Below are 41,672 nucleotides of genomic sequence, written 5' to 3'. Positions count from 1 at the left end.
ATCCGGATTTCCCTCTTTGGACACCTTATCAATCTTCGGACCTCCCGGATAACCAAGACCGATCGCGCGCGCTACTTTATCAAAAGCTTCTCCTGCTGCATCGTCTCTTGTTCTTCCGAGGATCTCAAATTCTCCGTAGTCTTTGACGATCACCAGATGGGTGTGTCCGCCGGATACGATCAGACACATAAACGGTGGTTCCAGATCCGGATGTTCGATATAATTGGCGGATACATGTCCCTCGATATGATGCACGCCTACCAGTGGCAGTTTTTTCGCGTAACTGATCGCTTTTGCTTCCGCAACGCCTACCAGCAGTGCGCCGACAAGTCCCGGACCGTAGGTGACTCCGATGGCATCCAGATCATCCAGTGTGACATTTGCCTCAGCCAGTGCTTCCTCTACTACCTGATTGATCTTTTCAATATGTTTTCTGGATGCGATTTCCGGCACTACCCCTCCATACAGGGTATGCAGCGCGATCTGAGAAGAAATTACATTGGATAAAATGGTTCTTCCATTTTTCACTACGGAAGCTGCTGTCTCGTCGCAGGAGCTTTCAATTGCCAGAATCAAAACATCTTTCTCACTCATTTTCTTCCTCCTCAAATAATAAATCCACGGATTTTCCGTCTTTTCCCACATAACTGTTCGGGAAAATCTCTCTTACGCCATCCATATATTCTTCCGGATGTACCAGGGACGGACTGAAATGGGTCAGCCACATTTCTTTTACCTGTGCTTTTTTTGCCAGTTTTGCCGCCTCTTTCATCGTCATATGCTTGTATTCTCTCGCTTTCGCGTCTTTTTCCGGTTCTCCGTACATTCCTTCACAGATCAGCAGATCCGATTCTTTCGCATGTTCTTCCATAGACACCGTCGGACGGCTGTCCGTACAATAGGTGACTTTCAGTCCTTTTCTTGCCGGTCCGAGTACCATATCCGGTGTGTACACTTTTCCATCTGCCTCGATCGTCTCCCCTTTTTGCAGAGGGTTCCAGAATTTGAGCGGAATCTCGTTGGCTTTTGCCTGTTCCACGGAGAATTTTCCGCCGCGATGGATCTCAACCGTATAACCGTAACAGGTCACATTGTGATTTACCCGGAACGCTGTGATCTCATATCCGTTGATGGAAAATGTCTCTTCCTGCCCCTGGATCTCTTTGCAGATGATCGGAAATGGCAGTTCCGGCGCAATTGTCCGAAGGGCATGAACCACCCGTTCGAGTCCTTTCGGACCGATCAGCGTCAGCGGTTCGGTGCGCTCTGCATTTCCCATGGTCAGTAACATTCCCGGAAGTCCGCTGATGTGGTCTGCGTGGTAATGGGTAAAACAGATCACATCGATCGGTTTAAAGCTCCAGCCTTTGGCCTTGACCGCTACCTGCGTTCCCTCTCCACAATCGATCATCAGACTGCTTCCATTATATCTTGCAAGGAAAGAAGTGAGATATCTGCGCGGCAGCGGCATCATCCCACCGGTTCCCAATAAACATACATCTAACATAGAATTTTTAATTCCTCTATCTTTCTTTTCCGGTTGTCTCATGCATCATCAGTACCGCATGTTCCACCGGATCCTCATAATAATTTTTCCGTAAACCGTTTTTCACAAATCCGGCTTTTTCGTACACATGGATCGCTCTCTCATTGCTCTCGCGTACTTCCAGAAACAGACGGGATACTCCCATCTCTTCGGTTTTCCGAATCAGTTCCTGTACCAGAAGTTTGCCGATACCGTGGTTTTGTCTGTCTTTTTTTACGGATACATTGGTAATATCGCCTTCATCCTGCACCATCACGACACCACAGTAGCCAAGGATCTCTTCGTCCTCCTCTGCTACCAGAAACAGGGTATCCTGGCGGATCAGAAAGGTAAAAAATCCTGTCTCTGTCCACGGGCGGGAGAAATTCTCATTTTCAATCTCCATCACCTGTTCCAGATCGTCCAGCTGCATTTCCCGAATCTCTGTCATCTTTTTCCTGCTTCTCTTTCCGCACGCTCCCGCTCTGCCTGAGATACCCGAAGGTATTCCGGCTGATGCTCGACTGCTGTTACTGTTTTGCCTTCCCGGTAATATTTTTCTGCCAGTGCTCCCACGGCTCCTGCCCGCTGTTTGTTCAGGTGTGCCGGTGCAAAGCTGTATGGTACCTGCATATTTTCTTTTAACATTTCCTGATAGACCGTTACGCCATCCCCCAAAAAGGTCACGGCTTCCCCCAGTGTATTCAGTTCCTGGATCAGTTCTTCCACGGCAATTGCTTTCTGGGCGCTTACAGTCACCAGTTCATGATCTTCAAACCGATAGATGCCGGTGTACACCTGTTTTCTTCTCGCATCCATCATCGGGCAGATCACTCCCGTGGTATCATACAGATTGTATGCGAGCGCGTCTACGGTCGGCACCGGGATCAGCGGTTTCTTTAATGCCAGTCCCAGTCCTTTCGCCGTAGCGGAACCGATGCGCAGACCGGTAAAAGATCCCGGACCTGCTGCCACCGCGATGGCGTCTATCGTTTCCAGATCCAGTTCGATCATCTTTGCGATCTCATCGAGCATCGGAAGCAGAGTCTGGGAATGTGTCTTTTTATAATTTACCGTATATTCTGCCAGCAGCTGATCTTCTTCCACAACAGCGACAGATGCTACCAGTCCCGAACTGTCAAGTGCTAATATTTTCATTCGTTTTCCCATCCTTCCAGTCCTGTAATGGTGATCCGACGATAATCGAATCCCCTTTCCAGGTCTTTCTCAATTGTTACATGAATACTGTTTTCCGGAATCAGTTCCTCGATCAGTTCCGCCCACTCGATCATGCACACACCATTTCCAAAGAAATAGTCATCATAACCGATCTCTTCCATCTCTTCGATATCTCCGATACGGTATACGTCGAAATGATAGAACGGAAGCCGTCCCTCTTCGTATACCTGTACGATGGTAAATGTCGGACTGCTGACCGCTTCTGTGATTCCAAGTCCTCTGGCAATTCCCTGGGTAAACACTGTTTTTCCAACGCCAAGGTCGCCGTTCAGGGTATAGATCTGTCCCGCTTTTGCCTGTTCGCCAAGTTTCTGACCCAGTGCAAAGGTTTCCTCGGGACTGTTTGTTTCTATTATCATTGTTTTTCCTCTTTCTTTATTTCAGACGAATTTTCAGCTTCCTCGCATCCACATGTTTCTTCAGAAGTTCCAGCAGTTTCTGGTAATTTTTACCGACTGCTGCCTTCGGCCATACATAGGCATCTGCTTTGTTGATATAGACATACAGGCATAACTGGCTGTCAATCACCTTTTCCACCTGATTCCATTTCAGATGTCCGGTCTGCGCGTTCTGGATCGTCGTGATTCCGGTGCTGTCTACTTTGTAAGTAAATGGTTTTCTATACACCGGTGTTCTTTTAAATCCCTGATCCGCTTTGATCCAGAGTTTTCCCGGCATCAGGAGCAGGAAAAATACAGCAAAAAAGATATAACACACGCTGAACATTCTTCCCACCCGGTTCCAGGTAAGCACACACAGCGGAATCATCGCAAGTCCTGCCAGAAGGCTGAGTTTTCCACGCAGGGCCCGGTAGGTGTGCTGCAGAAAGAAATCAAACAGATACTGTCTGGTCATCTGCACATTAAATTGTACTTTCACTTCTGTTCTCCTTTATTTCTGATCTTTGCATATTATAGAATTATATCATAGGAATCTTATTCCTACAAGAAAGGAGAACTATTCCAGCATGGCAATTGTATGCTGTGTCACGCTGAACGTTGCTTTTCCGTCACTGGAAAATACAATGCCCTGTGATTTCAGATCGGTGTAGATCAGCGTTGTCATCGCCTGTTTTCCGTCATTTGCAAATACTTCAATCGTATATTTATCCATCACGATCCGGAATGTTATCGTATCCTGATCGTTTGCCACCTTCATGCTGCGGCTGCAGATCACATCTCTTACCAGACCGGAATAGGTACGATCCACGGTAAATAATTCCTGGTATCTGTTATAGTACAGTTCGGTATAATTTTCATCGTCGCAGGCAAGCAGAATGGAGAATCCTTCCAGATCCTCTTTTTTTACTTCCACTGTCATATCAAAACTTCTGCCTGTGATTCCGTCCAGTTCGGCAGACTGATTTTCCAGAGTGACTTTTTCATATCTACGCTCACCGGTATAATAATTTTCAATCTCACGTACTGGAAGCTGTACCAGACTGTCATCTTCCACATGCAGTTCTCTCGGGAGTGTCATAAGTCCGGTCCAGTCCATATCTTCCGGGGTCATAAAATTATCCCAGCTCTGGAGCCATGCGACCATAACTCTTCTTCCGTCTGTTGTTTCTACGGTCTGCGGCGCATAAAAATCCATACCGTAATCTACCTGTCTCGCATCGCCTCTGGTGTAAGTCATCGTCTCTTTGTCATAGTCCCCGGTAAAATAGATGGAATTGTTTCCGTTGTGAAATTCCAGTCCTTCCGCTCTCATAAACTGCGGAGATACGATCAGAACCTGACGGCCGTCAAGTGCAAAGAAATCCGGGCACTCCCACATTTTTCCATAACGGTTTTTACACTGGTCGATCATTTTCTCGTAGTTCCAGTGGATCGCATCCTCGGAAGTAAAGAGTGCCAGCTGACCGCTTCCGTCTTCTGCCTTGCTTCCGATCAGTGCGAAAAACTTACCATCTTCTTTCCAGATCTTCGGATCGCGGAAATCGACCGGAGAACTTCCTTCCGGCAGACAGTCTGCGGTGATCACCGGGTTTTCCGCCACTTTTTCATACGTTTCGCCGTCACCGATCGCAATACTCTGTGTCTGGCGTACCATATGGGTTCCGTCTTCGAGGTCTTTTTCCAGCACGCTGGTATACATCAGGATATGTTTTTCTTCATGTTCTACGGCTGTTCCGGAAAAGCATCCCTGCCCGTCGTATTCCATATCCGGTGCCATCGCGCACGGAAGTTCTTCCCATTTGATAAAATCTTTTGTCTTGCAGTGTCCCCAGTGCATCGGGCCCCATTTGTTCTCATATGGATAATACTGATAAAACAGATGGTATTCATCCCCAAATCTGGAAAATCCGTTCGGATCGTTACACCATCCGGTTGTCGGCGTTACATGAAACGCCGGACGCTTGTTCTCATCCCGTTCCTGTTTTTTCTTTGCTTCATATGCGATTGCTTTTGCTAATTTTTCTGATGGTTTCTTCATAAAAGTGACCTCCTTTTGTAATTATTGTGTTTTATTTTAAGCATTATTTTCTGACACATTTCAGATGACAGATGGTTTCTGTGTGTACCGTCTGTGCAAACTGGTCAACGCACACGCAGCGCTCCACGCGGTATCCCTGCTTTAAAAAGATTTCCAGATCTCTTGCAAGACTGGTTGGTTTGCAGGAAATATAGACCAGATTTTCCACCTGATAGTTAATAATCTTTGGTAAAGCTTTCGGATGAATACCGTCCCGCGGTGGATCGAGCACGATAAAGTCCGGTTTTTCCCCGATCTCATCCAGCACTTTTAGTACATCTCCGGCGATAAATTCGCAGTTTTCGATTCCGTTTCTCTCAGCATTTTCCCTTGCCGCCACAACGGCTTCTTCTACGATCTCCACGCCGATCACTTTTTTTGCCACTGCTGCCAGGATCTGTGAGATTGTTCCGGTTCCGCTGTAGAGATCAAAGACCGTCATATCTCTGGTATCCCCGATATAGCTTCTCGCGGTTTCATACAACACTTCCGCACCGAGAGAATTCGGCTGGAAAAAGGAGAATGGCGTGATCTTAAATTTCAGTCCCAGCAGATTCTCATAAAAATAATCCTGTCCATACAGCACTCTCGTCTCATCACTCTGTACCAGATCCGCCAGTGAATCGTTCAGGATATGCAGGATTCCCACGATGGTTCCTTCAAGCGGGAGTGCCAGCAGGCGTTCCACCAGTTCCGAAAGATCCGGATCCAGCTGTGTGGTTGTCACCAAGTTGATCAGAATCTCCCCTGTTGTATTCCCGCGGCGTAACAGCAGATGTCTCAGATAGCCTTCATGGCGCATCTTATGGTAGTAGGTAAATCCCTGTTCTTTACAGTAATCCAGCACACAGGTCAGAATCTTCGTCAGATCTTCATGTACCAGCTTACAGTCGGATGCAGTCAGCACATCATAGGTGCTTCCCTTTTTATGGAGTCCCAGTGTCAGCGGACCGTCTTTTTCGGCATCTCCGAACGAAAATTCCATCTTATTACGGTAACGGAATTCTGTAGGGCTTCCCTTGATTCCCTCAAAAACATAGTCTGGGTTTCCGTTTTCATCCACCTGACCACCGTTTTTGATGGCTGTGTCCAGGAGTCTTCGGATCTGTTCCTGTTTCATCTCCAGCTGATGGCTGTAGTCCATGGTCTGGTACATACATCCGCCACACTGTGGAAAGATGGAACAGACCGGTTTTCTCGTCTCAAGCGGTGACGGCTCCAGCACTTCCAAGAGCCTTGCTTCCACCCTACCGCCTCTTTTTTTATTGATCATAAAGCGGACACGCTGTCCCGGCATCCCGTTTTTTACGATCACCGGTTGACCGTCCACCATGACTCTTCCTTTATTTGGAAAATCTACCTGTTCTATAATACCCTCGTATACTTCACCTTTTTTCATCTACTGTCCTTTCTTGGTGTCTCTTTTTTAATAAAACCTAAGAAAAGCTCCGGGGTCTCCTCCGAAGCTTTCCTGCCGTTTTGTGTATTCACATGTTAATTTTCTTCGTTATCTTCTTCTTCAAAGTAATCGTCAAAATCATCATCGAAATCATCTTCAAAGTCTTCCAGATAATCCGGTGTGAAAAAACGGTACACTGCATATGCAATACCTGCAACTGCTGCAACGGCACCTATAATTGCCAGGACCCACATCACTGTGTTTTTGCATTTTTCTTCTTCTTTTTCCTGCTTCTGCAGCAAAGCCATTAACTCATCAAGTTTATTCATATTGAACACCGTCCTTTCTCTAAAAGCATAGCTTCCAAAAACTGTTATTATTATACCACTATCCCTGTGATTTTACCACAAAAATTTACTCCGTTATTTTTTTTAATTTTGCAAAGGAGGCAAACATTTTTTTTGTTCCCACTTTATCAAAATCTACCGTAACTTCATAATCCTTGCCGCCGTCAACGATCGCCTGTACCGTTCCGGTTCCGAACTTGATGTGGCGCACGGTATCTCCCACGCCGTAAGAAAGTCCCTGTGACTTTTTCACTTCAAACTGTTTCGGGGAAAAGCTGGTCTTCTGGTAGGTCTGGCGCATTCTTGCGTAACTGCTGGATGGTTCCGGCATCTTTGTGATCGTCCGCGCCTTCGGCTCTCTTCCAAGTTCCACCAGTTCCCGCGGAATCTCGCGGATAAAACGGGAAACTTTGTTATACTGAGTTTCTCCACGGATCATACGCTGCTGCGCCGCACTCAATGTCAGTTCTTTCATTGCTCTTGTGATTCCCACGTAACAGAGTCGGCGCTCCTCTTCCATATCCTGTGGGTCATCTCCCACGATCGTCATATAACTCGGGAAAATACCGTCTTCCATACCTGCCAGATACACATTCGGGAATTCTAGACCTTTCGCACTGTGTAAGGTCATCAGAAGCACACGGTTATCGCTGTCCTCCACGGAGTCAATGTCTGCGATCAGCGCCACTTCCTCGAGAAATCCGGACAGGCTCGGATCTTCCGCATCATCCTCATAGGATGCTGCCTTGGAAATCAACTCGTCGATATTCTCGATACGTGCTTTTGCTTCATCTGTATCTTCCGCTTTTAATTCATCGACATAACCGGTCTCTTCGATCAGTTTTTCCAGCAGTTCTTTCACCGACAGATACTCGATCTGGCTGCGGAACTTCTGGATAAATTCCACGAACGGACGAACTTTCGCGCTTCCGCGTCCAAGCGTCGGGATCTCGTCCGCCTGCCGCAGCGCCTGATAGAAACTGATACCGTAAGCATCTGCATAATCCTGCACTTTTCCGAGGGTAGCCGCACCGATCCCACGCTTCGGCACGTTGATGATTCGTTTGACAGCCACATCGTCCTTCGCATTGTCAATCGTCTTCATGTACGCGAGCAGGTCTTTGATCTCTTTTCTCGCATAGAAGTTTACACCGCCCACGATCTTATACGGAATATTCGCGATCAGAAATTTTTCCTCGAACAGACGGGACTGGGCGTTGGTTCGATACAGGATTGCACAGTCTTTATAGTCATAGATTCCTTCCCGGACTTTCTGGCTGATTGCACCGGCAATATATTCTGCTTCCTCGTATCCGTTCTGGAACTGGCGAAAATGAATCGGGGATCCCTCTTCATTTGCCGTCCATAAGGTCTTGTCTTTTCTTCCCTCGTTATTTTTGATGACTTCATTTGCCGCATTCAGAATATTCTGGGTAGAACGGTAGTTCTGTTCCAGTTTGATGACCTTTGCCTGTGGAAATACTTTTTCGTAGCCAAGAATATTTCCGATATTGGCACCACGGAACTTGTAAATGGACTGGTCATCGTCACCGACCACGCAGAGGTTTTGATATTTTTCTGCCAGCAGACTCACAAATTTGAACTGTGCGGTGTTGGTATCCTGGTACTCGTCCACCATGATATAGCGGAACCGCTCCTGATAATAATCGAGCACATCCGGGCAGGACTGAAACAGTTCCACGGTCTTTACGATCAGATCATCAAAGTCCAGAGCGTTGTTCTGACGAAGCTGTTTCTGATACGCTTCGTACACCCGGGCGATCGTCTGCGCGCCGTAGCCGGAAGCGGTGGATGCCTGCAGTTTGTATTCTGCCGGTGATACCAGCTCATCCTTTGCAGAAGAAATGGCTGCCATCAGTGTGCGTTCTTTGAACTGTTTGGTATCGATATTCAACCGCTTGCAGATCTCTTTGATCACCGTTTTCTGATCGTCGGTATCGTAGATCGTAAAGTTGTTGTCGTATCCCAGCCGGTCGATGTATCTTCGCAGCATCCGCACGCAGCTCGAATGGAAGGTGCTCACCCAGATACTTTCCGAACCGAATCCGACGATCTGGTCTACACGTTCCCGCATCTCCTGTGCTGCCTTGTTCGTAAAGGTAATCGCCATGATATTCCATGGATTTACCCCTTTTTCTTCTATTAAATATGCGATCCTGTGTGTCAGGACACGGGTTTTTCCTGATCCGGCACCGGCAAGAATCAGTACCGGTCCTTCGGTATGGAATACCGCTTCCTGCTGCATCGCATTCAAACTATCATATTTACTCATATTTTCCTCTCCATCTTTTCCATGCATCTCCGGAATTTTCCGGAAACGCCTGTCTTCGTACAGGTGTTCTTATCATATCATGCACCTGTTGGCAAGTCAATTGTTAGTGTTCACTCTGTCTGTTGTATACCCTCCAGCTCCAGACACCTTCCCGCGAAGCATTTTCCTGTAAAGAAAAAAAAGATTTACAAATAGTATTAAAAACTATATAATAGGGTGAAAGAGGTGATATGATGACGATTGATACAAACGATCTTTTAAACAGCATTCTTGGAAGCCTCTCCCGTATTGACTATATCAAGCCGGAAGAAGTCCCGAACATTCCTTTATATATGGATCAGGTAACCACCTTTATGGACGCGCAGCTGGCTTCCTCCAAACGTTATCCGGAGGATAAGATTCTTACGAAGACGATGATCAACAATTATGCAAAAAATGATCTGCTTCCTCCGCCGCTGAAGAAGAAATACTCCAAAGAGCATCTGCTGGTACTGGTGTTTATCTATTATTTTAAAAGTATTCTTTCGATTACAGATATACAGGCACTCTTAAAGCCGATTACCGACACGTATTTTCCGGCTTCGGAGGATCTTTCCCTGGAAGATATTTATAATGAAGTCTTCCGTTTACAGAAATCTCAGGTGGATGTTCTGAAAGAAGATATCGCCAACCGCTACCGGTTATCCCGCGAGACATTTCAGGATGCTCCGGAGAAAGATCAGGAGTTTTTAAAAACATTTTCCTTTATCTGTCTTCTGAGTTTTGATGTCTATGTGAAAAAGCAGCTGATCGAATCTCTGATTGATGATCTGAACCCGGATACCAAAGAGAAAAAGAAAAAATAAAAAATGCAGGATTTGATTTTTCTTCAGATCCTGCATTTTTTATATACTTTATTTTATTGTCTGTTTCTATTCTTTCACACCGAGACGAACCAGTGCTCTTTGCAGTTTCGCCTTGACGATTCGATATTCTTTATCGCTGAGACCGCCTTCTGCCAGTTTGGCTTCCGCCCGTTTTCTGGCATCCTCCGCTCTCTGTGCATCGATGTCTTCTTTCCACTCCCAGGTGGTCGCCAGTACACGGCAGGTTCCGTTCATCACAGAGAGCATTCCGCCGATACATGCCGCCGTCTTTCTGCTACCGTCTTCCAGTACAATATGGGCTTCCCCCATACCAAGTGCGGTACAGTAATTGCAGTGTCTTGGCAGGATCGCCAGATCCCCGCTGATCGTCCGACAGACCAAGCGGGAGACTTCCCCTTCATACAACAGACCGTCCGGTGTACCGATTCGCAAAGGAAATGTACTCATCTGTTACCCCTCCTTTACTGTTTCAGTGCTTTTGCTTTTTCAAACACCTCATCGATCGTTCCCGCAAACAGGAAACAGCTCTCCGGAATCTCATCGCATTCCCCGTCAAGGATCATACGGAACCCGCGCAGTGTCTCTTTTAACGGCACATACGTTCCTGGCATACCGGTGAACTGTTCCGCAACCGAGAAGCTCTGTGACAGATAACGCTGCACTTTTCGTGCGCGGTTTACTGCCTTCTTATCTTCTTCTGACAATTCCTCCATACCCATGATGGCGATGATATCCTGCAGTTCTTTGTAGCGTTGCAGTACCTGCTGTACTGCACGTGCAATTTCGTAATGTTCCTTTCCGACAACCTCCGGTGTCAGGATACGGCTGGTGGAATCCAGCGGATCTACCGCCGGATAAATTCCCTGGCTGGCAATCTCTCTGGAAAGAACCGTAGTCGCATCCAAATGCGTAAATGTGGTTGCCGGAGCCGGGTCTGTCAAGTCATCCGCCGGCACATAGACCGCCTGTACGGATGTGATCGATCCTTTTCTTGTCGATGTGATACGCTCCTGCAGCGCACCCATCTCAGTGGCAAGTGTCGGCTGGTAACCTACTGCGGACGGCATACGTCCCAGCAGTGCGGATACTTCCGAACCCGCCTGGGTGAATCGGAAAATATTATCGATAAACAGCAGCACATCCTGATTTTTCACATCACGGAAATACTCTGCCATCGTAAGACCGGATAATCCCACACGCATACGTGCTCCCGGCGGCTCATTCATCTGTCCGTATACCAGTGCTGTCTTATCGATAACACCGCTCTCTTTCATCTCGTTATAAAGGTCATTTCCCTCTCTTGTCCGCTCTCCTACTCCGGTAAATACCGAAAGTCCTCCGTGAGCAGTCGCTACATTATGGATCAGCTCCATGATCAGAACCGTCTTTCCTACGCCGGCACCGCCAAACAGACCGATCTTTCCGCCTTTCGCATACGGACAGATCAGGTCTACGACTTTGATTCCTGTCTCAAGAATCTCCGTTGCCGGAACCTGTTCTTCGTAAGCCGGTGCCTCTCTGTGGATCGGCCACTGTTCCTCTGTCGTTACCGATCCCTGGTCATCTACCGTCTCTCCAAGCAGATTAAATACTCTTCCAAGACAGGCTTCTCCAACCGGAACCGTGATCGGCTTTCCTGTGTCCACCGCATCGGTCCCACGTACCAAACCATCCGTAGATTTCATGGCGATACAGCGAACCGTATGATCCCCGGTCTGCTGTGCCACTTCCACGATCAGTTTTTCTCCATGATTGTCTATTTCTATGGCATTCAAGAGCGCAGGCAGTTCCCCTTCCGGAAAGCGAATATCCAGAACAGGCCCGGTTACCTGTATCACCTTTCCAATATGTTTTTCGCTCATTTACCAATCTCCTTACTTTTATTTTTCTGTCAGCTTCCTGTACCGTTCATCCGGCTACAGGCACTCTGCACCGCCAACGATCTCCGTGATCTCCTGCGTGATGCTTGCCTGACGCTCCCGGTTATAATACAGGTTCAGTTCATCGATCATGTCCTGTGCGTTGCCGGTCGCTTTCTCCATGGCATTTCTTCGCGCCGCCAGTTCACTTGCCACGCTCTCACAGACTCCGCCGTAGATCAGACCGCCAAGATATTCCGGAACGATCGCATTAAACACTTCCACGCCATCCGGTTCATACAGAATCAGGTTACGGATCTTCTCTTTTTCCCCGGCTTCCTCTTTTGCAATATCTACCAGTGGAAGCACCGGAACAGATTCCGGATTCTGCGTCAGGATGGAGAAAAATCTGGTATAGCAAAGTTCCACATGACCGAATGTCCCCTGTCGGAATTCTTTACACAGGATCGACGCAATCTCAAAACAATCTGCCACAGAAATATCCGCAATCTCTGCGAACGCATCAGTGATGCACTCCAGATTTCTGGATTTTACATATTCTACTGCCTTTTTCCCAATGGGAAGGACACTGATGGTTTTCCCCTTCGCGTCCTCTTCAAAGCAGCGCAGCAGGTTGGCATTATATCCTCCTGCCAGTCCCCGGTCGCCCGCGATCAGGACATAACAGCATGTTTCCTGAACCGCCTCTTTCGCATAGATGGAATAGAATTCTGTATTTCCTTTTGCTATTTCCTGTAATGTACGGTACAGTTCCTGAAAATAAGGTCGGCAGGTATCTGCCCGCTCCTTGGCTTTTCGCAGCTTGGAGGAAGCCACAAGTTCCATAGCCTTGGTAATCTGCATGGTGCTTTCCACACTCTTGATCCGCAGCTTTACCGCTTTCATATTTGCAGCCATAGGTTCCTCCTTCTTTCTTTATTTATTTTTGAATCCTCGTATCCAAAAAGCTTTCTGTATAAACTTCCAGAGCACTCTTCAGCTTCTCTTCTGTCTCTTTTTCCAGTTTTCCGGTCTGCTGGATCGCCTGCATCACTTCCGCTCCGCGGGCATCGGTATCCAGCCAGGTATATAACCCTTCTTCATACAGTCCCACATCTTCTGTCGCCACTTTTGACAGGATGCCTTTGGTTACCGCATAAAGAATCGCCACCTGCTTTTCTACCGGAACCGGCGCGTTCTGCTTCTGTTTCAGAACTTCCACGATTCGCGCTCCCTGTTCCAGACGCATCTTGGTATCTGCATCCAGATCCGAACCAAACTGTGCAAAACTTGCCAGTTCTCTGTACTGGGAATAGATCAGTTTCAGTGTACCGGCAACCTTTTTCATCGCCTTGATCTGTGCATTTCCTCCGACTCGGGAAACAGAAATACCCGGATTGACCGCCGGCATGACACCGGAATGGAACAGTTCGGATTCCAAGAAAATCTGACCGTCAGTAATAGAGATTACATTGGTCGGAATATACGCTGAGATATCTCCCGCCTGTGTCTCGATGATCGGAAGTGCGGTCAGTGATCCACCTCCGTGCGCATCGTCCAGTTTTGCCGCACGTTCCAGAAGTCTTGAGTGAAGATAGAAGACATCACCCGGATATGCTTCACGTCCCGGCGGACGACGGATCAGCAGAGACAGTGCACGGTATGCTACTGCATGCTTGCTCAGATCATCGTAGATAATCAGTACATCTTTTCCCTGATGCATAAAATATTCACCCATCGCACAGCCGGTGTACGGCACGATATATTGCAGCGGACTCGCTTCCGATGCTGTCGCCGCCACCACGATGGTATAATCCATAGCCCCGTTTTTCTCCAGATTTTCCACCAGAGAGGCTACGGTAGAACGTTTCTGTCCGATCGCCACATAGATACAGATGACATCTTTTCCTTTCTGATTCAGGATCGTATCGGTAGCTATGGTTGTTTTTCCGGTCTGACGGTCACCGATGATCAACTCTCTCTGTCCTCTTCCGATCGGAACCATCGAGTCGATCGCCTTGATGCCGGTCTGTAACGGCTGACAGACACCCTGCCGTTCACAGATGCCCGGAGCCGGACTTTCGATCGGCCGGTACTCCGATGCACTGATCGGTCCCGCCGCATCGATGGGCTGTCCCAGTGCATTGACAACTCTGCCAATCAGAGCCTCACCTACCGGAACAGACACTACTTTTCCGGTTCGTTTTACCATCTGTTCCTCACTGATGGCTTCTCCCGAACCAAATAAAACAACAGATACACTGTTTTCTTCCAGGTTCTGTGCCATACCAAAGCTTCCGTCCTCAAACTCGAGCAGTTCTCCTGCCATACAGTTTGCAAGACCGCTGACTCTGGCAATTCCGTCACCTACCATCAGAACGGTACCTGTTTCATCCTGCCGGATCGCATTTTCATAATACTTGATCTGGCTACGGATGACTTTGGATATTTCTTCTGGTTTCAGTTGCATGTTTTCCTCCTACACTGCTGCGTGATGAATCCGGTCAGAAATCTCCGAGATCCGGTTCTTCACCGTTCCATCCAGCAGTTTTCCATCCAGTTCTACCCGGATACCTGCCAGCAGGGATGGATCGGTTTTCTGAATCAGAATGATCTCTTTTCCGCTGATCGCTTCCAGCTTTTCTTTCAGCCGTGCCTGCTGTTCCTCCGACAACGGACAGACGCTGGTCACAACTGCCTCCGTAATATGATGATCTTCATAATATCTTTGCTTGAAAACTTCCAGACAACCGGAATATTCTCCGAGAAGATTCTTCTCACACATCAGTTTCATAAAATTCACCAAATATCGTTGTGCCTGACCGCCAAATGCCGCCTCGATCATCCCGGTTCTTTCTGTCTGGGGAATCGAAGGTTCTGACAGCAGTCGTTCATACTCCGGGTTCTCCCGCAAAAGCGTCCGGATCTGCTCCATCTGTCCGAGAATCTCACTGGTCAGATTTTCCTCAGCTGCAAGGTCGTACAGGCTGCCCCCATAGATTCTGGCGGTTTCTGTCATGATACTTCACCTACATTCGATATAAATTCATCTATCAGCTTCTCATGGTCTTTTTCATTAATTTCACGCTCAATGACTTTTCCGGCGATCTCTACGGCCATATCACCGATCTCGCCTTTCACCTCATTGACTGCCTTTTTCTTCTCCTGGGCAATCTCTTTTTCTGCCTTTTTCTTCATTGCAGATGACTGTTCCTGCGCTTCTTTCAGGATCTTTTCACTCTGGATCGCAGCAGTCTTTCTTGCTCCATCCAGAATCTCATTTGCCTTCTGTCTTGCATCCTGCATATTCTGTTCATATTCCGCACGGATCGCTTCCGCCTTCGCTTTTGCTTCCTCTGCCTGCGTGATTTCCGCATCGGCAGCCGCACGCCGTTTTTTCAGTATCTCATGTACCGGTTTGAACAGGAATCGCTTGATCAGATACATCTGAATAAAAAGATTGCAGATCTGTGCAATAAATGTCCAGGGGATAATTCCTACCAGTTCCTGAACCTGCATAATGTTATTCCTCCTAGTTTTCTTTTCGTTCTTATCCCAGGAATTTCATAAACATGCCAGGTGCCACAAAGATCAGAAGCAGACCGGTTACAAAACCATAGATACCCGTGGTCTCTGCGATTGCGCATCCAAGCAGCATGGTACTTGTAACATCGCCTTTACATTCCGGCTGCCGTCCGATTGCTTCCAGTGCTTTTGCCACTGCATTTCCTTCACCGATACCAGGACCGATACCTGCGATCAGAGAACATCCTGCGCCGATTGCACATCCTGCCAGTGCGATACCTTTTGCCAAAATCTGAAAATCCATATTGTTTCCTCCTATACAATCCATTGAAAATTTCGCTACACATACGTTTCTTCCGGTTTTCCCTGCACGCTCTGTTTATTCCTCTGCTGCGTTTGCAATGTACATCACCGTCAGCATACAGAAAATAAATGCCTGCATCACCCCGGAAAACCAGTCAAAATAGACAGATAACACTGCGGGGATTCCCACGTCCAGAATCGGGATCTGTGACAGTACATTTCCCACGGTTCCCGGAATCAGTCCCAGCAGTTTTGCACTCGCTAAAGCCAGCGCCCCGTAAATCAGTGCATTGATTACAACTCCTGATAAAATATTTCCGAAATGACGGCACGCCATACTGATCGGCGTTGCCAGTTCAGACAGAACATTGAATGGTGTCATAACCGGAATCGGTGTGGTAAATCCTTTCAGATACCCTCCCACACCGTTTGTTTTTATCTTCTGCGCCGTGATCATCGTAAATACCACGGCAGCCCAGGCAGCTTCCGTAGAAAGATCTGCGGTCGGGCTGCGAAGTCCGATCAGACTGATCAGATTGGATACTACGCTGGTTGCAAACAATGCTGAGACGAACGGAATCAGATATCGGAACTTTTCACCCATATTTCCCAGTACAAACTTATCCGCGGTTTCCACGATCCACTCGGCTACCGCCTGTTTTTTTGAAATATCCCGTACCTTCAGTCCTCTCGTCAGCCAGAAACAGACTCCCGTGATCAGCGCCATGACGATCCAGCTGACGATCAGTGTCTCGCTGATCTGTAATTTTCCAAGAAGCGGCACATCGATCGGGGTTGTAAAAAAGACCTTTGCACCGGAGATATCAACCTCCATTCCTGTCTCTCACCTCCTTATTTTTTCCTTTCGCTGCTCCCACCAGTTTGATCGCTGTTCCGGGGATCAGAAGCGGGAGGATGCCAGCTACAAACTGAAAACAGGGGAGAACAATCGCAAGAATCACCCACAGCATTTGCATCATATTCCTCTGAGAATAGCTCGCCTGAATCCATCGCTTTGCCGCTGCCTCCTCTGTCTCGGCTGCTGCCTTCTGCACTGCCATCCCCATCAGAAAAAAGTTTAAAACCGCAACCGCACCGCCGAAAAGTCCGCCAAGAATCACGGTATAATCAAACGGAACCTTCTTGGGTAACACCAGATGCAGTATCAGAAACACACACCACATCGCTGCTACTCCCACTGCGGTATACACCATAACGTGTTCTGTCTCTTTTCTTACTGCTGGCTGGATCCTTTCTTTTATCTTGCCCATATTGTCCTGTTTCCTTTCCTAAAGATGTCTGTTGAAAGATACTTTTGATTTTCTTTTTTCTTTTTCTGTCCGTTCCTGCCGGTTGACCACCGAACGGTAAACCTTCCATGCTGTCATGCCGGATCCTCCGAGACCAAAGAAAAAACCGACCAGATAGATCCATCCGCCAACTGACCAGCGATTACTGATCCACCAGCACAACCCCAGACAAAGCAAAAGAGGTGTCACAAGAGACAGACTGAACTGTGTCAGCATCGTAAGTTTTCCAATAATGTCTGTCCACTTTTTCATTTTTCCTTCCTTTCTGTGCATTTTTTACAATAGTTATCTTTCTTTCTTCAAAACTTCTTGTTCATATAGTACCATAACTTTTGCATTTCAGCAAACAATTTTGTGAATTGTTATTTTCTTCTCACTTTTTTCATTTTTTATTAATGAAAATTTTTCTCGTTTTACGGAATAATAGCAATTTCACATGAAAATCCGCATTTTTCCGTAAAATTTGCGGATTTTGCCTGTTATTCGTTTAACAGAAAAAAGGCAAAAAAAGATCCTGTGGCTTTTCTTTTCCCGCCACAGGATCTTTTCTTTTGTACTTTATCTTCGTTTCTTTTATGATCCTTATTCTTCTTTCTCTCCGATCCGGTTAAAGACCATCTCGTATCCGTCATTTCCGTATGTCAGAGAACGGTTCACACGGCTGATCGTTGCTGTGGAAGCTCCGGTCTTCTCGGAAATCTCCAGATACGTTTTTTTCTGGCGCAGCATCCGTGCCACTTCAAATCTCTGAGAAAGTGATAACAGCTCGTTGATCGTACATACATCTTCAAAGAATGTATAACACTCTTCTTTATTTTCCAGACATAAAACAGCTTCAAACAAGTGATCTACTGCCTCTGTATGTATTTTTTTACTCATGATTTTCTCCTTTACTACCCCATATTTTCATTGCATTTATAAAGCTCCCGCCTTTTCTTCTGCCCTGGAACTTAATATGATACAATTTTAACACAATACAGCAAAAAAGCAAGGGGTTTTTCCTGTCGGGTGTTTTGGCTTGCAAACCGCCCCCGGCAATGATATGATTAAGGAAATTGGGAAAAGGACGGGACAACAATGAGAAAATGGCTGGAAAAACCTTACCACTCTCTCGATTACATGCTTCAGAAGCGTTTCGGAGAGAAAGTATATAAGATCACATTAAACGGCGGCATGTCCTGTCCGAACAGAGACGGTACACTGGGAAGCCGCGGCTGTATCTTCTGCAGTGCCGGAGGTTCCGGGGACTTCGCTGCGGATCCTTCGCAGTCGGTTTCCGCGCAGATCGAGTCTCAGATGGCACTGATCCAGAAAAAACGCCCGGTGCAGAAGTTCATTGCTTATTTTCAGGCATACACGAACACCTATGCACCCATCTCTTATCTGCGGCCGCTCTTTCTGGAAGCGATCCGGCATCCCGGCGTGGTAGCCCTCAGTATCGGTACCCGTCCGGACTGTCTGGGCGATGATGTGCTTGCACTGCTCTCGGAGCTGAACACCATCAAGCCGGTATGGGTGGAGCTGGGACTTCAGACGATCCACGCCGATACCGCAGCCTATATCCGCAGAGGTTATCCCCTCTCTACTTTTGAAACCGCCGTACAGAAACTGCATGCGCGCCATCTCGAGATCATCGTCCACACGATCCTCGGGCTTCCGGGCGAATCTCCGGAACGGATGCTTGCAACGATCGACTATCTGAACCACCAGCCGGTTCAGGGAATCAAATTGCAGCTGCTTCACGTACTCAAAGGCACGGATCTTGCCGATGATTATCTTGCCGGAAAGTTTCAGACGCTCTCCCGGGAAGAATATCTCGATCTTCTGATCTCTTGTCTGGAGCATCTTTCCCCGGATCTTGTCATCCACCGTGTGACCGGTGACGGACCGAAAGATCTTCTGATCGCCCCTCTCTGGAGCAGCGCCAAACGTTCTGTACTCAACGACCTGCATCACCTGATGAAAGTCCGAAACACCTGGCAGGGTCGACTTTATAAGGAGGATCCGTATGATTGAAAACACCTCTACACTCTATAAAATGATTATCCTGTATATGCTGGAAAAGGTAACTTTTCCGCTTTCCAACAGTCAGATTACAAACTTTTTGCTGGATCACGAATACACCACGTATTTTCATATTCAGCAGACCATCCACGATCTGATGGACACGCATCTGATTCTGGAACGCAAACAGGGAAACAGTATCTGCTATGAGATTACCACGGAAGGGCAGAAAACCCTTTCTTATTTTGAAAAGAACATGTCGGATTCGATCCGGCTCGAAGTAGACAGCTATATCCGGGAAAAGGGATATGAAATGCGGAATGAGAATTCAATTACCGCTGAATATTACCGCACACCGGAGCAGGAATACACGGTTCAACTTGGCGTACTCGAAAAAAATACTCCGCTGATCCAGTTAAAGATCACCGTTCCCACCGAGGAAATGGCGAAAACACTCTGTCATAACTGGCCGAAAAAAAGCCAGGAAATCTATGCCTCAGTAATGACATCGCTTTCCTGACCTTTTATATCTTATCTTTTATTCTTCTCTTGTCCGTAAGCGCCGGAGTCTCTCTCCGGCCTGTTTTTCATAACCGATATCGGTCGGATGATAAAAGACTTCATCTTTGATCTCATCCGGCAGGTATTGCTGTTTCACATAATGTTCCGGATAATCATGCGCATACAGATAACCGACACCGTGTCCCAGTTTTGAGGACCCTTTATAATGGGCATCCTGCAGGTGTGCCGGAACACTGGTCTTTTTCTTTTTCACGGAAGCCATCGCCGCGAAGATCGCCTCACAGGCAGTATTGCTTTTTGGCGCAGTTGCCACATACGTCACTGCCTCCGACAAAATAATCTGTGCCTCCGGCATCCCGATCCGCTCGATCGCCTGTGCTGCCGCAGTGGCAACCACAAGTGCCTGCGGATCCGCCATTCCCACGTCCTCTGCCGCACAGATCATGATTCTTCGTGAGATAAATTTGATATCTTCCCCCGCATACAGCATCTTCGCCAGATAATAAACCGCAGCATCCGGATCTGATCCCCGCATACTTTTGATGAACGCTGAAATCGTATCGTAATGCTGATCTCCTGTCTTATCGTAGCGAACTACCCGCTTCTGAATACATTCCTGCGCCGTCTCAAGATCCACATGGATCTTTCCGTCCGCACTTCTCTCCGTGGTGAGAATACCAAGTTCAATCGCATTTAACGCCGCTCTCGCATCCCCGCCGGCAAGATCCGCCAGAAAATCCAGGGCTTCCTCACTGACTTCTGCATGATAACTTCCGAGTCCCTTGACCGGATCTGTCACCGCCCGGTCCAGAAGTTTTCGGATATCCTTTTTTTCCAGAGATTTCAGTTCAAAAATAATAGACCGCGATAAGAGCGCACCGTTCACCTCAAAATATGGATTCTCCGTCGTCGCTCCGATTAGAACCAATGTGCCGTCTTCTACAAATGGCAACAGATAATCCTGCTGTCCCTTGTTAAACCGGTGAATCTCGTCTACAAACAGGATCGTCTTTTTCCCGTACATGCCGAGATGCTGCTGTGCTTCTTTTACCACTTCCTCCATATCTTTTTTTCCGGCTGTCGTGGCATTTAACTGGGTAAATCTTGCACTTGTCGTGTTGGCGATCACTTTTGCAAGCGTCGTTTTTCCTGTTCCCGGAGGTCCGTAAAAAATAACCGATCCCAGTTTGTCTGCCTTGATCGCGCGGTACAATAATTTGTCCTTGCCGATGATATGTTCCTGTCCAACCACTTCCTCGAGTGTCGTCGGCCGCATCCTCGATGCCAGCGGCGACTCATTTTCCAGTGTGGTTTCTTTCATATAATCAAATAAGTCCATCTTCTGTCCTTCCCTGTCTTTTTCTTTTATCATACCAAACTTTTGTTCCTCTGTCATCTATTCCAGGATCATTTCCTCCACATTGACAAATACAAACCCCTGGTTTTGAAGCTGATCCACCAGCGCAAATGCTGCATCAACCGAACTCTGATACCCGTCATGCATCAGGATCATATCTCCCTCCTCCACCTGACCGGACAGGCAGCACAGCACCCGTTCTTTATTCTGTAATTTCCAATCCAGAGAATCCACGTTCCAGAACACCGGGATCATATCCACCACATTTTCCAGTTCCTGACTCCATGCCCCGTAGGGTGGACGAATATAAAGCGGATCTTCTCCCGTCCACTCACGGATCAGCTGATTCGTCTTCTCAATTTCCCCCTTTGCCGCTTCTTTGCTCAGTTTGTTTAACTGTACATGATGATAGGAATGATTTCCGATCAGATGCCCGTCTTTTACCAGCTGTTCTACCATTTCGCGACGCTCTTCCATATTTTCCCCCAGAAGAAAAAATGTCGCCTGCACACCGCGCTCTTTCAATCCCCTGGATAATTCCATCGTATACTCACTTGGTCCGTCATCAAATGTCAGGGCGACTTTCCGTGCCTCCTGCTGTTCCGGCACTACACTCTCCTGACCGGTCACTGTTTCCATCGCTCTTCCCTGCCACGCAATCAGCAGACACAGTATCCCGGTCACTGCCAGCCCGTTTTTCTTCCAGAAATCCCTTCTCATCTTCCCGCTCCGGTCTTTGTCGTTATGTTACTTTATGTAAAAGAGGACAAAAAAAGACCGCCGCAACTTCTGCGACAGCCTTATCTTTTGTTTTTAATTAAGCGATTTTGCTTTTAGCCAGCTCTGCCAGTGTAGCAAATCCTTCTGCATCGTTGATTGCCATGTCAGCCAGAACTTTTCTGTTCAGTTCAACACCAGCCAGTTTCAGACCATACATGAATTTGCTGTAGGACAGTCCGTTCATTCTTGCTGCTGCATTGATACGAGCGATCCACAGCTGTCTGAACTGACGTTTTTTCTGTTTTCTGCCAGCGTATGCGCTAGTCAGTGCACGCATTACAGACTGTTTTGCAACTCTGTACTGTTTGGATCTTGCTCCTCTGTAACCTTTAGCCAGTTTCAGAACTCTATTGTGTTTTTCCTTTGCGTTTAATCCGCCTTTAATTCTTGCCATCTCTTATATTCCTCCTTCAAACTCAATCTTATAAATACGGTAAGATTTTCTTCATGTTCTTAACGTTGCTCTGATCCAGCACGGTAGCTTTTCTCAGGTTTCTTTTTCTCTTCTGAGTTTTCTTTGTTAAGATATGGCTCTTATAAGCTTTATTTCTTACGATTTTACCTGTACCTGTAGTTTTGAAACGTTTAGCAGCTGCTCTGCTTGTTTTGATTTTTGGCATTTTATAGTCCTCCTTAGATTTACTCTGTTATTTTAACGTTTTTCAGTTAAAAACATAGTCATGCTTCTGCCTTCCACTTTTGGTGCTTTCTCTACCACTGCAATGTCAGCCAGTTTTTCTGCGAAATCATCCAGAATGTATTTGCTGTTGTGCATGTGTGCCATCTCTCTTCCGCGGAAACGCAAGGTAACTTTTACCTTGTCGCCTTTGGAAATGAATTTTCTTGCAGCACCTACTTTAGTGTTCAGATCGTTTGTATCGATATTGGGAGACAGACGAACTTCTTTAACATCAATCGTACGCTGTTTTTTCTTTGCTTCTTTTTCTTTTCTGGCCATCTCATATCGATATTTTCCGTAATCGATAATCTTGCAAACCGGTGGCTTAGCCGTCGGTGCAATCTTCACCAGATCCAGTCCTGCTTCCTGAGCACGTTTGTATGCATCTCTGGAAGACATGATTCCCAACTGTTCCCCATTTTCGCCAATCAGACGAACTTCTCTGTCTCTGATCTGCTCATTAATCATTAAATCGCTAATAGTAGTGCACCTCCATTATTCTTAGATAACCTTTCCATATGATTCGCATTCACTGCCCTGCAGCATAGCCGGATAAAAAAAGCAGATAGACCGACTATCCGCAAATTTACCCTAAGATTACTCTTTCTACTTAAGTATTAACCATAGTCACTTTTGTGCTAAGGTGAGAGCGGATACTCTTCTTTGTTTTCATACTTGTATAGGTTAGCATAGTTTTTTCTGTCTGTCAAGATTTTTTTATTTTTATTTTCTTTCTTATTGTATAGAATCTTCCGCCACTTCTGTCATTTTTCTTAAGCTTCCCTGTATTTTTATCCCCCGCCTTGTATCTGAACGGAAATCTGCTATAATGACCATAATAAAACCTGTATCTTTCGATACTTACAGAGAGGGGAATAATTATGAAGAAAAAATGGATGGTTTCTACAGCTTTGCTGTGTTCCGCTGCACTGCTTGTCAGCGGCTGCGGGGGAAAGAAAGCCGACGGGTTTGATGCTGCTGGCTATACCACAGCCTATCTTGATGGCATGATCAAAGGAGATACGGATTCACTGGCTTCGTTGTCCGGAACTTCCGCAGAGGATCTGACTGCCGCTTTCGATACCGGAATCGATGAACTGGTAACTTCTTTCTTTGGCAGTGATGACAATACACCGGGAAGTACACAGATTTCCGCACAGCTTCGCCAGGATTATACCACCTTCTGGAAAAATGCTTTTGCAGACACCAAATACGATATAAAGGAAGCAGAAGAAAAGGACAGCAGTTATCAGGTAACGGTGGAAACTCAGCAGATGCAGCTTTACACCGCCATGGAACCTGTCTATAACGAAAAACTTGCCGATTATCTGAAAGATAACAGCGTGGACAGCGATCAGTACATCGAGGATGTCTATACTCTGATGCTGGAGGCTTATCAGTCGGCACTCGATACGGTTACCTACAGCGATCCGCAGGAAGTTACCGTAACCCTTCAGAAAGATGATTCCGACCTGTGGAGCATCTCTTCCGATGATATGACCACATTAAAAAATGCACTGATCGACCTTTCCACCCTGACTCCGTCTGCTGATGGAACGGATGAAACACCTGCTCAGGCAAGTGCGGAAGAGATTGCAAACAGCCAGTCCGAAGGTGCACCGAACCTGGAATATCCGGAAGATCTCGGCAGCACACCCGCTTACAAAGTCGGTGATACGATTCCGCTGCAAAGTGACGGCAAGGATGTGGGTACTTTCTGTATCGACAAAGTGGAAGTTACGGATGAACGAAACGAATACAATCCAACCAACCCGGACAAAGTGATCGTGATTACTTATACTTATAAGAATACCGCTTTTGACAATCCGCTTTTATACGATCAGATGAGTTTCCGTATTCTGGATGGTGACACGGTATGCCTTCCGTATTATCCATCCGATCTGATCTCCCCGGAACTGGTGAATGCCGGTGACGATGCCGTTACCGCAACCCTTGCCTACGGCGTGAGCGCATCCTGCAATGAGGTTACGATCTATGTAGAAGGAACACAGATCCCGACTCCGTTCCAGGTTTCCGCTTCGATCTCCTGATCGCTTATCTGAATGATCCTGAAAACCCCGGTTTTTGCATCGCCTGCAAAAGCCGGGGTTTTTTGTGATCACCTATCCTGCTTTATTCACACCGGAAGGTTCCACAACAGGTTTCCTCACAGATGCATGCCTGACTTCCGTCGATCTGTACATGATCTGCCTGACATACCTCCTGTCTGTTATAGGTACAGTCGTGGGCGGAACATCCGACCTGGACGGAACTGCATCCGCATCCACATGTATAGGCATTGGACATTCCTGTCTTCTCTACAAAACTGGAACACCAGGTTTCATTTTCTGTCACTGCGTGATCTCCTTTTACCTGGATGTCTCCTTTGGAACAGAGATTTTCCTTATTGTACATACATTTGACTGCGGAACACTGTAATGCTGGCATTTGCACATACCTCCTTTTTCTTCTTATATAAATGAAATAAACTAAAAAGCATGTCCGAACGTATTCTTGTCCGGGCATGCTCTAGTATGTGCATATGCTCTTTTTTTATACTTTTAAATTTTAAGCAAGTGCTTTTTCCAGTTTTTCGATCATTTCATCGATATCTGCCTCTGTGATCACAAGCGGCGGTACCATACGCAGTACGTTCGTTCCCGCAGAGATCACCAGCAGACCGTTCTCGATAGCTTTCGTAACGATTTCTCCTACCGGTTTTCCTTCCAGTACCAGTCCCTGCATCAGACCTTTTCCACGTCTTGTGGTGATGAAATCATATTTTTCCACCAGCTGATTCAGTTTTTCCTCCATATATGGTGCCACTTTGTTGACATGTTCCACGATTTTTTCCGATTCGAACAGGTCAAATACTTTGCTGACTGCCGCACATGCCAGTGGGTTTCCGCCGTATGTGGTTCCGTGGTCTCCAGGTACCAAGGATGCATTGGCTGTCTTTTCATTCAGGACAAATGCTCCTACCGGGACACCGCAGCCCAGTGCTTTCGCGCAGGTCATAACATCCGGCTGTACGCCGTAAGCCTGGCAGGCAAACATGCTTCCGGTACGTCCCATACCGCACTGGATCTCATCGAGGATCAGCAGAATATCGTGTTCATCACACAGTTTCCGCACGCCCTGAAGGAATTCCGGTTCTGCCGGATAGATGCCGCCCTCGCCCTGCACGGTTTCCATGATGATCGCGCAGGTCTTGTCGGTAATCTGTGCTTTTACGCTCTCGAGATCATTGAAATCTGCAAATTTGATTCCGCCGATCAGCGGTTTGAACGGATCCTGATAGTGGGTATTACCGGTTACGGATAAGGCACCCAGACTTCTTCCATGAAAGGAATGGTTCATCGCAATGATCTCATGATCGTTGGAACCGTCTTTCAGGTAAGCGTATTTTCTTGCTACTTTGATCGCACCTTCGATGGCTTCGGTTCCGCTGTTTGTGAAAAATACTTTGGAAAGTCCGGTTGCTTTTACCAGTTTCTCTGCGGCTTCCATCATCGGTACATTGTAATACAGGTTGGAGGTATGGATCACTTTATCAATCTGATCCTTCAGCGCCTGATTGTATGCCTGATTATTGTATCCCAGGGCAAATACTGCGATTCCTGCTGCAAAGTCCAGATATTCTTTTCCGTCCACATCATACAGATGGACACCGTTTCCTTTGTCCAGTACGATCTGGAAACGGTTATAGGTATGCAGAATGACTTCTTCTGCCCGGTCGATATATTCTTTACTGTATGTCATAATCTTTGATCTCATCCTTTCTCAGAATTGCGGTTCCAATTCCTTTATTTGTAAAGATTTCCAGCAGCAGACAATGCGGGATTCTTCCGTCCAGAATATGTACTCTGGAAACACCTTCTTCGATCGCATCGATGCAGTTCTGTAACTTCGGGATCATGCCGCCACCTACGTTACCGTTGTCGATCAGTTCTTTTGCTTCTTTTACAAATAATTTGGACAGTAGGGTGGACGGATCATTCGGATCCAGATATACGCCTTCGATATCGGTCAGGAATGCCAATTTTTCTGCATGGACTGCCTTCGCGATCGCACATGCCGCATCGTCTGCATTGATATTGTAAGTATCAAAGTTTTTATCCAGACCAATCGGACAGATAATTGGAAGGAAATCCTTTTCCAGCAGATCTTCGATGATCTTCGGATTCACGGAAGTTACATTTCCCACATATCCGATATCTTCCCCGTTGGAATATTTCTTTTCTACATTTAACAGGGCACCGTCTTTTCCGCTGATCCCCACTGCCTTTACACCGAGAGATTCTACCAGTGTTACCAGTTCTTTGTTGACTTTTCCAAGAACCATCTCTGCGACTTCCATCGTATCTTTATCGGTTACACGAAGACCGTTGACAAATCTTGGTTCCATACCGACTTTTCCTACCCAGCGGCTGATCTCTTTTCCACCGCCGTGTACGATGATCGGCTTAAATCCTACCAGTTTCAGAAGTACCACATCCTGGATGACCTGACGTTTCAGATTTTCATCCACCATGGCGCTTCCGCCGTATTTTACTACAATAATTTTCCGGTTAAACCGCTGAATATAAGGCAGTGCTTCGATTAACACCTGTGCTTTTTCCAGATATTCTGTTTTTACCATTTTCTTTTGTTCTCCTCTTTTTGCTTCTTCTATATCTTTTTATGAACGATAGTCCGCGTTGATCTTTACATAATCATAGGTCAGATCGCAGCCCCATGCGGTAGCTGTCGCCTCTCCCATCTTCACATCTGCAATCGCTGTTACTTCTTTTTCGGAAAGAATCTTTGTCGCTTCCTCTTCACTGTAATCGGTCGCTACGCCATCTTTGATGATCTGCAGTTTTCCTGCTTTGCTTTCAAAATACAGATCTACCTTTTCCGGATCAAACTGTGCGCCGGAGTATCCCATCGCACACAGAATCCGTCCCCAGTTCGCATCATGACCGAAGATGGCTGCCTTGGTCAGATTGGAAGTGATGATGGATTTACTTAAAGTTACCGCCTGTTCTTTGCTCTCGGCGCCAACCACTTTAACTTCAAATAATGCGGTTGCTCCCTCTCCGTCTCCGGCGATCTTCTTCGCCAGACAGGTATTGACATAGAGCAGCGCATCCAGGAAGGTCTGGTAGTCTTCCTTTTCTTCTGTGATCTCGGCATTGCCTGCGGCCCCGTTTGCCAGAAGCAACACGGTGTCATTTGTGGAGGTATCTCCGTCTACGGAAACCATATTATAGGTATCTTTTACTACGGTGCTCAGTGCTTTCTGCAGCAGTTCTTTGGAAATTGCCACATCGGTGGTCAGGAAGCCAAGCATCGTACACATATTCGGATGGATCATACCGGATCCCTTGCACATACCGCCAAGGGTTACGGTCTTTCCGCCGATCTCCATGGTCACTGCCACTTCTTTCGATACGGTGTCGGTGGTCATGATCGACTGTGCTGCCAGTTTTCCTGCCTCTCTTGTATGGGATAACAGCGGTACCAGATTCTTTACGCCTGCGCCAAGAAGATCCATCGGAAGCTGTTTTCCGATGACACCGGTGGATGCCACCAGTACGGAATCTTCCGGAATCTGTAAAACTTCTGCAGCAATCTTTGCTGTTTCTTTGCAGTATCCATATCCTTCTTCACCGGTACATGCATTTGCCACACCGCTGTTACATACGATCGCCTGTGCTGTCGGTGCTTCGTATACAATATGCTGATCCCATTTTACCGGGGCTGCCTTTACCACGTTGGTCGTGAAAGTTCCTGCTGCCACACACGGTTTCTCGCTGTATACCAGCGCCATATCTTTTGTATTTCCTTTTTTAATTCCGGCTGCCAGTCCTGCTGCCTGAAATCCTTCTGCTGCGGTAACACCGCCGTCAATGATCTTCATATGTCAATTCTCCTTTAACTCTTCGTTATGATCGACCGGATATTTACGGGAACATCGGAACCAGTTCAAGTCCTTCGCTCTCTTTCAGACCAAACATCAGGTTCATGTTCTGAACCGCCTGTCCTGCTGCTCCTTTTACCAGGTTATCAATGGCTCCCATCATGATGATCCGGTTGGTTCTCGGATCGATCTTGAAGTTTACGTCCACATAGTTGCTGCCTTCTACCCATTTGGTCTGCGGGCAGACATCTTTTTCAAGTACACGGACAAATTTCTCATCTGCATAATATTTATCGTAAATTGCTTTTACTTCTTCATAAGTCACATCTTTTTTCAGGCTTGCATAGGCAGTTGCCAGGATACCGCGGTTCATTGGCACCAGATGCGGGGTGAAGTTGATCGTGATCTTCTCGCCGCATGCATAACCCAGCTGTTCTTCAATCTCCGGAGTATGACGGTGAGTTGCCACGCCGTAGGCTTTCATATTTTCATTGACTTCGCAGAACAGGTTGTCCACTTTCGCACCTCGTCCTGCACCGGAGGTACCGGATTTTGCATCTACGATGATCGTATTCGGATCGATGATGCCTTCTTTTACCAGCGGATAGCAGGTCAGGATACTGCAGGTTGTGTAGCATCCCGGATTGGCTACCAGGCGGGCTTTCTTTACATCCTCACGGTTGATCTCACACAGTCCGTAAACGGCTTCTTCGATAAACTGGGGAGATTTGTGCTCCAGTTTGTACCATTCTTCATATACTTTTACATCTTTGATACGGAAATCCGCACTCAGATCGATGATCTTTACTTTGGAAAGAATCTCTTCGTTTACCAGCGATGCGCACAGTCCCTGAGGAGTTGCTGTGAAAATCACATCCACCTGATCTGCCAGAGCTTCCATATTATCATCCATGCAGGTTGCATCTACCAGCTGGAAGAAGTTCTGGTAAATGGATGCATATTTCTTATCAATATAGCTTCGTGATCCATACCATTTAATCTCTACATCTTTATGTCCCAGAAGGATACGCACCAGTTCGGATCCTGCATATCCGGTTGCTCCAATAATACCAACTTTAATCATTTTCTCAATCTCCTCTTTCTTCATGATGTAGGGTCAAAAAGTATTTTGCCCCCTCTGATACCGGATTGTTCCGTACTTCGTACTCCCACAATCCTCAAAAACATTCGTAATCCGCTCATTTTTCTTCGAAAAATGGCTACTTACTCATGTTTTTGGCGGGTCCCAAGGTCAGAACTCTTCCTGCAAGCAAGCTTGCGTCAGATTTCTAACCTTTTGACCCTGGTATCATTTCATATGTTAATTTATTCTACTCTCTTCCACTGTCAAAGTAAAGTGTCTTGGACGAGATCTTTCATTTTTTCTCCTTACAGTTGCATAATTATACAGCATCAGTGAATATTATGCAAGTTTTTTATTTTTTTTCCATTTCTCTCTTGCTTTTTCCTTTTATATGATGTATATTATGCCTTGTGAAATTCATCTGAATTTGATTTCGTTCTGTTTTTCTATGCAGATGGATGCATAAAAATACATTGTATACCGATAAACAGGACCGTACAATAACATATACCTGTAAGGAGGATATTATAATGAAAGAAAAAGTAATCTTAGCGTATTCCGGTGGAGTAGACACGACTGCACTGATCCCGTGGCTGAAAGAAACTTTCGACTATGACGTTATCTGTTGCTGTGTAAACTGCGGTCAGGGAGCAGAACTGGATGGTCTGGATAAAAGAGCTGCCATGTCCGGCGCTTCCAAATTATATATTGAAGATATCGTAGATGAATTCTGCGACGAATACATCGTACCTTGTGTACAGGCCGGTGCCGTATACGAACACAAATATCTGCTGGGTACTTCCATGGCACGTCCGGCAATCGCAAAACGTCTGGTAGAGATCGCCAGAAAAGAAGGCGCTACTGCGATCTGCCACGGTGCTACCGGTAAAGGAAATGACCAGATCCGTTTTGAACTGGGTATCAAAGCTCTGGCTCCGGATCTGAAGATCATCGCTCCATGGCGTATGACAGATGTATGGACCATGCAGTCCCGTGAAGATGAGCTGGAATACATCAAACAGCATGGTATCGACCTTCCGTTCGATGCAAAACACAGCTACAGCCGTGACCGTAACCTGTGGCACATCAGCCACGAAGGACTGGAACTGGAAGATCCTTCCAACGAACCAAACTACAAAGATCTGCTGGTTCTCGGTGTTTCTCCGGAAGATGCTCCGGATCAGCCGGAATATGTAACCATGACTTTTGAAGCCGGTGTTCCGAAAACTCTGAACGGAAAAGCAATGAAAGTTTCCGAGATCATCACCGAACTGAACGCCCTGGGCGGAAAACATGGTATCGGTATCATCGATATCGTAGAAAACCGTGTTGTTGGTATGAAATCCCGTGGTGTATACGAAACTCCTGGCGGAACCATTCTGATGGAAGCTCACGATCAGCTGGAAGAACTGATCCTGGATCGTGAAACCATGGAAACCAAGAAAAAACTGGGCAGCCAGTTTGCACAGGTAGTATACGAAGGAAAATGGTTCACACCACTGCGTGAAGCTATCCAGGCTTTCGTAGAGTCCACACAGAAATATGTAACTGGCGAAGTAAAATTCAAACTGTACAAAGGCAACATCATCAAAGCCGGTACCACTTCTCCATACAGCCTGTACAACGAGTCTCTGGCATCCTTCACAACCGGTGATATGTACGATCACCACGATGCTGACGGATTCATCACTCTGTTCGGACTGCCGCTGAAAGTTCGTGCGCTGATGATGCAGGAAGTAAAAAATAATAATAAATAATGTGAAACAGTTATCCCCGGCAGGACGGTTTCTGCCGGGGATTTTTTATACCTGTACTTTTCAGAGTTTTCCTGTTACCGCAGCACTTGTCAGTGTGGCATATAAGTGCAGATTTTCAATCATTACTAACAAAAAGCGGAAGCGCAGTTCCTCATCTCTGATTCCCTGCGCTCCCGCTTTTTTCTGTTGCTGTAAATTTTGTTTCTTATTTATCTCTTACTCATTTTCTTCCACATATTTCTGAATATTGGAAGCATTTACATATTTCTTTGTCTCGTCGCCTTCGATGACTACCAGCGTCGGTGCCTGCATGATACCGTATCTGGATACCAGTTCCGGGTTTTTCTCAGCATCGATCAGCTGATACTCTTCTTCCGCCTCCGCAAGCATCTTTTTCGCAATCTTGCAGTTTGGACAGGTACTTGTAGTAAACAGATATTTGACCGTGTCCGGATGCTGGATCTTCACATCGTCTTTTGTCATCGTAACCATGGTTCTGGTAGCATGTTTTCCACCCACTGCCGGCTGTTCTTCTTTTTTCTCTGCTTCCACCGGTTTTGCTGCCGGTGCACCAGAATGAAGGATATCGTACACGGTTCTGTTTTTATATTCCTGTGCTTTTCCGTCGTTCCAGTTCTGTACCGGACGATAATATCCGGTGATTCGGCTGTAAACCTCCGCTTTCTTGCCACAGGTCGGGCAGGTGAAATGCTCCCCTGCAATATATCCGTGCTCTTTACATACGGAATATGTCGGTGACAGGGTATAGTAAGGCAGACGGTAATTTTCTGCGATCTTTCTTACCAGTGTCGCTGCCGCCTTCCAGTCCGGAAGTTTCTCTCCCAGGAATGCATGGAAGACTGTACCGGATGTGTACAGTGTCTGTAACTCATCCTGCACATCCAGGGCATCGAAGATATCCGAAGTATAATCTACCGGCAGGTGCGAGCTGTTCGTGTAATACGGAGTATCTCCTTCATGACCAGCGGTAATGATATCCGGATAATGTTTCTTGTCATGTTTTGCCAGGCGATACGCGGTGGATTCTGCCGGTGTTGCCTCCAGGTTATACAGTTCTCCGTATTCTTCCTGATAATCGGACAGCCGCTCTCTCATATGGTTCAGGACGTCTTTTGTAAACTTCTGTGTCTTCTCGTCAGCCATATCCGCGCGAAGCCATCTTGCATTCAGACCAGCCTCATTCATTCCCACCAGACCGATGGTGGAGAAATGATTGTCAAAGCTTCCCAGATAGCGCTTGGTATACGGGTACAGACCCTCATCCAGCAGTTTTCCGATCACTTCTCTCTTGATGTGCAGGGAACGCGCGGAAATGTCCATCAGACGGTCCAGACGCTGATAAAATTCGTCCTCATCCTGAGACAGATAAGCGATCCGCGGCATATTGATCGTTACCACGCCTACAGAACCGGTGCTTTCGCCGGAACCGAAGTATCCTCCGGTCTTTTTACGCAGTTCTCTCAGATCCAGACGCAGACGGCAGCACATACTTCTTACATCGCTCGGCTGCATATCGCTGTTGATATAGTTGGAAAAATACGGGGTTCCGTATTTGGATGTCATCTCAAAGAGCAGACGGTTGTTTTCGGTATCAGACCAGTCGAATTCTTTTGTGATGGAGTAGGTCGGGATCGGATACTGGAATCCTCTGCCGTTGGCATCGCCCTCGATCATCGCCTCGATAAATGCCTTGTTGACCATGTCCATCTCTTTTTTACAGTCTTTGTATTTAAAGTCCATCTCTTTTCCGCCAACGATCGCCGGAAGTTCTGCCAGGTCATCCGGAACGGTCCAGTCCAGTGTGATGTTGGAGAACGGAGCCTGGGTTCCCCAGCGGCTCGGTGTATTGACGCCGTAGATAAAAGCTTCGATACATTTTTTCACTTCCGGATAGGTCAGATGGTCTGCTTTTACAAACGGAGCCAGGTAGGTGTCGAAAGAAGAAAATGCCTGCGCACCTGCCCATTCGTTCTGCATGATGCCAAGGAAATTGACCATCTGGTTGCACAGAACGCTCAGATGTTTTGCCGGAGCAGAAGTGATCTTGCCTTCTATTCCCCCTAATCCCTCTTTAATCAGCTGTTTTAACGACCAGCCGGCACAGTATCCGGTCAGCATGGAAAGGTCGTGAATATGGATATCTGCGTTTCTGTGTGCGTCTGCGATCTCTTTGTCATAGATCTCGGACAGCCAGTAGTTTGCTGTTACCGCTCCGGAGTTGCTTAAGATCAGACCACCGACGGAATACGTCACTGTAGAGTTCTCTTTGACACGCCAGTCTTCCACTTTCACATAGCTGTTTACGATTTCTTTATAGTCCAGAATCGTGGATTTCATATTTCTTACTTTTTCTCTCTGTTTGCGGTAGAGAATATAAGCTTTTGCCACTTCTGAATAACCGCACTGGATCAGAACATTTTCCACACTGTCCTGGATATCTTCCACAGACACCTGGTCTTTTTTTATCTTATTCTGGAAATCCGCAGTTACCCGCAGTCCGAGCATCTCCATCATATCCGGCGTATACTGTTTTTCCTGCGCCTGGAACGCTTTCTCGATCGCCTGTGTAATTTTACTCAGCTGAAACGCTGCGACTTCCCCATCACGTTTTATAACATTAAACATTCTTCCATCCTCTTTTCCTGTTGCTTTTGCAAGATACACGGATGTGTGTCTTCCTGCTTCTGACGCTTTCCGAAACTTTGTTTGGCGGATGTGTCGACTACTATAGTAGCAAACCGTTCTTTCTCTGTCAATACAAAAAACTACCATATATTGTGTCGTATTTTCTACTTGCACAATATATGGTAGTAATGTTATGTAACCTTGAAAAGAGAGAAAACCGCCTTTCTATAGGGCTTTTCCCTCTTCTTTCTTCTTTTCTCAGATCTGACTGTAAACCTCCATCGGCACATATGCCTTCAGAGAAATTCCTTCCGCCAGAAATTCTTCCTGTACCACCTGTCCGTGTCTTCGGATCCGGGCAATAATCCCAGCCTGATCGTACGGAATCAGACGCTCGATATAGATCTGTCCTTCGCGCAGAACCTCCGCGAGAAGTTCCTTTAACTCCTCGAGTCCCTGTCCGTTCTTTGCCGAGATCTGGAGCACATGATCCGCCTGAAAATCTCTGAGCTGTTCCTTATCCGTACACAGATCCTGTTTGTTAAACAGTGTGATCACTTTCTTATCCGACACGCCAAGCTGTCGCAGGGTATCGTAGACCACCTGCATATGCTCATCCATCTGCGGGTTGGACGCATCCACCACATGGAGGATCATGTCCGCGTATTTTGCTTCCTCCAACGTACTTTTAAACGCCTCGATCAGATGATGCGGCAGTTTCCGGATAAATCCTACGGTATCCGTCAGAAGAATCTGCTGTTTTCCCGGAAGATCCAGTGCCCTTGTGGTTGGATCCAGCGTGGCAAACAACTGATTTTCCTCAAGAACCCCTGCCTGTGTCATCGTATTGAGCAACGTGGATTTGCCTGCGTTGGTGTATCCTACGATCGCCGCCACCTTCACTTGGCTCTTATCCCGCTGGCTGCGGATCAGTTCGCGGTGCTTCTGCACCTGTTCGAGCTGTTCTTTTAACTGACCGATCCGGCTGTGGATCAGTCGACGGTCCATCTCCAGCTTTTTCTCTCCGGGTCCACGTGTACCGATCCCACCGCCCAGACGGGACAGGGAGGCTCGCATACCGACCAGCCGTGCCGCCCGGTATTTTAACTGGGCAAGTTCCACCTGGATCTTTCCTTCGCTGGTTTTTGCCCTCTGTGCAAAGATATCCAAAATGACCATCGTTCTGTCCATCACTTTGCATTCCAGCTCCTGTTCCAGGTTGTTTAACTGGGCAGGGGAAAGCTCATCGTCGCAGATCACGCCGGTAGCATCCAGGTCATACAGCAGTTCCTTTAACTCCTCCAGCTTTCCTTTTCCAAGGTACGTTGCCGGATGAATCGTCTCTCTGCTTTGCATGATCGTTCCCACAGTGACCGCTCCTGCTGTCTCTGCCAGTTCTCTCAGTTCATATAAAGATTGTACGGTATCATCAGACTCATGCGTCTGCACGCCTGCCAGAATCACCCGTTCCAGCTGTTCCCCCATCTCATACATGTCTTTTTCCTCCTATCTGGTAGAAAGAAACTCGTTCTCCCGGAGTGCCGCCTCGTCTTCCGGATACTGTTCCAGATATGTTTTCATCTTCTCTTTCGCCGTGGCAAAATCACGCTTGTATTCATACGCCACGATCTCGTTATACAAAAGCCCCTGCTCATCCTCTTTGGAGTTCTCTTTCAGCCCCCGTGCAATATTTTCCAGCGCACTGTCATACGCACCGTCATAGATATCACACATCGCGAGTCCGTTATAGGCTTTCGCACCCTGTTCGCTTTTTTGCAGATATTCCTGATACATGGATCTGGCACTTGCCGGATCTTCCATCTCCAGATATACCCGTCCCAGAAGCAGCATGGCATCCTCGTATCCCTGTTCCATCGAAGTTTTCAGCTCATCTCTGGCTGCCTCATAATTTTTTTCATATTCGTAGATTCTTCCTCTGTGGTAGTAGTCTTCCCCGTCCTGCGGCTCTAATTCCAGCGCCATCTTCAGATAGGCGTCACCGTCCACTGCCTTGTTATTATCCACATAGATCTGATAAATATTGATGTACAGATTGTAATCCTCACAGCCTTTTAACGCTCTCTGAAAGTCTTTCCCGGCATTTTCGTAATCATCCATGGAAATAATATATGCCTTTCCTCTCAAAAAGAACGCCTGCGCGTCTTCTCCGGCTTTCAGGATCTCACTGTAGACTTCAATCGCCTTGTCCACCTCGCCATAATCCATCCGCGCCTGGGCAAGATAAAACTGTACATCTTTCTTAAATTCTTTGTCCGGATCATCCATATTGTTCAGACTTCTTGAAAAAGCGGCTATCGCCTCCGGGTAAGCCCCTTCCGAATAGTACGCAATTCCTTCTGCCCGGTAACTTTCCGCCAGCCGGCTGTCCAGATCGATCACCTGCTGAAATTCTTGTTCCGCAGTGCTGTAATCTTTCTTTTCCAAGGCTGCCCATCCGCTCTCATAATGCTGCGCCGCACTGTTGTTTCCACAGCCACACAGCATCATCAGCGCACATCCAATCGCCAGTACCTCTTTTCTCATGACAAAATCAGTCCCTCTTTATCCATCACATCGATCACCCGCTGTACCATCTCACGGCAGATCGCGTCTTTTCTGGCTTCTACCATGACACGGATCACCGGCTCCGTACCGCTCTCTCTTACGAGGATTCTTCCGTCCTCTCCCAGCTCTTCTTCCACCGATGCGATTGCTTTTTTCACTTCTTCGTTGTTTCTTGCAGCTGCTTTGTTGGCAACCCGGACATTTTCCAGAAGCTGCGGATAGATCGACACCTCGGATGCCAGGATATTTAACGGCAGTTTTTTCTCGATGATCACTTCCATCAGCATCAGGGAGGTCAGGATACCGTCTCCCGTCGTTGCATGTTTGCTGAAAATGATATGACCGGACTGTTCGCCGCCGAGGCTGTGTCCGTTCGCCATCATATTCTCACAGACGTATTTGTCACCCACTGCTGTTTTTTCGTACCGGATCCCCTCCCGGTCACAGGCTTTATACAGACCGAGATTGGACATGATCGTCGTAACGATTGTGTTGTTTTCCAGTTTTCCGGTCTCTTTCATGTATTTTCCGCAAATATACAGGATCAGGTCACCGTCCACTACATTGCCCAGATGATCCACAGCGATACAGCGGTCCGCATCTCCGTCGTAGGCAAATCCCACATCCAGATGTTTTTCTTTGACAAACTGCTGCAGCACCTCGATATGGGTGGAACCGCAGTTCGTATTAATGTTCGTTCCGTCCGGTTCGTTGTTGATCACATAAGTTTTGGCTCCCAGTGCGTCAAATACGCTCTTTGCCACAGAGGAAGCGCTTCCGTTGGCACAGTCCAGTCCGACTCTGTAATTCTTGAACGATCGGATCGGAATGGAGATCAGATAACCGATGTAGCGGTTTCTTCCCGCGGAGAAGTCCACGGTCCGTCCGATGTTTTCTTTCGTTGCAAACGGGATCTTCGGAACATCATCGTCAATATAGGCTTCGATCATCGTTTCCACTTCCGCGTCCATCTTCTGTCCGTTACCGCCGATAATCTTGATGCCGTTATCGTAGAACGGATTATGGCTGGCGGAGATCATGATTCCGCAGTCAAAATTTTCTGTCCGCACCACATAGGAAACACTCGGTGTGGTAGTTACATGAAGCAGATAAACATCCGCACCGGAAGCGGTCAGTCCTGCTACCAGAGAATACTCAAACATGTAACTGCTTCTTCTTGTATCTTTTCCGATCACAATCTGTGCTTTGTGATCTTTTCCATAGTACCATCCGAGAAATCTTCCCACTTTGTAGGCGTGTTCCACGGTCAGATCCACATTTGCCTCTCCTCGAAAACCATCTGTACCAAAATATTTTCCCATGATGTTTCCTCCGATCTTTTTAATAATATATCATGTTGTGATACCGGATTGTTCCGTACTTCGTACTCTCACAATCCTCAAAAACCTTCGTAATCCGCTCATTTTCCTTCGAAAAATGGCTACTTACTCATGTTTTTGACCCTGGTATCACTGGTTCATTTTTGCCAGTTTTGCGGTCTGGTCTGCGGCGATCAGGCTGTCGATGATCTCATCGAGATCTCCGTTTAAGATCGCATCCAGCCGATGCAGGGTCAGTTTGATTCTGTGATCAGTCACACGTCCCTGCGGGAAGTTGTAAGTACGGATCTTTTCGGAACGGTCTCCGGTACCTACCTGGCTTCTTCTCGCTTCTGCCTCTTCGTCATGACGTTTCTGCAGTTCCATATCATACAGACGGGAACGCAGGACACGCAGTGCTTTATCTCTGTTTTTCAGCTGTGACTTTTCATCCTGACAGGAAATGACGATACCGGTCGGGATATGGGTCAGACGTACGGCAGAATCGGTCGTATTGACACACTGTCCACCGTTACCGGACGCACGGAACACATCAAATTTACAGTCATTCAGATCCAGCTGGAAGTCGATCTCTTCCGCCTCCGGCATGATCGCTACGGTAATGGTGGAAGTATGGATACGTCCGCCGGATTCGGTCTCCGGTACACGCTGTACACGGTGTACACCACTCTCATACTTCAGACGGGAATACGCACCCGCTCCGTTGATCATAAAGGTAACTTCCTTGAAACCGCCGATTCCGTTTTCGTTCAGGGACATCAGTTCGGTTTTCCATCTGCGGGACTCTGCGTATTTTACATACATCCGGTAGATCTCCGCTGCAAATAAGGCTGCCTCGTCACCACCGGCACCGGCACGGATCTCAACGATAACGTTTTTGCTGTCATTCGGGTCTTTCGGCAGTAATAGGATCTTTAACTCTGTCTCGAGTTCTTCGATTCTGCTTTTTGCATCGGAAAGTTCCTCTTTGAGCATCTCACGCATCTCTTCGTCAGATTCTTCGTCCAACATCATCAGGCTCTCTTCTACCGTCTGCTGACATGCTTTATACTCTTTGTATGCATCCACGATAGGCTGCAGTTCACTCTGTTCCTTCATCAGTTTCTGAAAACGCGCCGGATCATTTGCCACACCCGGCTCATTTAATTCACTTAAAATCTCTTCCAGACGAACCAGCAGATCTTCTAATTTATCAAACATTCCTTTTCCTCCTGGTATATTCTTCTATTTTTTCTGTCCGACGGCTACCCGGTCAAGTCCTGCCAGATCTTTGATGATCTGCACCTGTCCGTAGCCGGCTTCTGTCATCATTTCTTTCAGCGCCGCTCCCTGATCGTACCCAATCTCGAAACAGAGCCATCCGCCCTGCGCCAGATATCCATCCGCCTGCGACACGATCTTCCGGTAAAAATACAATCCGTCTTCCATTCCGTCAAGCGCCAGCACCGGCTCATGATCCCGTACCTCTGGCATCAGATCCGCCAGTTCTCCGGTCGCAATATACGGCGGGTTCGACACGATCACATCATAAGTACCCGTAACATGCGTAAACAGATCGCTCTCCCGAAATTGCGCCGGAAGCTCCATCCGGTTTCCGTTTGCAATTGCAACCTGCAGCGCATCTTTGGAAATATCCACACCCATTGCCATGGCAATCCTGTCTTTACACTCTGCCAACAGACTCAGCAGGATACAGCCACTGCCGGTACACACATCCAACAGCCGGCATCCCGGCATAATATGTTTCTTCGCCTCTTCCACCAGCACTTCCGTATCAAATCTCGGAATCAGTACACTGGAATTGACCAGAAATTCATAGCCCATAAACCATGCTTTTCCGGTCAGATACTGTACCGGAATCCGCTTTGCACGCTCTCGGATCATATCCTCATATCTTTTCTGTGTATTCGGGTCTATTTTATCATCTCCGTGAAGAAAATAATAGCTTTTTTCAATCCCGAACACTTCTTCCATCAGCATCCACGCATCCTGTCCGCTGTCCGGGACTTCAGCGTTTGCAAGTGTTCCGCTTCCCCATGAAAGCAGCTGTCTCAATGTACTCATGATTGTTCTCCGTACTGTTCCGGAAAGTTCTCTTTCAGATAACTTCTCCAGTCAAATACCGCTTCCACCGCTGCGATGGCAACCTCCGCCATCTCCGGTTCCGGCTCTCTCGTTGTCAGATGCTGCAGCATCAGCCCCGGTTTACTCAACAGCGCCACGATCTTATTGTCACTTTTTCCTGCCAGACGGATAATCTCATACGATACTCCGGCAATGACCGGCATCAGAAGCAGACGGATCACCACCCGCAGTACCGGGGAAGACACCCGGATAAACAGGAAGAAAATAATACTGACGATCATGACAAACAGCAAAAAACTCGTTCCGCAGCGTTTGTGCTCTCTGGAGCTTTTCATCACATTCTCCACATTCAGTTCCAGTCCGTGTTCCACACAGTTGATACACTTATGTTCCGCTCCGTGGTACATAAATACCCGCTGGATATCTTTCATTCTGGAAATCAGCACCAGATATCCGAGAAACAGGATCATACGCACGCATGCTTCCACAACGGCAATCAGTCCCTCCGATGTTGTCACATGTCGCAGAAAGTTTGCCAGAAAATAAGGCAGCATGATAAACAGAGCGATGGAAAATACCACGGAAAATGTCATCGTTCCGTACATCAGCCATTTTTCTTCTTTTTCTTTCTGTTCTTCTGTCTTTTCTTTTTTGGGTTTTCCGGTATCTTCCTCTTCTTCGTCCTCGATAAAGCTTGCCGAGTACATCAGACACTGGATCCCCACAATCAAAGATTCAAAAAAAGAAGCCACACCCCGGAAAACAGGCAGTTTCCAAATGCTACTGTCTTTTGCCCAGCTCTTGTATGGCTCCACCTTCACCTCGATCTCACCGTCCGGCTTTCTGACACCAATGGAATACTGATCTCCACTGCGCATCATGATACCTTCCATGACGGCCTGACCACCTATATTTGAAGATTTCATCGTTTCTCCCTTACATTCCTATAGAGAAAAACAGGTTGAGATTTGTAAAAACCTCAACCCGCTTGTCTTTTCTTATTGTCTTATGCGTTAATACCGTATTTTTTGTTGAACTTGTCAATACGTCCACGAGCTGCAGCAGCTTTCTGCTGACCAGTGTAGAATGGATGACATTTGGAGCAGATTTCTACATGGATATCTTTCTTTGTAGAACCTGTTACGAATGTGTTACCGCAGTTACATGTTACTGTTGCCTGATAATAATCTGGATGGATTCCTTCTCTCATTTCTTTCACCTCTTCCAATTTTCTTATATATATTTTACTATTTTCTCAAATTTAAACAGCTTGTAAATTATAGCATGTACTCCAAAAAAAAGCAAGTGCTTTTAGATAAATTTCTGATTCTTTACCTGATTTACCAGTTCCTGGTTGTTTCGGGTCTTTGTAAACATGTTCAGAATGTTTTCTACCGCCTCATCTGCCTTCATACCGTTCAGGGCTTTTCGCATGATATAGACGGCTTCCTGCTCGTCCTGGCTCAGCAGCAGATCCTCTCTTCTGGTTCCTGATTTTGCGATATCGATAGCCGGGAATACTCTCTTTTCCTGCAGTTTTCGATCCAGTACCAGCTCCATGTTACCGGTACCCTTGAACTCTTCGTATACCACATCATCCATCTTACTTCCGGTATCCACAAGTGCTGTGGCAAGGATGGTCAGGCTTCCACCCTCTCTCATATTTCTCGCAGCACCGAAGAAGCGTTTCGGCATATGCAGAGCCGCCGGATCCAGACCACCGGAAAGTGTTCTTCCACTCGGCGGAACGGTCAGGTTGTATGCCCTTGCCAGTCGTGTGATACTGTCAATAAAGATCGTGACA

General features: G+C 46.9%; 45 protein-coding genes (2 of these 45 only partly in view). 5 read left to right on the top strand and 40 right to left on the bottom strand.

All coding sequences use genetic code 11. The features are described from left to right. From tsaD to pcrA, 10 genes are all read right to left on the bottom strand, one after another. Positions 1 to 594, bottom strand: the 5' portion of a protein-coding gene (gene tsaD / locus ETP43_RS04115) for a tRNA (adenosine(37)-N6)-threonylcarbamoyltransferase complex transferase subunit TsaD (RefSeq protein WP_022399274.1). Its footprint begins 429 nt before the window's first position; the window shows 594 of its 1,023 coding nt (coding positions 1-594); its start codon is at positions 592 to 594; the stop codon falls past the left edge of the window. Next, positions 587 to 1,507, bottom strand: a complete 921-nt coding sequence (locus ETP43_RS04110; protein WP_129257127.1) for a ribonuclease Z — start codon at positions 1,505 to 1,507, stop codon at positions 587 to 589. The genes tsaD and ETP43_RS04110 overlap by 8 nt, the downstream gene beginning before the upstream one ends. 16 nt (positions 1,508 to 1,523) lie before the next feature. Continuing rightward, positions 1,524 to 1,976, bottom strand: coding sequence for a ribosomal protein S18-alanine N-acetyltransferase (gene rimI, locus ETP43_RS04105; RefSeq protein ID WP_129257126.1), 453 nt, complete (start codon positions 1,974 to 1,976; stop codon positions 1,524 to 1,526). Continuing rightward, positions 1,973 to 2,683, bottom strand: coding sequence for a tRNA (adenosine(37)-N6)-threonylcarbamoyltransferase complex dimerization subunit type 1 TsaB (gene tsaB, locus ETP43_RS04100; RefSeq protein ID WP_129257125.1), 711 nt, complete (start codon positions 2,681 to 2,683; stop codon positions 1,973 to 1,975). Before tsaB ends, rimI begins: the two co-directional genes overlap by 4 nt. Next, positions 2,680 to 3,123 (bottom strand): tRNA (adenosine(37)-N6)-threonylcarbamoyltransferase complex ATPase subunit type 1 TsaE, encoded by a 444-nt coding sequence (gene tsaE / locus ETP43_RS04095; protein ID WP_022399270.1) that lies wholly within the window; start codon positions 3,121 to 3,123, stop codon positions 2,680 to 2,682. The genes tsaB and tsaE overlap by 4 nt, the downstream gene beginning before the upstream one ends. 16 nt (positions 3,124 to 3,139) lie before the next feature. After that, positions 3,140 to 3,643: a YcxB family protein gene (locus ETP43_RS04090; RefSeq protein ID WP_129257124.1), complete on the bottom strand. Its 504-nt coding sequence runs from the start codon at positions 3,641 to 3,643 to the stop codon at positions 3,140 to 3,142. A gap of 78 nt (positions 3,644 to 3,721) precedes the next feature. Then, entirely contained in the window at positions 3,722 to 5,203 is a 1,482-nt protein-coding gene (locus ETP43_RS04085) for a glycoside hydrolase family 32 protein (protein WP_129257123.1), read from the bottom strand. A 43-nt stretch (positions 5,204 to 5,246) separates the two neighbouring features. Next, on the bottom strand, positions 5,247 to 6,641 hold the full coding sequence (gene rlmD, locus ETP43_RS04080) for a 23S rRNA (uracil(1939)-C(5))-methyltransferase RlmD (protein WP_129257122.1): 1,395 nt from the start codon (positions 6,639 to 6,641) through the stop codon (positions 5,247 to 5,249). Between the two features lie 95 nt (positions 6,642 to 6,736). Next, a complete protein-coding gene (locus ETP43_RS04075) occupies positions 6,737 to 6,970 on the bottom strand; it encodes a hypothetical protein (protein WP_022399266.1) in 234 nt (77 codons plus the stop codon). Between the two features lie 85 nt (positions 6,971 to 7,055). Beyond that, on the bottom strand, positions 7,056 to 9,281 hold the full coding sequence (gene pcrA, locus ETP43_RS04070) for a DNA helicase PcrA (RefSeq protein WP_129257121.1): 2,226 nt from the start codon (positions 9,279 to 9,281) through the stop codon (positions 7,056 to 7,058). A 233-nt stretch (positions 9,282 to 9,514) separates the two neighbouring features. On the opposite strand from pcrA, the gene ETP43_RS04065 reads away from it, so the two are divergent. Beyond that, positions 9,515 to 10,126 carry a DUF1836 domain-containing protein gene (locus tag ETP43_RS04065; protein ID WP_022399264.1) on the top strand — a complete coding sequence of 204 codons (612 nt, stop codon included), beginning with the start codon at positions 9,515 to 9,517 and terminating at the stop codon, positions 10,124 to 10,126. Positions 10,127 to 10,192: 66 nt separating this feature from the next. Here ETP43_RS04065 and atpC read toward each other — a convergent pair whose 3' ends face one another. The 11 genes from atpC to ETP43_RS04010 form a co-directional block, all read right to left on the bottom strand. Continuing rightward, positions 10,193 to 10,594, bottom strand: a complete 402-nt coding sequence (gene atpC, locus ETP43_RS04060; RefSeq protein ID WP_129257120.1) for an ATP synthase F1 subunit epsilon — start codon at positions 10,592 to 10,594, stop codon at positions 10,193 to 10,195. Between the two features lie 14 nt (positions 10,595 to 10,608). Continuing rightward, the gene (atpD, locus tag ETP43_RS04055) at positions 10,609 to 12,009 is read right to left on the bottom strand and encodes a F0F1 ATP synthase subunit beta (RefSeq protein WP_129257119.1); all 1,401 of its coding nucleotides are present in this window, start codon (positions 12,007 to 12,009) and stop codon (positions 10,609 to 10,611) included. Positions 12,010 to 12,063: 54 nt separating this feature from the next. After that, entirely contained in the window at positions 12,064 to 12,924 is an 861-nt protein-coding gene (atpG, locus tag ETP43_RS04050; protein ID WP_022399261.1) for an ATP synthase F1 subunit gamma, read from the bottom strand. Positions 12,925 to 12,946: 22 nt separating this feature from the next. Beyond that, positions 12,947 to 14,476 (bottom strand): F0F1 ATP synthase subunit alpha, encoded by a 1,530-nt coding sequence (gene atpA, locus ETP43_RS04045; RefSeq protein ID WP_129257118.1) that lies wholly within the window; start codon positions 14,474 to 14,476, stop codon positions 12,947 to 12,949. A gap of 9 nt (positions 14,477 to 14,485) precedes the next feature. Then, entirely contained in the window at positions 14,486 to 15,025 is a 540-nt protein-coding gene (atpH, locus tag ETP43_RS04040; protein ID WP_022399259.1) for an ATP synthase F1 subunit delta, read from the bottom strand. Then, positions 15,022 to 15,525: a F0F1 ATP synthase subunit B gene (gene atpF / locus ETP43_RS04035; protein WP_129257117.1), complete on the bottom strand. Its 504-nt coding sequence runs from the start codon at positions 15,523 to 15,525 to the stop codon at positions 15,022 to 15,024. The genes atpH and atpF overlap by 4 nt, the downstream gene beginning before the upstream one ends. 31 nt (positions 15,526 to 15,556) lie before the next feature. After that, entirely contained in the window at positions 15,557 to 15,835 is a 279-nt protein-coding gene (atpE, locus tag ETP43_RS04030; protein ID WP_022171396.1) for an ATP synthase F0 subunit C, read from the bottom strand. A 75-nt stretch (positions 15,836 to 15,910) separates the two neighbouring features. After that, positions 15,911 to 16,669 (bottom strand): F0F1 ATP synthase subunit A, encoded by a 759-nt coding sequence (locus ETP43_RS04025; protein ID WP_022399257.1) that lies wholly within the window; start codon positions 16,667 to 16,669, stop codon positions 15,911 to 15,913. Continuing rightward, complete coding sequence (locus ETP43_RS04020; protein WP_129257116.1) at positions 16,659 to 17,105, bottom strand: hypothetical protein; 447 nt, start codon at positions 17,103 to 17,105, stop codon at positions 16,659 to 16,661. The genes ETP43_RS04025 and ETP43_RS04020 overlap by 11 nt, the downstream gene beginning before the upstream one ends. A gap of 18 nt (positions 17,106 to 17,123) precedes the next feature. After that, on the bottom strand, positions 17,124 to 17,396 hold the full coding sequence (locus ETP43_RS04015; RefSeq protein WP_022399255.1) for an AtpZ/AtpI family protein: 273 nt from the start codon (positions 17,394 to 17,396) through the stop codon (positions 17,124 to 17,126). 330 nt (positions 17,397 to 17,726) lie between these two features. Then, positions 17,727 to 18,023 (bottom strand): YerC/YecD family TrpR-related protein, encoded by a 297-nt coding sequence (locus ETP43_RS04010; protein ID WP_022170986.1) that lies wholly within the window; start codon positions 18,021 to 18,023, stop codon positions 17,727 to 17,729. A 198-nt stretch (positions 18,024 to 18,221) separates the two neighbouring features. Between ETP43_RS04010 and ETP43_RS04005 the strand changes: the two genes are divergently transcribed. Both ETP43_RS04005 and ETP43_RS04000 read left to right on the top strand, forming a co-directional pair. After that, positions 18,222 to 19,160, top strand: coding sequence for a TIGR01212 family radical SAM protein (locus ETP43_RS04005; protein WP_129257115.1), 939 nt, complete (start codon positions 18,222 to 18,224; stop codon positions 19,158 to 19,160). Continuing rightward, on the top strand, positions 19,153 to 19,668 hold the full coding sequence (locus tag ETP43_RS04000; RefSeq protein WP_129257114.1) for a DUF4364 family protein: 516 nt from the start codon (positions 19,153 to 19,155) through the stop codon (positions 19,666 to 19,668). Before ETP43_RS04005 ends, ETP43_RS04000 begins: the two co-directional genes overlap by 8 nt. Positions 19,669 to 19,686: 18 nt before the next feature. On the opposite strand, the gene ETP43_RS03995 is transcribed toward ETP43_RS04000, so the two are convergent. The 5 genes from ETP43_RS03995 to infC all read right to left on the bottom strand — a co-directional run bounded on the left by ETP43_RS03995 (position 19,687) and on the right by infC (position 22,954). Beyond that, complete coding sequence (locus ETP43_RS03995) at positions 19,687 to 21,009, bottom strand: replication-associated recombination protein A (protein WP_129259446.1); 1,323 nt, start codon at positions 21,007 to 21,009, stop codon at positions 19,687 to 19,689. 57 nt (positions 21,010 to 21,066) lie between these two features. Then, the gene (locus ETP43_RS03990) at positions 21,067 to 21,747 is read right to left on the bottom strand and encodes a polysaccharide deacetylase family protein (protein ID WP_129257113.1); all 681 of its coding nucleotides are present in this window, start codon (positions 21,745 to 21,747) and stop codon (positions 21,067 to 21,069) included. Positions 21,748 to 21,844: 97 nt separating this feature from the next. After that, a complete protein-coding gene (gene rplT, locus ETP43_RS03985; protein ID WP_129257112.1) occupies positions 21,845 to 22,201 on the bottom strand; it encodes a 50S ribosomal protein L20 in 357 nt (118 codons plus the stop codon). Between the two features lie 28 nt (positions 22,202 to 22,229). Beyond that, entirely contained in the window at positions 22,230 to 22,427 is a 198-nt protein-coding gene (rpmI, locus tag ETP43_RS03980) for a 50S ribosomal protein L35 (protein WP_022170980.1), read from the bottom strand. Positions 22,428 to 22,459: 32 nt separating this feature from the next. Then, positions 22,460 to 22,954 carry a translation initiation factor IF-3 gene (gene infC / locus ETP43_RS03975; protein WP_022399249.1) on the bottom strand — a complete coding sequence of 165 codons (495 nt, stop codon included), beginning with the start codon at positions 22,952 to 22,954 and terminating at the stop codon, positions 22,460 to 22,462. A 413-nt stretch (positions 22,955 to 23,367) separates the two neighbouring features. Between infC and ETP43_RS03970 the strand changes: the two genes are divergently transcribed. Beyond that, positions 23,368 to 24,537 carry a hypothetical protein gene (locus tag ETP43_RS03970; RefSeq protein ID WP_022399248.1) on the top strand — a complete coding sequence of 390 codons (1,170 nt, stop codon included), beginning with the start codon at positions 23,368 to 23,370 and terminating at the stop codon, positions 24,535 to 24,537. A gap of 82 nt (positions 24,538 to 24,619) precedes the next feature. Here the strand turns inward: ETP43_RS03970 and ETP43_RS03965 are convergent, their stop codons facing one another. From ETP43_RS03965 to argC, 5 genes are all read right to left on the bottom strand, one after another. Further along, positions 24,620 to 24,934, bottom strand: coding sequence for a DUF1540 domain-containing protein (locus ETP43_RS03965; RefSeq protein ID WP_129257111.1), 315 nt, complete (start codon positions 24,932 to 24,934; stop codon positions 24,620 to 24,622). Positions 24,935 to 25,054: 120 nt separating this feature from the next. Then, positions 25,055 to 26,248, bottom strand: coding sequence for an aspartate aminotransferase family protein (locus ETP43_RS03960; protein WP_129259444.1), 1,194 nt, complete (start codon positions 26,246 to 26,248; stop codon positions 25,055 to 25,057). Further along, on the bottom strand, positions 26,235 to 27,128 hold the full coding sequence (gene argB / locus ETP43_RS03955; RefSeq protein ID WP_129257110.1) for an acetylglutamate kinase: 894 nt from the start codon (positions 27,126 to 27,128) through the stop codon (positions 26,235 to 26,237). The genes ETP43_RS03960 and argB overlap by 14 nt, the downstream gene beginning before the upstream one ends. A gap of 39 nt (positions 27,129 to 27,167) precedes the next feature. Beyond that, positions 27,168 to 28,391, bottom strand: coding sequence for a bifunctional glutamate N-acetyltransferase/amino-acid acetyltransferase ArgJ (argJ, locus tag ETP43_RS03950; protein WP_129257109.1), 1,224 nt, complete (start codon positions 28,389 to 28,391; stop codon positions 27,168 to 27,170). Positions 28,392 to 28,434: 43 nt separating this feature from the next. After that, a complete protein-coding gene (argC, locus tag ETP43_RS03945) occupies positions 28,435 to 29,475 on the bottom strand; it encodes an N-acetyl-gamma-glutamyl-phosphate reductase (protein WP_022399243.1) in 1,041 nt (346 codons plus the stop codon). Positions 29,476 to 30,005: 530 nt separating this feature from the next. Between argC and ETP43_RS03940 the strand changes: the two genes are divergently transcribed. After that, a complete protein-coding gene (locus ETP43_RS03940; protein ID WP_129257108.1) occupies positions 30,006 to 31,232 on the top strand; it encodes an argininosuccinate synthase in 1,227 nt (408 codons plus the stop codon). Between the two features lie 216 nt (positions 31,233 to 31,448). Here ETP43_RS03940 and ETP43_RS03935 read toward each other — a convergent pair whose 3' ends face one another. From ETP43_RS03935 to rho, 9 genes are all read right to left on the bottom strand, one after another. Then, positions 31,449 to 33,878, bottom strand: coding sequence for a ribonucleoside triphosphate reductase (locus ETP43_RS03935; protein WP_129259442.1), 2,430 nt, complete (start codon positions 33,876 to 33,878; stop codon positions 31,449 to 31,451). 258 nt (positions 33,879 to 34,136) lie between these two features. Continuing rightward, the gene (gene hflX / locus ETP43_RS03930) at positions 34,137 to 35,372 is read right to left on the bottom strand and encodes a GTPase HflX (RefSeq protein WP_129257107.1); all 1,236 of its coding nucleotides are present in this window, start codon (positions 35,370 to 35,372) and stop codon (positions 34,137 to 34,139) included. A gap of 12 nt (positions 35,373 to 35,384) precedes the next feature. Continuing rightward, complete coding sequence (locus tag ETP43_RS03925; protein WP_129257106.1) at positions 35,385 to 36,422, bottom strand: tetratricopeptide repeat protein; 1,038 nt, start codon at positions 36,420 to 36,422, stop codon at positions 35,385 to 35,387. Then, entirely contained in the window at positions 36,419 to 37,765 is a 1,347-nt protein-coding gene (glmM, locus tag ETP43_RS03920) for a phosphoglucosamine mutase (protein ID WP_129257105.1), read from the bottom strand. The genes ETP43_RS03925 and glmM overlap by 4 nt, the downstream gene beginning before the upstream one ends. A 147-nt stretch (positions 37,766 to 37,912) precedes the next feature. Beyond that, positions 37,913 to 38,983: a peptide chain release factor 1 gene (gene prfA / locus ETP43_RS03915; protein WP_022399238.1), complete on the bottom strand. Its 1,071-nt coding sequence runs from the start codon at positions 38,981 to 38,983 to the stop codon at positions 37,913 to 37,915. A gap of 24 nt (positions 38,984 to 39,007) precedes the next feature. Continuing rightward, a complete protein-coding gene (gene prmC / locus ETP43_RS03910; RefSeq protein ID WP_129257104.1) occupies positions 39,008 to 39,847 on the bottom strand; it encodes a peptide chain release factor N(5)-glutamine methyltransferase in 840 nt (279 codons plus the stop codon). Beyond that, complete coding sequence (locus tag ETP43_RS03905; RefSeq protein ID WP_129257103.1) at positions 39,844 to 40,794, bottom strand: DUF1385 domain-containing protein; 951 nt, start codon at positions 40,792 to 40,794, stop codon at positions 39,844 to 39,846. Before ETP43_RS03905 ends, prmC begins: the two co-directional genes overlap by 4 nt. 80 nt (positions 40,795 to 40,874) lie before the next feature. After that, a complete protein-coding gene (gene rpmE, locus ETP43_RS03900) occupies positions 40,875 to 41,078 on the bottom strand; it encodes a 50S ribosomal protein L31 (protein WP_022170964.1) in 204 nt (67 codons plus the stop codon). Between the two features lie 101 nt (positions 41,079 to 41,179). After that, on the bottom strand, positions 41,180 to 41,672 hold the end of the coding sequence (rho, locus tag ETP43_RS03895) for a transcription termination factor Rho (protein WP_129257102.1). It continues 812 nt past the right edge of the window; 493 of the gene's 1,305 nt are visible here — the last part of the coding sequence; its start codon lies beyond the right edge, outside the window; it ends in the stop codon at positions 41,180 to 41,182.

Source organism: Blautia faecicola (assembly GCF_004123145.1).
Classification (GTDB): Bacteria; Bacillota; Clostridia; order Lachnospirales; family Lachnospiraceae; genus Oliverpabstia; species Oliverpabstia faecicola.
Note: the sequence above shows the minus strand (reverse complement) of the source record. Positions and strands in the feature narration are given on the sequence as shown.

Bases quoted from the DNA above. Each gene is read 5' to 3' on its own strand.
- ETP43_RS04110 (WP_129257127.1), bottom strand. From the start codon at position 1,507: ATGTTAGATGTATGTTTATTGGGAACCGGTGGGATGATGCCGCTGCCG.
- rimI (WP_129257126.1), bottom strand. From the start codon at position 1,976: ATGACAGAGATTCGGGAAATGCAGCTGGACGATCTGGAACAGGTGATG.
- tsaB (WP_129257125.1), bottom strand. From the start codon at position 2,683: ATGAAAATATTAGCACTTGACAGTTCGGGACTGGTAGCATCTGTCGCT.
- tsaE (WP_022399270.1), bottom strand. From the start codon at position 3,123: ATGATAATAGAAACAAACAGTCCCGAGGAAACCTTTGCACTGGGTCAG.
- ETP43_RS04085 (WP_129257123.1), bottom strand. From the start codon at position 5,203: ATGAAGAAACCATCAGAAAAATTAGCAAAAGCAATCGCATATGAAGCA.
- rlmD (WP_129257122.1), bottom strand. From the start codon at position 6,641: ATGAAAAAAGGTGAAGTATACGAGGGTATTATAGAACAGGTAGATTTT.
- ETP43_RS04075 (WP_022399266.1), bottom strand. From the start codon at position 6,970: ATGAATAAACTTGATGAGTTAATGGCTTTGCTGCAGAAGCAGGAAAAA.
- pcrA (WP_129257121.1), bottom strand. From the start codon at position 9,281: ATGAGTAAATATGATAGTTTGAATGCGATGCAGCAGGAAGCGGTATTC.
- ETP43_RS04065 (WP_022399264.1), top strand. From the start codon at position 9,515: ATGACGATTGATACAAACGATCTTTTAAACAGCATTCTTGGAAGCCTC.
- atpC (WP_129257120.1), bottom strand. From the start codon at position 10,594: ATGAGTACATTTCCTTTGCGAATCGGTACACCGGACGGTCTGTTGTAT.
- atpD (WP_129257119.1), bottom strand. From the start codon at position 12,009: ATGAGCGAAAAACATATTGGAAAGGTGATACAGGTAACCGGGCCTGTT.
- atpG (WP_022399261.1), bottom strand. From the start codon at position 12,924: ATGGCTGCAAATATGAAAGCGGTAAAGCTGCGGATCAAGAGTGTGGAA.
- atpA (WP_129257118.1), bottom strand. From the start codon at position 14,476: ATGCAACTGAAACCAGAAGAAATATCCAAAGTCATCCGTAGCCAGATC.
- atpH (WP_022399259.1), bottom strand. From the start codon at position 15,025: ATGACAGAAACCGCCAGAATCTATGGGGGCAGCCTGTACGACCTTGCA.
- atpF (WP_129257117.1), bottom strand. From the start codon at position 15,525: ATGCAGGTTCAGGAACTGGTAGGAATTATCCCCTGGACATTTATTGCA.
- atpE (WP_022171396.1), bottom strand. From the start codon at position 15,835: ATGGATTTTCAGATTTTGGCAAAAGGTATCGCACTGGCAGGATGTGCA.
- ETP43_RS04025 (WP_022399257.1), bottom strand. From the start codon at position 16,669: ATGGAGGTTGATATCTCCGGTGCAAAGGTCTTTTTTACAACCCCGATC.
- ETP43_RS04020 (WP_129257116.1), bottom strand. From the start codon at position 17,105: ATGGGCAAGATAAAAGAAAGGATCCAGCCAGCAGTAAGAAAAGAGACA.
- ETP43_RS04015 (WP_022399255.1), bottom strand. From the start codon at position 17,396: ATGAAAAAGTGGACAGACATTATTGGAAAACTTACGATGCTGACACAG.
- ETP43_RS04010 (WP_022170986.1), bottom strand. From the start codon at position 18,023: ATGAGTAAAAAAATACATACAGAGGCAGTAGATCACTTGTTTGAAGCT.
- ETP43_RS04005 (WP_129257115.1), top strand. From the start codon at position 18,222: ATGAGAAAATGGCTGGAAAAACCTTACCACTCTCTCGATTACATGCTT.
- ETP43_RS04000 (WP_129257114.1), top strand. From the start codon at position 19,153: ATGATTGAAAACACCTCTACACTCTATAAAATGATTATCCTGTATATG.
- ETP43_RS03995 (WP_129259446.1), bottom strand. From the start codon at position 21,009: ATGGACTTATTTGATTATATGAAAGAAACCACACTGGAAAATGAGTCG.
- ETP43_RS03990 (WP_129257113.1), bottom strand. From the start codon at position 21,747: ATGAGAAGGGATTTCTGGAAGAAAAACGGGCTGGCAGTGACCGGGATA.
- rplT (WP_129257112.1), bottom strand. From the start codon at position 22,201: ATGGCAAGAATTAAAGGCGGATTAAACGCAAAGGAAAAACACAATAGA.
- rpmI (WP_022170980.1), bottom strand. From the start codon at position 22,427: ATGCCAAAAATCAAAACAAGCAGAGCAGCTGCTAAACGTTTCAAAACT.
- infC (WP_022399249.1), bottom strand. From the start codon at position 22,954: ATGATTAATGAGCAGATCAGAGACAGAGAAGTTCGTCTGATTGGCGAA.
- ETP43_RS03970 (WP_022399248.1), top strand. From the start codon at position 23,368: ATGAAGAAAAAATGGATGGTTTCTACAGCTTTGCTGTGTTCCGCTGCA.
- ETP43_RS03965 (WP_129257111.1), bottom strand. From the start codon at position 24,934: ATGCCAGCATTACAGTGTTCCGCAGTCAAATGTATGTACAATAAGGAA.
- ETP43_RS03960 (WP_129259444.1), bottom strand. From the start codon at position 26,248: ATGACATACAGTAAAGAATATATCGACCGGGCAGAAGAAGTCATTCTG.
- argB (WP_129257110.1), bottom strand. From the start codon at position 27,128: ATGGTAAAAACAGAATATCTGGAAAAAGCACAGGTGTTAATCGAAGCA.
- argJ (WP_129257109.1), bottom strand. From the start codon at position 28,391: ATGAAGATCATTGACGGCGGTGTTACCGCAGCAGAAGGATTTCAGGCA.
- argC (WP_022399243.1), bottom strand. From the start codon at position 29,475: ATGATTAAAGTTGGTATTATTGGAGCAACCGGATATGCAGGATCCGAA.
- ETP43_RS03940 (WP_129257108.1), top strand. From the start codon at position 30,006: ATGAAAGAAAAAGTAATCTTAGCGTATTCCGGTGGAGTAGACACGACT.
- ETP43_RS03935 (WP_129259442.1), bottom strand. From the start codon at position 33,878: ATGTTTAATGTTATAAAACGTGATGGGGAAGTCGCAGCGTTTCAGCTG.
- hflX (WP_129257107.1), bottom strand. From the start codon at position 35,372: ATGTATGAGATGGGGGAACAGCTGGAACGGGTGATTCTGGCAGGCGTG.
- ETP43_RS03925 (WP_129257106.1), bottom strand. From the start codon at position 36,422: ATGAGAAAAGAGGTACTGGCGATTGGATGTGCGCTGATGATGCTGTGT.
- glmM (WP_129257105.1), bottom strand. From the start codon at position 37,765: ATGGGAAAATATTTTGGTACAGATGGTTTTCGAGGAGAGGCAAATGTG.
- prfA (WP_022399238.1), bottom strand. From the start codon at position 38,983: ATGTTTGATAAATTAGAAGATCTGCTGGTTCGTCTGGAAGAGATTTTA.
- prmC (WP_129257104.1), bottom strand. From the start codon at position 39,847: ATGAGTACATTGAGACAGCTGCTTTCATGGGGAAGCGGAACACTTGCA.
- ETP43_RS03905 (WP_129257103.1), bottom strand. From the start codon at position 40,794: ATGAAATCTTCAAATATAGGTGGTCAGGCCGTCATGGAAGGTATCATG.
- rpmE (WP_022170964.1), bottom strand. From the start codon at position 41,078: ATGAGAGAAGGAATCCATCCAGATTATTATCAGGCAACAGTAACATGT.